Genomic DNA, 45,599 nt, shown 5'->3' on the forward strand with positions numbered 1-45,599 from the left:
TAGCTTCCATTTCTGGACTACCTGATAATTTTTCTGGTTGGTAGATAGGCAGACCTGCCTCTTTGGCAGCTTGTTTTACTGGGGTTTCCTGGATAACTTTTTTACGACCGACAGCACGATCTGGCTGAGTCACAACCGCTACAATCTCGTAGCGGTCATCTGACAAAAGCCCCTTTAAAACAGTTGCTGAAAAATTGGGAGTTCCCATAAAGATTAGTTTTGTCATCTTTTCTCCTTCTATAAAAATTGTTGCGGTTCGTGGTCAATACTGAGACGAAGTTCGCTATTTTCACGTTCTTGAGTTAGGGCTAAGACCTGATTAAGGGTTGAAGCTAACTCATCTTCTAAACGATATTTGATTAAAATCTGATAATGATAGAGGTTATGAGTACGAGCGATAGGTTTTGGCGTCGGACCTAGAATTACACTAGCATCTGATAAACCTGACCGCAAAATCTCCATAACTTGATAAGCACGTCTAAGAACCTCTTCTTCTTTTTTATGAGATAAGGTGATTCCAATAGTAAAATAATAAGGTGGATAACCCAACTGACGTCTGGTACCCATTTCATAGGCATAAAAACCTTCGTAGTCCTGATCCTTGGCAAAACGAATGGCATAATGCTGAGGATTATAGGACTGAATCAAGACCTGACCTGCCTTTTCAGCACGACCAGCGCGACCTGCCACCTGGGTCAATAGTTGGAAGGTTCTCTCAGAAGAACGAAAATCAGGAAGGTTTAAAGCCGTATCTGCATTGAGGACACCAACCAAGGTCACATTTGGAAAATCCAAGCCCTTGGCAATCATCTGTGTCCCCAGTAAAATATCTGCCTCCCCTTTTCCAAACTGATCTAGTAGAGCTTGATGACTACCCTTCTTACGAGTTGTATCCACATCCATGCGCAGAATACGTGCCTCTGGAAAGAGTTCTGTTAGCTCATCATAGGCCTTTTGAGTCCCTGTTCCATAATAACGAATGCTACGACTCTGACAGTTTGAACAGACATGTGGAATTTCCTTCGAAAAGCCACAATAATGGCAGTTCATGGTTTTGGTATCCATATGTAGCGTCAAGGAAATATCACAGTTAGGACATTTATCAACAGTTCCACATTCCCGACACATGACAAAACTAGAATAACCACGACGATTGAGCATGAGAACAACCTGCTCTTTTTTATCCAGTCGATCTTGAATTGCCTTAATCAGTGGTGGTGTATAGTTTGATGTTTCATTCTGCCCGATGTAATCACGGAAATCAATGAGTTGAACCTCAGGAATACTTGCTAAAGGATTGGCCCGTTGAGTCAGACGTAGATGTTGATAAACACCCTTACCAGCACGCGCACGACTTTCTAGACTCGGTGTTGCAGAACCAAGAACTAGGGCAGCTTGATTGTACTTGGCACGTAAAAGAGCCACATCTCTAGCATGGTAACGAGGATTGCTGTCTTGCTTATAGCTAGCCTCGTGCTCTTCATCGATAATGATAACCCCTAGATTTTTCAAAGGTGCAAAAACGGCAGATCTTGCACCAACAACTACCTGAGCATCTCCACGCTCAACCTTGCGCCACTCATCATACTTTTCACCATTGGACAAGCCTGAGTGGAGGATAGCGACTTTATCGCCAAAACGAGCAATAAAGCGCTCGGTCATTTGAGGTGTCAGAGAGATCTCTGGAACTAGAACAATCGCTGTTTTTCCCATATCCAAGGCACCTTTGATAATCTGCAAGTAAACCTCGGTTTTCCCACTTCCAGTGATTCCTTGTAGAAGAAAGGGAGGGTGTTGCTTACCAATCGCGTCAACAACTGCCTCATAGGCTTGTTTTTGCTCTGGGTTTAATTCTAGGGCTCGATTTGACTCGATTCCTTCAAAGTAGGTAGCTGAACGTTGAACTTCCTTTTGAAGAATCGTCAAAGCTCCCTGTTCCACAAAGAAGTTAACTTGTTCCCGTGAGTAATGTTCTAACAAAGCAGCCAAAGGAGTACTTTCAGGATGAGCTAATAAATAATCTCGCAGTTCCAATTTCTTCTTGGCACGGTTGGAGATTTCTAGCTGTTCTAATTTGTCAAGATTCACTTGAATCCAAGACTGTGTTTTAACCTTCTTCTGGTCTATAGCCTGATACTCTAACTTCAAAAGTCCTTTGCGAGTCAATCGCATCATCTCGGCCTGCTTTTTCAAATCAAGCGATGAAAAGGCTAGAGATTCTTGCGAACCGAATAAGCGCTCCTTGTCCTCCTGACTCAAGCCTTCCAGAGGATAGAGGATTTTATCATAGCTAGAATTCAAAAATCCTGGAAGCATAGCTTTTAGAATAGAAATCTTGTATGAAAAAACTGACTTACGTAGTTCTTCAGCCAACCAGAGTTGTTCCTCCGTTAAGACAGGAGAAAAGTCCAGCACCTCAGCAATTTCTTTCAAGTCCTCATCTGCCATTTCGGATTCTTGTTCCATTCCAAGAACAATCCCTTGAATCAAGCGATTAGCCTTCCCGAAGGGTACATGAACCCGCATACCAACTTCCAGCATGTCTACAAATTCCTCAGGGACCTTATAACTGTATGGTTGGTCTGTCTGCATCAAGGGAACATCTACAATGATCTTTGCAATAGCCATATCCTCACCTCCTTCTCTTCTTAAATCGTTTTAATTGATTGAGTATTCTTGCAATAGAAAAAATAAGATTGAGTCCCCCCAACCTTAAATTTTTTCACCTTCTTCTTTTTCTTTAGCGATTTGCTCTTTGATTTTCTTTTCTTCTTCTTCTCTCAAGCGTCTTTCTTCTTCGATACGACGTTGAACAGCTTCACGTTTTCCTTCTGGATCTGGGTGGATGGTTACGTTCCCTGATTCAATTTCTTCCAAGGCACGAAGAGTCGATTTTTCAGACTTAAAATCTTGAGTTGGGGGTGCTCCAGCTTCTAATTCGTGGGCACGTTTTGCTTCCAAAATTACGAGTGAATATTTTGATGGTACCTTGTCAAGCAAGGTATCAATAGAGGGTTTTAACATCATTTACTTGTACCTATTTTCTATAGTTTAGCGAATATTTGGAGACTTGGGTAACATATCCTGGTAGTGACCGATAACCCGATCAACACGGAAATGTTCTGCTTCAATGACACGTTTCACACGCTCGGCAGCAAGAGGAACTTGGTCGTTGACAATAGCATAGTCATACTCACGCATTAAAGCAATTTCTTCCTTAGCTTTTTCAATACGCTGAACAATCACTTCTGCACTATCTGTACCACGGCCTACGAGACGGTCTTGTAATTCTTCCAAATCTGGTGGAGTCAAAAAGATAAAGACAGCATCTGGAACTTTTTTCTTGACCTGAAGAGCTCCTTGGACTTCAATCTCAAGGAAAACATCAATTCCTTTATCAAGCGTTTCGTTGACATAAGTTAGGGGAGTTCCATAGTAGTTACCAACATACTCAGCATACTCTAACATCTGTCCTTGACGAATCAACTCTTCAAATTCTTCACGCGTACGGAAGAAATAGTCAACTCCGTCTACTTCACCTGGACGTTGCGCCCGTGTCGTCATCGATACTGAATATTGAAATTGATTTTCAGAACTCTCAAAAATTTCTCTTCTAATTGTTCCTTTCCCAACTCCAGAAGGGCCTGAAAAAACGATTAGTAAGCCTCGGTCTGCCATGATGTCTCCTTTGGATAGTTTGTGAAATGACCTAAAAACATGAGCAAGATTATCTGTATAAAGGCATTTCTAGTAACTACAATCTTTCTATCTAGTGTAACAAAAAAGCAGTAATTTTTCAACTGCTCTTTCTTATTTATTTTGCATAATCAACTGCACGAAGTTCACGAATTACGGTTACCTTGATATTTCCTGGGTAATCGAGATTGTTTTCAATTTTCTCACGAACTTTGTGAGCCAAGATTGTGACTTTATCGTCCTTGATTTGACCTGGGTTTACCATGATACGGATTTCACGTCCCGCTTGAAGGGCAAAGCTATTTTGAACTCCTTCAAAGCTATTAGCGATTTCCTCTAAATCATGGAGACGTTTGATGTAGCTTTCAAGTGATTCGCTACGAGCTCCTGGACGGGCAGCACTCAAGGCATCCGCCGCAGCAACAAGAACTGCAATAACACTTTCAGGTTCTACATCTCCGTGGTGGCTAGCAATAGTATTGATCACAACTGGGTGTTCCTTATACTTGCGAGCCAATTCTGTACCGATCTCAACGTGGCTGCCTTCTACCTCACGGTCAATGGCTTTACCGATATCGTGAAGGAATCCTGCACGACGAGCGAGAGCCGCATTTTCACCAAGTTCACTAGCCATGATACCAGCTAACTTAGCAACTTCAATCGAGTGACGCAAGACATTTTGACCGTATGAAGTACGGAACTGCAAACGACCCATGATTTTCATCAAGTCTGGGTGAAGGTTCGGTGCCCCAATTTCGTAGGCTGCAGCTTCACCATATTCACGAATCTTATTGTCAATCTCTAGACGATTTTTCTCAACCAACTCTTCGATACGAGCTGGATGGATACGTCCATCCTTAAGTAAGGTTTCCATCGTCATACGGGCAATCTCACGGCGGATAGGATCGAAACCTGACAAGGTTACCACTTCTGGCGTATCATCAATGATGACATCAACCCCTGTCAAACTTTCAAAAGTACGGATGTTACGACCTTCACGACCAATGATACGACCTTTCATAGTATCATCAGGCAGATGAACTGTCGAGTTGGTAGACTCAGCTACATACTCACCAGCAATTCTCTGCATCGCTTGGGACAAGATGTCCTTAGCAAGCTTATCTGAACGTTCCTTAACTTCTTGCTCAGCCTCACGAATGCGACTAGCAATTTCTTTAGTTAAGTTTTCCTCTGTCTGAGCTAAGATAATATCTTTTGCTTCTGTCTGTGTCAGAGAACCGATACGTTCCAATTCAGCTTCTTTTTGTCTTTCGACTTCCTCTAATTGCTCTTCCCGTGCATCAAGGTTTTTTGCTCTATCAGAAATACTTTGTTCTTTTTGTTCAAGAGTTTGTTCTTTGTTCGTTAAATTGTCATCTTTACGGTCAAGACTCGCTGCTCGTTCGGTTAAACGAGTTTCAATTTGTTTGAGTTCTTGACGTTCTGATTTAAATTCAGCGTCCACTTCTTCACGGTATTTTCTGGCTTCCTCTTTGGCCTCCAATAGTGCTTCTTTTTTAAGAGACTTACTTTCACGTTTAGCTTCATTCAATAATAAATCAGCTTCACGCTCAGCCTGTCCACGTAAATTAGTTGCTTCTTGTTCAGCATTTAAAAGCATCAACTCTGCAGCCTCTTGTGATGATTTCATCTTGACTGAGATGCTGATATATCCAATGACTAAACCAATGATGACGGCAAAAACAAGAATCGCAATTGTCATGATTTCCATGTTTTTACCTCAATTTATTTGTTTATCTGAATGACATACATTCTTATACATTTTACCACAAAAAAACATTTTTAACAAACCTTAAATAGAAGATGTTTTGGATATTTTTTTATGGAAAATCTTTTACTTCCTTATTAGAATAGGTCTATTTGAATAGAAATATTTTTACTTATTTTTTACAAAATAAAAAAAGCCTACCTTTCAGTAGACTTCGTTTGATTCGATTCTGATTGGCACTCGACCAAAATTTTGTTCTGAGATACTTGAATGTCCTAATTGGTAAATCTGGTCTGCCTTTTGGGTTATGGCATCCCAGGGTTCTTTACCGATTCGGCTAACTAGATTAACCTGCTCCTTGAGAGCTTTAAGGTGTTGTCTGCCTTTTTCGGTAAAACCAAGGACGTGAATACCTTCTGGCAAGTCACTTTCTCTGGCCTGGACCAAGATATAGGTCAAGAGGCGTCGCACACGCGCCTTGGTGTAGCGTTTGGTAGCCACTAACTCGACTAATTCTTCTACAGACTGAGCTGTCTTTATAGCATTCTTGATCCGCACCGCCATTTCTTGATTGACCTGATAAATAGTACTTAGATCTGAATTTGACAAGATTTGATAACGTAAAAATGGAAAATAATCTTCCCAGCTCACCTTACAAGCATTTTCAAACAGGTCTACAGAAGGCATAAAGTGTTCTAAGAAATCTTGATCTGATTGATGCTGTCGGATGGCTGTCGCCGAGGCAAAGTTCACATCCTTGTCCACAGAGTGATAGCCTGCACCCTGACGTTTAATTGGATGAAGTTTGATGTTTCGTCCAGCAACTGCCTTGGTATAGGCCAGAGCAAGAACATGATTGGGCGTATCACCCGAAAAATCAAGAGCTGCAAATTCCTTCCACATGGCTTGGGTTTTCTGAGGATAAGAGAGTGAATCAGGCAGATTATCTACAAAATTCTCCATCTCTTGACCACGCTCTGCATATAAGTCAGCAATTTTCTGGTAATCCAGAACTTCTTCTGTCCCAAAGGCTAGGCTATCAATCCCCAACCTTGCCAAGATATCTACTGCTCCTTGTCCAAAGAAATCCGCTGCCTGAACACTGACTAAAAAGGGCAATTCTACTACCAAGTCTGCTCCATTCTCCAGTGCCATTTGAACCCGTGTCCACTTGTCCACGATAGCAGGCTCGCCTCGTTGCATGAAATTCCCAGATATGGCCACAATTTTCAACCCATCTGCCTGTTCTAGCAGGTATTTGTGGCCATTATGAAAAGGATTGAACTCCGCTATAATACCTATAATGGTCATGGTAATCTCCTACTTCTGCGCCACAAAAAACCAACGGGTGCTAGTTTCTGTAGGCTCCTTATCCTCAAAGTCTGCGTAGAGTTTGAAGGATTTGAAACCAGCCTGCTCCAGTAAAATATCATAGGTCAAAACTTCGTATGTACGCTCCTCATGCACTTCATCGTGGCGACTAAAGGAACCATCCACTTCCTTGACAAAAAAGGTCAACTCATGCACGATAGAATGTGGTGCTGCATCCTCGTAGGTATCCCAGAGCATGGCAAAGTCTTCTGCATTTTCATGATAAGAATAGCCTGGAAAAACCTCATCTGTCTGGTAGGTCGAATGCACATCAAAGATGAAGACTCCATCTTCATTAAGGGCATTATAGACTTCTTTAAAGACATCCCCGACTTCAACCTCATCCTGCATGTAGCAGATAGAGTCCGAATAACACGTGACAAAATCATATTTACCTGCCTTGGACAAGTCCAACATATTGCCCTCCATAAAATCAATCTTTTGCTTGGCTGAAGTCGCTCTCTTATCAGCAATCTTCAGCATATCGGCGCTCAAGTCCAGTCCAGTTACATCAAAACCAGCCTGAGAAAAGCGGACAGACTGAATCCCTGTCCCACAAGCCAGCTCCAAGAGTTTCTTTCTCTCCTTAGTCTTGGGCAAATGACGCAGCGAAAAATCCGTCCATTTATCGTATAAACTATCATCCATCACAGCATCGTAAACAGCCGCAAAGGTTTCGTATGTTGCCATAATCATGATACCAAGAGCATCTCTGGAAATACCACTCGCTCTCACCTTTCTAACGATTTTCTTCTAAATTAAGCAAATAAACCCAGTTGACTGCAACTGAGTTCAATTGAAGACAAAGTCTTTTTAAGACTTTCCTTGGGTGATTTCGGACGTCTGCGACCTTCTTCGAAGTTCCAAGATTTAGTTTTGAGCCTAAAGTTTCAAAACTCCCGACTTCTTGAAACATTATCGTTTCAAAAACTTTTATCACAACGGAAAGTCTCGGTAATTTCTCACTTCGTTCTCAACAAACTAGAACGATTTCAATACATTGTAGAATTTCAAAGCTGTTACCAATCAAAAAGACCAATCATCTTCTACGCCAAAGCTTCAGATAAATCTACTGAATCCGCCTCATGCCATAGTTTTTCTAGGTTATAGTGGGCACGCATTTCTTCTGAGAAGATATGCACTACGACACTACCAAGATCTAGCAAGACCCAGCCTCCAGCTGCATCGCCTTCGACATGTCTGCCTTTAAAGCCCGCGTGGGCTACTTTTTCACGGATATTTTCAGCGATAGCGTCTAATTGACGGCTATTCATTGAGCTAGTGATAACAAAGTAATCTGTTACACTGGTCAATTCTTGTACGTCAAGTGCGAGGATATCCTCCGCACGTTTCTCATCAGCCGCTTTCACGACTAGTTCTAATAATTCTTTTTCGTTCATTTAGTCCTCTTTCAAATAGTGCACAAAGGCGTTATAGGTTTCAAGGGTTTGGGGATAGATAGGAAATCCCTGGTGAGCTAAATGCTCCACAGTACGAGCTGTTTCGTAGGCCACAGCCTTATTGAGCGATTGCTCAGCAATCTCACGCGCCTGGTCCACTCCCGGAAAAGCACGATTGTGCTCGATGTAGTCTGCGACGTAGATAACCTTATCAAGGTCCGTCATCTGACCAGCTCCAACTGTATGAATTTCAATAGCTCGTAGGATTTCAGAATTTTGTAAATCCAAATCTTCCTGAATCTTGTATATACCGACCATGCCATGCCAGACATTATTGCCCCAGTTTTTAAGATCAGAGTCAAGTTGATAACGATCTATCAAGTCTAAAAATTCTTGATCTGATAGCTTTTTAGCATAGTCATGAAGGAGACCTGCCAAACCAGCTTTCTCAACATCCACACCAAATCGCTGAGCCAATTCTATGGCTGCACGCTCTACACCCAAACAATGGGTTAGACGTTTTTCAGGTAGGAGCTCTGCCATTTTTTCCAACAATTCTTCACGCGAACAGTTGATATAGTCTTGGTATGCCATCAGTAAAGCCCTTCTTTCTCAATATAGTCTAGCACTGGTTTTGGCAAGAGAAAGTTAGGTGTGCGACCTTGGGCGATGAAATCACGTACCATACTGGATGAAATATCCATGAGAGGCACATCCACCCAGATGACTGGATAAGAAGTCCCAGCCTTGTATCGTGGTCGCTGAACTCCTACAAACTGAACTAGTTCCACCAACTCATCAATTCTATACCACTTAGGCAGATAATCTACCATATCTGCACCGATAATGAAATAGTAATCTGTATCTGGATTCTTCTCTATCAAAATCTTCATGGTGTCGTAGGTGTAGGAAATCCCCTTACGCTCTAGCTCAATAGTCTCAATAGCTAAACCTTCGATTCCGTCAATTGCCAATTCAAGCATCTTGAGGCGATGATGTTCAGGAATGGTTTCTTTTTTGTCTACGTGAGGTGGTTGGTATTCAGGCATGAGCAGAACTTGATCCAATCCCAACTGCTGGCGCACTTGGTCTGCCACGATAAGATGGGCGTTGTGAACAGGGTTAAAATTTCCCCCTAAGATTCCAACTTGCTTGCGTTTTTTATCCTTGATTTCTGGCTCTAACTCCACTTTTGTAAAGGGAGTTAATAATTCGATTGCCATAGGCTAATCTCCTTTAATCTTCTGTAAAAACAGTTTGGGAGTATTTTTTTAAATTTCTTTAACTTTTTTAGAAATCTTACGATTTTCTTTCTTGCTTGATTGTTTATACAAAATCAAGATACGACCGATTTTTTGGACTGTATCCACACCGATTTCTTCTTCCAAGATTTCAGCTACTTCGTGGATGTTTTCATCTGTGTTTTGCAAGAGAGTAACCTTGATCAATTCGCGGGCGTCAAGTGCTTGTCGAACGCTGGTTTTGATTTGGTCGTTGAGTCCATTTTTCCCAATTTGGATAATGGGTTTGAGGGTGTGTGCCTGGCTGTTGAGGAAGGCACGTTGTTTTGATGTTAATGACATAATTTTCTTCCTTTTTTGATAGTTATTTTAGGTGGTGGGGGACGGTCGGAACTAATTTCCCAAAGATTTCATCTTTGAAAAATGGATTTCCTGACCTCACAATTGAGCCTAGGTCTCAATTGCGCCCCTTGCCAATCTATAGATTGGCAATCACACCACGGCAATAACTATCTCTATATGAGCTCACTTTGTTCGCTCAGTGATTTTATTTTAAATAATTGCTTTTCGTGCGACGACTGCTACGCCTTCTGGTGCCCAGACTGCTACTTTGGCGGTTCCTGTTACACGAATCCAGCCTAGTCCTGAGATAACGAGGTCTGTCTTATCCTTGATAGTAAAGACATGTTGGACCAGTTTTGGAAAATCTTCTTTTTCCTTGCTATTCGGTGGTGTAAGGAGAGTTCCAAGGTGCTTGTCGTAAAAGTCACTAGCTCCTTCAAGCTTGGTACGATGAAGTTTGAGTTCATTATCAAAGAAAGCTGTGAAACCTTGCTTTTCTCCTGCGATGAAGTCAAAGCGTCCTAAACCTCCTAAAAAGAGAGTTTGCTCAGGATTGAGCTGGTAGGTTTTAGGTTTGATTTCCTTTTTAGGACTGACATACTTGAGATTTTTAGCCGTCAAGTAGTGGGCCATCTGATGACGATGGATAATTCCTGGTGTATCATAGATATAAGAACCATCATCAAGTGGGATCTCAATCTTATCTAAGGTTGTCCCTGGGAAACGTGATGTTGTGATGACGTTCTGGTCACCCGTAATTTCCTGGATAATAGCATTGATAAGAGTTGATTTCCCAACATTGGTAACCCCAACTACATAGACGTCACGACCCTTACGATATTGCTCAATTTTATCAATGACTTCCTTGATAGCATGCTTATTTTGTGCTGAAGTTAGGACGACATCGACTGGACGAAGACCCTCCTCATGGGCACGTTCCATAAGCCATTGACTAATCTTGCCTGGTTTAACTGACTTAGGGAGGATGTCTTTTTTATTTCCAACCAAGAGCACATCATTACCTGATACAAAACGAGGCAAGCCTGGGATAACAGAGCCATTAAAGTCAAAGATATCAATAACATTGACCACCAAGGCATCACTGTCTCCCACCTCGTGCAAGAGTTTTAGGAAATCATCATCCGTCAGTTGCACATCTGTGATTTCATTGTAATGACGAAGACGAAAACAACGTTGGCAATAAACTTCACCAGTCTCCAAACCTTTTTCGAGTGCTGACTGAGGCGTAAACCCTATACCAGTCTTATCTGTCGTCTGAATGGTTGCTCCACAACCAATACAGAGAATTTCTTCCATAGTTAGATTCCTTTTTTATATGTGATAGGCCCGTACTTTTCAGTGATTTGTTTCATGACACGGCGCTCACGAGCGCGGTTAATCTTCGTTTTGATAGAGTCATGCTGAACTAAGGGTTTGACCAAAATCGAACGAATCCCAGCACGGTGAGCCGCTCGAATATCCGTCATGAGCTGATCCCCAACCATGACCACTTCGTTTTTATCATAGTGGAATTCCTTCATGGCGCGGTCAATCCCGAAAGTAAAGGGCTTCAAAGCCCAATAAACATAGTCAATCCCAAATTTTTCAACCGCACGTTGAACTCGTTTTTTAGAGTTGTTAGACACTACGATAATGCGAATACCAGCATCACGAAGGTCATGTAACCATTGCTTCATCTCTGAAGTCCCATCAGGGTTATTCCAAGCAATCAGAGTGTTGTCCAAATCCACCAAAACAGCTTTGATCCCTTGGTTTTTCAGGCTTTGGACTGTCAAATCATAAACTGCTTCTACAGCAAAGTCTGGCATGTAATTTTCAATCGCCATTCTGGCTCCTTCTTTTTTATTTTCTAGTAATTTTCTTCAGCCATTGAGATAAGGCTGCCCATAAAATCAAGCTAGCCATTAAGATATAAATCCAAGCATTTGGCTCTTCTGTAAATGGTAGAGGAACATTCATTCCGAAGAAACCTGTAATAACCGCAAGTACTGCTAGTAAAACGGAGATAATAGTCAAAATTGTCAAACTATCATTCAGGTTATTGTTTAGGATGTTGTTGTAAGAAGAAGAGAGTTGTTGCAAGACTTGAGAAATCAAGTCTGTCATAGACACCAACTGATGGGCTTCAATCATCGCATCATCAAACTGCTCTCGTTCGACATCATTAAATCTCCGATAAAGAGCATGGCTCTGGATATGTTCCAAGAGGAGTCGATTTTGTTTTGCCGCTGCCGTTAAGTAAACCATACCAGTCTCCAAGTCGGAAAGAGCAAAGAGATTTTTCTTGGTTGTTCTCTGACGAAGTAAGCTGTTGACTTCATCTTTACTCTTATCCATCTTTTCAATGATTGGATAATAGGCGTTACTAATGATTTCTAGACTAGCAAAAAGAAATTTGTAAATAGAAAGCGACTCATGGCTATCCAGATAAGCTAACATCTGATCAATGACATAAGCATTCTTATGGTTGCTGATGGTAATCATTCGTTTGTTTTCAACGATAAAGGTCATGGGAATCGCTTCATAGTAATCCTTGTCCTTTTCTAAGTCCAGAACATTGTAGATAAAGGTCACAGTCCCATTCTCACGGTTGTAATCCATATGGGCACGTTCATTTTTATCCAGCGCATATTCGATGGTTTCCTTATCCAATCCGTAGATTTCAGATAAATCTTCAAGATTTTTAATTTTTTCTATATCTAGATTGATCCAAACACAACCATTTCCTAATTGCTCGTCTAAAAACATCGTTTCTCCTTTACCAAACTCTTTCTATTGTACCATAAAAGAGGTAAAATTTCAGTTCTCTTCTTTCCTTGAAAAATTGCTGACAACCGTGATACTTCTATTGGGAACAAAGTGAAGGACTTCATCCTCACTGCGCAGTTGAGTCGTACGAATACCGACACTCACAACCTTACCAGAAATTGTAATCGGACCATTCGTAAACTCAACTTGATCTCCAACATCTAACTGGCGCTCAAAGAGGATGAAAAAGCCATTGACCACGTCTGACAAGAAGCCTTGAGCACCCATCCCGATTGCCACCCCAGCAATCCCAGCACCTGCCAGTAGACTTGATACAGGTAAGCCTAGAGTAGATAAAACAAAGTAAAGTAAAAAGAAATAGAGGGTGTAGTTCAAAATATTTTCAATCAATCTAGAAATTGTCTTTTGGCGCGCCTCATCTTTCTGGGAAAATTTTAAGGATGGTTTAACGACTCTTTTCACAACTTGATGGAGAATTATTTTAACGATATAAAAGACAATAAAAAGAAGGACTAGAGAGACTGATTTTGAAAACAACTCTTCTAGAATACTGCTGATATTTAACTTATCGATATAATTTTGAATAAATGTTGGCATAGTAAGCTCCTTTCCTAACATTATACCATAAAACGATATCCGAACCAGTTTGGTAAATATTCATTCTGCCTATACTATTATTAGATTCACTTGATTTCAAAACATATTTATACTATAATCAAACCACTACATGGAGAACAAATTATTTTCTCAATAACTCTCTTGGAATAGACCTTTCTACCTCACCTACTACTAAAACTTTAAAGCATTTATCTCAAGGAAGTATTCTATGTCTATCACTCAACGTACTTTAAAACTAGTGCTAGCAACTTGTTTTGCTTGTTTACTAGCCTACTTTTTTGATTTGTCATCAGCTGTATCAGCTGGTATCATTGCTATTTTGAGCCTCTCTGATACTCGAAGAAGCACGATCAAGCTAGCCCGCAATCGTCTTTTTTCAACTCTTCTAGCTCTCCTAGTTGGTGTTATTGCCTTTCAACTAACTGGTTATCATATCTGGAGCTTTGGACTCTACTTAGCAGTCTATGTTCCCCTTGCCTATAAACTGGGTTGGGAAATTGGAATTACTCCTAGTAGCGTTCTGGTTAGCCATCTCTTAATCCAACAATCAACAGTACCAGCTCTTTTACTGAATGAGCTCTTACTCTTCCTAATCGGTACAGGCTTTGCACTTCTGGTCAATCTCTATATGCCTTCACGTGAAAAAGTAATTCAACATTATCATACGCTTGTTGAAGAAAAACTCAAAGATGTTCTTCTACGGCTCTCTTACTATCTGAAAAGAGGAGATGGCCGTAATCAAGCTCAACTTGTAAATGAACTTGAACAACTACTTGAGGTTGCTCTTAAATTAGTTTACCTCGATCATTCTGATCATCTCTTTCACCAGACAGATTATCATATCCACTACTTTGAGATGCGACAAAGACAAACCCGTATCTTAAGAAATATGGCTCAACAGATTAACACATGCCAACTAGCCGCTAGTGAGAGTCTAATTGTCGCTCAGCTCTTTTCAAAAACAGCTAGCCAACTGAGTCAATCCAATCCAGCCTATAACTTGTTGGAAGACATCGAGAAATACCTGCAGGTATTTCGCAATCGTTCTCTCCCTAAAACAAGAGAAGAGTTTGAGACACGGGCTACCTTATTACAACTCTTTCGCGAATTAGAACACTTTATTCAAATAAAAGTAGATTTCTACCAACGATACTCTAAAAATGCAACAGAGTGATTTAAGACAAAAAACACCTTTCAGACTGCAGAAAATTGCAATCCGGAAGGTGTTTTTTGTTATGAATACTTTAAGCCTTTATTTCTTTCCTACAGACATGAGATGAATATCTCTCAAGCTAAAGTATGCCAAAGCTATCATTGCTATTGCAACGAAAAATTCTGCTGGTAGCTGGAAGATTTGGAAAGCTGACATCATCACTAAAATTAAGAGAGCAACCAAACCAAAGACTAATATTACAACATTGACTGTTCCCTTGATACTTTTTGGAGTCGCAAAAATATAAAGTAAGAGTAATAAAATCCCTATGATTAAGTAGACCATCTTTATCTCTTTCTAGCCTTTATTCAGCTGATTTTTTCTTTTTATTTGCTTTCTCACGCTCTGCCTTGTTAAGAATTTGCTTACGTAAACGGATTGATTCAGGCGTTACTTCCATGTATTCATCGTCATTCAAGAACTCAAGTGATTCTTCAAGTGTCAAGATACGAGGAGTCTTGATAACCGCTGTTTGGTCTTTAGTAGCTGAACGAACGTTAGTCATTTGTTTTGCTTTCGTGATATTAACAGTCAAGTCATTTTCACGAGAGTTTTCACCGATGATCATTCCTTCGTAAACCTCGGTACCTGGGTTGACAAAGATCGTACCACGTTCTTCGATAGACATGATAGAGTAGGTTGTAGCCTTACCAGCATCGATCGAAACAAGGGCACCACGGTGACGTCCACCAATTTCCCCTGGAATCAATGGCAAGTATTGATCGAAGGTATGGTTCATGATCCCGTAACCACGAGTCATTGACAAGAACTCAGTTGAGTATCCAATCAAACCACGCGCAGGAACTAGGAAGACCAAACGAGTTTGACCATTACCTGTTGCAATCATATCCAACATTTCACCCTTACGCTCAGAAAGGCTTTGGATAACAGATCCTTGGTATTCTTCTGGAGTATCGATTTGCACGCGCTCAAATGGCTCACACTTCACACCATCGATTTCTTTGACGATAACTTCTGGACGAGATACTTGAAGCTCATAACCTTCACGACGCATAGTCTCAATGAGGATTGACAAGTGCAATTCCCCACGTCCTGAAACTGTCCACTTATCTGGTGAGTCTGTTGGATCTACACGAAGAGATACGTCTGTTTGCAACTCAGCTTGAAGACGTTCTTCAACCTTACGAGAAGTAACCCATTTACCTTCGCGACCAGCAAATGGTGAGTTGTTAACCAAGAAGGTCATTTGAAGAGTAGGTTCGTCGATGTGAAGAACTGGAAGAGCCTCAACTGCATCTGTTGGAGTAATAGTTTCACCGACAAAGATATCTTCCATACCTGATACGGCAATCAAGTCACCAGCCTTGGCTTCTTGGATTTCACGACGTTCCAAACCAAAGAAACCAAAGAGTTTCGTCACACGGAAGTTCTTGGTTGTACCATCCAATTTAGAAAGGGTAACTTGGTCTCCAACCTTAACTGTACCACGGAAGACACGTCCGATACCGATACGACCAACGAAGTCATTGTAGTCAAGAAGAGATACTTGGAATTGAAGTGGCTCATCTGAGTTATCGATTGGAGCTGGAATGTGGTCAATAATGGTATCAAAGATTGGCGCCATAGTCTTTTCTTGGTCGGCTGGATCATCAGACAATGAAGATGTTCCGTTAATTGCTGAAGCATAGACTACTGGGAAGTCAAGCTGATCATCATCTGCACCAAGCTCGATGAAGAGTTCCAAAACTTCATCCACTACTTCTGCTGGACGAGCTGATGGTTTGTCGATTTTATTGATAACGACGATTGGGACAAGGTCTTGTTCCAAAGCTTTTTTCAATACGAAACGAGTTTGGGGCATAGTACCTTCATAAGAGTCTACGACCAAGACTACACCGTCAACCATTTTCATGATACGTTCAACTTCTCCACCGAAGTCCGCGTGTCCTGGTGTGTCCATGATATTGATACGAGTTCCGTTATAAGCTACGGCAGTGTTTTTCGCAAGAATCGTAATTCCACGCTCTTTTTCAATATCGTTTGAGTCCATTGCACGTTCAGCTAATTCTGTACGTGCATCAAGTGTTGATGATTGTTTCAACAATTCATCAACGAGGGTTGTTTTTCCGTGGTCAACGTGGGCAATAATGGCTACGTTGCGGATATCTTCTCTTAATTTTGTCATGATTTCCTCTGTTATATTCAAAAAATTATTTTCTAACTGAACGATTATACCACAATTTTAGGAAAATGACTTAACTCAGGTAAGTGTAAATGTTTTCAAAAACTTTTCTTCCCATTCCTTTTCTTTTCAAAAATGGCATCTTGTGATAAGATAGGCTGGTATGCGTTTAGATAAATTATTAGCCCAGGAAAAAATCAGTCGGAAAGCTATGAAACAGGCTCTCCTAAAAAAAGAAATTTTAGTAGATGGACAAGAAGCTTCTTCCCTTGCACAAAATACTGATACAGGACTCCAAGAACTGATTTTCCAAGGCAGAAGAATTCAAGGATATGAACATACCTACCTCATGCTCCATAAGCCAAATGGAGTCGTGACTGCAAGCAAGGACAAGGAACTACCAACGGTCATGGACCTACTGTCTAAGCATCTCCAGTCAGAGCAACTCTATGCAATTGGTCGACTGGATCGAGATACAACAGGACTTCTCCTCTTAACAAACAATGGCCCTCTGGGTTTTCAACTTCTCCACCCTCAATATCATGTCGATAAAACTTATCAAGTTGAGGTGAACGGCTTGCTCACACCAGAACAAATCCAGCAGTTCAAAAACGGGATTGTCTTTCTTGATGGAACTATTTGTAAACCTGCTCAGCTTGAGATTCTATCTTCAAGTTCTAGTCTCAGCCGAGCCACCATCACCATCTCTGAAGGGAAATTTCATCAGGTCAAGAAAATGTTCCTCTCAGTTGGTGTCAAGGTCACTGCCCTCAAACGAGTTCAGTTCGGAGATTTTCTATTAGATCCTGACCTAGCAGAAGGTCAATACCGACCCTTGAATCAAGGGGAATTGAAAATTATTAAAAACTACTTAGAGAAAAGTGAATAAAACAAAAAAAGCTTTATGTTTAAAGCTTTTTAAAATCTTCTTTAGCGTATGAATAGCATGACACCTAAAATAAAGTGAAGAACAGAAATTACAATACCTACGATATTGAGAGTTCGTTCTTTTTTATAGTCTAGTTCAGGTTCTTTTTGAAGTGAGATAGCCAAGACTAGACCAACGATACCCAAAAACAGGCCTACGAATGGATTTAATAATCCGAGGACAATAGATAGGATACCTGAAATGCGTGAGTGTTTTTTCTTTTGCTGCGCATTCATTTTATAAAAACTCCTTAATTTTGATACTCATTAATATTACCATAAAAATTGGATTTATTTATTTGGTAGCATTTTTGTACTATGTTAACCAATTTTTTGAAACAAGAAGAACTAGAAATGATTAAAATCCACTTAACGAAAAGTAGATAAAACAAAAAAGCTTTAAAACTAAAGCCTTTTTTAGATTCTTTAACTCATATTTAAAAAAATTCCAATAATCCAGTTAAGTGCAGAAAGAACAATACCTACAATCGCTAGAATTCTTTCTGTTTTATAGTCAAGTCCAGATTCTTTTTGACGTGTATTAGCTTCTATTATGGCAAGAACTCCTAAAACAATACCTACCACTGGAATCACAAGACTAGCTACGATTGATAGGATACCTATATTACGTGCGGTTTTTTTCTTTTCTTGCATGTTTAAAATCTCCTTAAAATTTAATACAAATTCATTATACCATACAAAGCTATTTTGTCCTTGAATAAAATAAAAAAGCTTTAAAACTAAAGCTTTTTTTGTTTTAATTAATTCTCGAAAGTTGTGAGATAAGTACGATACAGATAAGTGCAGAAATCACAATCCCTAACACAATTCCTAAAATAGAGAGAATTTTTTCTGTCTTATAGTCTAGTCCAGACTCTTTTTGATGTGAATTAGCCAAGGCCAAACCAAAAATACCAAAAATAATACTTAACACTGGAAATCCAAAGGCAACTATGATAGATATGATACTCAAAACAATTGGCGCTTTTTTCTTTTCTTGTGTATTCATATTATAAAAACTCCTTAAATTTATTACAGACTCATTATACCATACAAAGAGATTTTATCTAATGTGCAATAAATAACCTTTCCCTTGAGCCGGGAAATATTAGAAATGATTGATACCTACTTCGAGAAGATTGGATAAAATAAAAAAGCTTTAAATATAAAGCTTTTTTAAATTCTTACTTAGCTATAAAATAAAGCGATACCCGCAATCCAGTTAAGGACAGAAACTACAATCCCGACAATACTTAGGATTCTTTCTCTTTTAAAGTCTAAACCAGATTCTTTTTGACTTGAATTAGCCATTACTAGTCCAATGATACCTAGAATCAGTCCTACTATTGGAGATAGCAAGCCAAGGACGATAGATAGAATACCTAAAATAAGTGGGTGTTTTTTCTTTTCTTGTGTATCCATATTATAAAACTCCTTAAATTTATTACAAATTAATTATACCATAATACGCTAGCTTTATCTATCATTCGACAGATTTTTACATAAGATTAGCTAGTCTTGACCTTTCCTGTCCAAGAATCCAGTCCATAAGAAAGGATATAAATATCTGAAAAGCCTTGTTTTTTCAAGAAAATCGCTGCATTGGTAACACGTTGCGCACGTTGGTTTTCATAAAGAAGAACAGGCTTATCCTTACGAAGAGCCGCAAGGCTTGTCTTCAATTGATTTGAAGGAATGTTACGAGCACCAAGGATATGTTTTCTATGGAAGTCTGCTGGATCACGCAAGTCAATTAACTGACCTGTACGAATTAAAGACTCAAACTCTGCATTGTCAACAATTTTTGCTGCACGACGAATACGAAGATAATTGTATCCCATCCATACTAACATCGCCACTATAAGTCCCCATAATACCCAAGTTATCATAATACCTAATCTCCATTTTTTTCTAAATAGTCTAATTCTATCTTGTGCTCTCTGCGAAGAACAGCCTCTGCTTCTATATAATCCAGCTTATCCATCAAGCCAGCATCATAGATTCGAGATAGTTCAATCTTCATTAATTCAATGTCATAAAGACGTTTGCCCATATAGACAAGAATGCCGAACTGTTTAAGAAATTGCTGCACATCGTAGAGTGTTTTCATAGCTTTCATTTTAGCAAAAAATCAGAGTTTTTTCAATAGTTCCCTTGGAGGATTGCTCTTTTTACTATTATCTAGCTTTCTTCACACTATGACAAAGAAGAAAGCCTACTGTCATTCCAACGATATTTTGCACAAGATTTGGGACGATTTCTGGTATGGCTGCTCCCCAACCATTCATCCAAGCCGATGCAAAAGCGTAACCTGCCACCATGATGATGGTTGCCAAGACTAATCCTAGCCACTGCCATTTCCCTTTAACACCTGCCAAATATCCCTGCGAACCATGGAAAATCAAGCTGAAGAACATCCACTGGGGGTAACCTGAAATCAGGTCAATTAGAAATCCCGCTAATCCTCCGACAACAGCTCCTTCGCGACTCCCAAAGTAAATGGCCGTAAAGAATATTCCCGCATCCAAAAGTGTTAGAAATCCTGTTGGTGTTGGGATTTTTACGAAATAGCCCAAAACTACGGATAGAGCTGCTAGGATGGATACTAGGGCGATTTTACTTGTTTTTGTTTGCTTCATATTGTCTTACTCCATACTGATCTGCTTGTGCAATGGCACGGTAAACAAAGGCTTTGGAACTTTCAATTGCTGGTAAGAGCTCCTCTCCCTTGACTAACTGGCTGGCAATGCTTGATGCAAAGGTACATCCTGCACCAGCATTTTGTCCTTGAATGACTGAATTTTCAAGAATGGTAAAGTTCTTTCCATTATAAAATACATCTAATGCCTTATCTTGACTGAGGCGATTCCCACCTTTAATAATGACTGCTGGTGCACCCAAGTCATATAACTTTTGAGCTGCAGCCTTCATATCATCCAAGGTTTCAATCTTTTGACCTGCTAGCAATTCTGCCTCAGGTAGATTGGGTGTAATTACAGTCACATAAGGGAAAAAGCGAATCAACTCTTGACAGAGCTCGCTGACAGCAACATCATGCGTTTCCTTACAAACGAGAACTGGATCCAATACCACTGGAACTCCTTTACGTTCCTTGATAAAGTTAAGAGCTTTCTCAGCAACACCAACAGTCGGTAAGAGACCAATCTTAATCCCTCCAAAGTCTACGCTCTTCAGACTATCCAACTGTTGTTGGAAAATAGTCTCATCTGTTGGGAAGACCTCAAAACCATTTTCCGTCAAAGCAGTCAAACAAGTCATAGCTACAAAACCATGCAAACCATTTAAAGTATAGGTCGCAAGGTCAGCAGCTAGTCCACCACCACTAAAAATATCATTTCCTGAAAGTGCTAAAATACGATTATTCTTCATAACGAATCTCCTTCAAATACAAACCATTGGGTGCTGCAGTCGGACCTGCCAACTGTCTGTCTTTTTTCTCCAAAATCAGGTCAATCTGCTCAATGGGCATCCGATTGTTGCCAATTTTTAGCAAGGTCCCAACCATATTTCGAATCTGCTTATAGAGGAAGCCGTTGCCAGAGAAAGTAAAGGTCAAAAATTGACCGGTCTCATCAACCCTAAGACTGGCTTCCGTAATCGTTCTCACCTTGTCCTCCACACTTGTTCCGGCAGCAGTAAAACCGGTAAAATCATGGGTTCCTTCTAATTTCTTTACAGCCTTTTGCATGCGTTCCACATCTAGTGGATAGGGATAGTGGGTGGCATAATGACGTCTCATAGGATTTTTAGGACGCCCTCTATCCACGATAAACTCATAGGTCTTGCTATGCTTGGCATAACGGCAATGAAAATCATCAGCCACTATCTCAATCGAAATCACATCGATATCTTCAGGACTTTGAGTATCGAGAGCGAAGCGAAGCTTTTCCTCATTCATCTGATAGGGAAGATCAAAGTGGATAACCTGCCCTAGAGCATGAACACCACTATCCGTTCGCCCTGCACCATGGATGGTAATGGGCTGCCCTTTATTTAATTTGGTTAAAGTTTTTTCAATTTCCTCTTGGACACTACGCGCGTGTGGTTGCCGCTGAAAACCAGCAAAGGCGTAGCCATCATAGGAAATGATTGCTTTATATCTAGTCATGTATCTATTTTATCAAGAAAATTTCTCTGCAACAAGTTTGAAAACCAAAAATTGTACGGGGACAAATATTGATATATTCTAATTCTTATCTAGATTTTATCATCATATATTTTCGTACAGGTACTTCAACCATTTGAACGATTTCAAATCCTTCTTTTTGGTAAAGATTGTAAGCTGTTTGATTTGCCTCGTAGACATTTAGAGAAATAGTATCTATGTCTTCATTTTCAAAGGCCAAACTAACAAATTTCCTTAAAGCCTGGCTACCTAATCCCTGCCCCTGTTTCTGAGGATTGATAAAAAATCTCCCGATATGAAGATTCCTGTCTTCTAGCCTGATTTTCTGGATAAGCCCCACAAACTCTTGTCCATCAAATATTGAAAAAATTCCTTCCAAATCTTGCAAGACTTGAATTGTCAAGGGAAAAGGAATCATTGGTCCCATCCATTGCTTCTGAAAACTTTCTCCCAAAGCATTAGACCAGCGACAAATGAGTTGGGCATTTTCTATCTGAAGTCCTTTTTCAAAGTGAATTTTCATATTTGCTCCTAAAATTTCTCCTTTATCCAACTATTATACTCTTTCTCTTATTTTTTCCGAATAAATAAGTATGATTCATCTTTACTTTTTTCTTGTTGGAGCTATTATTGCTTCCTTTCTAGGTCTTGTCATTGACCGCTTTCCTGAGCAGTCTATTGTCTTTCCTGCTAGTCACTGCGATTCTTGTCAGACTCGTTTGAGACCACTGGATTTGATTCCAATTGTCTCTCAAGTAGTACACCGCTTTCGTTGTCGCTACTGTAACTCAAGCTATCCCTTTTGGTATGCTCTCTTTGAGTTTGGATTGGGGCTTCTCTTTCTAGCTGAGTCTGTGGGATTTCTAACTTTGAGTCAAATCATACTGGTTACTGCCGGATTGACTTTGGGCATCTACGACTTTCGTCATCAGGAATATCCCTTGATCGTCTGGCTAATTTTTCACTTAATCCTCATGGTTTGCTGTGGTTGGAATCTAGTTATGATTTTCTTTCTTATCTTGGGAATTTTGGCTCACTTTATCGATATCCGCATAGGTGCAGGGGATTTTCTCTTTCTGGCTTCCTGTGCTCTTGTTTTTAGCCTAACCGAGATGCTGATTTTAATTCAATTTGCTTCCACAACTGGCATTCTAGCCTTTCTCCTACTAATGAAAAAGGAAAGACTACCTTTTGTGCCTTTCCTCTTGCTGGCTGCTTGTATGATTATTTTTGGTAAGCTTTTGCTTTTAGGATAGTCAGGCCCTCTATGAGGGCTTTTATTTTGTCATCCTATTCCTTAGATAACCTTTTCAATGAAGTTTCGTATGGTTGATAGTCCATCTGGTGTCCCTATACTTTCTGGATGATATTGGAAGCCATAGATAGGGAGCTTCTTGTGTTGAAAACCCATGATAACCTGATCGTCTATCGCACGAGCGGTAACTTCAAAGTCTGCGGGTAATTCCTCCACCATAAGACTATGGTAACGCATGACTGAACAGTTATTTTCTATACCCTGATAAAGAATGGATGGAGCTTCAAATTGGAGCTGACTTTGTTTACCATGCATAACCTTTGGAGCCAAACTTAGTTTTCCACCAAAAGCCTCTGCAATAGCCTGATGTCCCAAGCAAATCCCCAAAATTGGCTTTCCCCCAGCAAAATCTCGAATCATATCCTCCATTTTTCCAGCATCAGCTGGCCAACCAGGTCCAGGAGAAAAGACAAGAGCTCTTGCCTTTTCTGCTACTTGATAGAGACGAGGATCGTCGTTTCGCAAGACCTCAACAGGAGAAAAGGTTCCGATATATTGAGCTAGATTGTAGGTAAAAGAATCATAATTATCAATCAATAAAATCACAATTTTCTCCCTTTAATCTTGGAATGATTAGTTATTCTTAGCTTCAAGGTAGTCTGCAATGGCAGCTACGTCCTTGTCTCCACGACCAGAGACATTGATGATGATAATCTCATCTTTACTTAGTTTTGGTGCGCGTTTGACTGCTTCAGCGATAGCATGTGAGCTTTCAATTGCAGGGATGATTCCTTCTGTTTTGCTTAATAAAAGCAAGGCTTGGACAGCTTCTTCGTCTGTCGCTGCTACATATTCTACTCGACCAGAGTCTTTAAAGAAGGCATGTTCTGGACCAACCCCTGGATAGTCCAAACCTGCTGAGATAGAGTAAACTGGCGCGAGCTCTCCATCTTCCTTAAAGACTGCATAGGTCTTCATTCCATCGACAATTCCGACACTACCCTTGGTCATAGTTGCTGCGTGTTTGTCGGTATCTAAACCATGACCAGCAGCTTCTACCCCAACCAATTTGACTTCTTCATCAGCTACATACTGTGAAAAAGCACCGATGGCATTAGAACCACCGCCCACACAGGCAATAACGTAGTCTGGCAGACATCCTTCTTTTTCCAAGATTTGACGACGAGATTCTTCACTAATCACTTTTTGGAATTCATGAACAATAGTTGGATAAGGGTGTGGTCCAACAGCAGAACCTAAAACGTAGAAGGCTTCAAGGTCATTCATCCATGCTCCAAAGGCTGCATCAACCGCATCTTTGAGGGTACGAGTACCAGTTTCAACTGCGTGAACAGTTGCTCCCATCATCTCCATGCGGAAGACATTGAGACGTTGACGCTCCACATCTTCTGCCCCCATGTAGACATCACATGCCATACCAAATTTGGCTGCCGCTGCAGCTGTCGCAACACCGTGCTGACCAGCTCCTGTTTCAGCAATCACACGTTTTTTACCCATGCGTTTAGCAAGAAGAATTTGTCCCAAAACATTGTTAAGTTTGTGAGAACCCAAGTGGTTAAGGTCTTCACGCTTGAGATAAATCTTAGCTCCGCCTAGGTGTTCTGTCAAGCTCTCTGCATAATATAACGGTGTCTCACGACCTGAATAATCCTTCAAGTAATGACGAAACTCAGCTAAAAACTCTGGATCATCCTTGTACTTATCAAAAGTCACTTCCAACTCATCCAACAAAGCCTGAATCGGCTCAGGTACAAAACTACCACCAAATTGTCCAAAATATCCTTTAGTTGTCATAAAATTTTCCTCTTTTCTATTATTCCAAAATATGAAAAAGCCCACACACGGAATCCACTTCCATGTGAGGGCGTTAGTAACGCGGTACCACCTCAATTGTAAAGAGACTATCCCCTTTACATCTCTGCCTTGTCTATCAACAAGTTGCACTGTAAGGTGTGCGCACCGAATTTTCATTGTTTCAAATTCATTTTTTCAAATCAGCCCAATTTCACTATTTTCAACCACCTGTTCGCAGCAACCACAGGCTCCCTGAAGATCTAAAATAATTACTTTTCTGATTTGTTGAAATTATTATATGTCATTATCTATTCTTTGTCAATGATTTTTAAACGATTATTTTGAAGAAGCAAGAATTTCTTCAGAAACTTTAACAAAAGTCTCAATGATATAGTCTACTTCTTCATCCGTTAATTTCGTGTGAAGCGGTAATGTAATTTCATTTTCAAAGAAGGCATAAGCTCGCGGATAATCTGCCATGTCAAAGCCAAGATTCTTATAGGCTGTCAAAAGCGGAAGCGGTTTGTAGTGAACGTTACTTGCGATTCCAGCTTTGGCCAATTCTTGGATAATTTGATTGCGCTCTTCGAGGCTCGCACCTTCTAAATGGGTAATGTAAAGGTGACGACAAGATTCAACAGTATCTGTCTCATGAGCCAATGGGTGAATACGAGTTCCTGCAAATCCACGGTCATATCGATCCACGATGTCCTTACGACGTTGTAATAAAGCAGGATAACGGTCCAACTGAGCCAGACCAAGCGAAGCCATGATATCCGTCATATTGCACTTGTAGGCTGGTGTTACGATATCGTATTCCCATGAACCTAGTTGCATCTTGGCAAGGGCATCCTTAGTTTGACCATGAAGAGAAAGAATCTGGAATTCCTTATACATTTCTTCATCGTCAATAGCTGGATTTGCTTTCCAGGTCGCACTTCCTCCCTCAGCAGTTGTAAAGTTCTTGACTGCATGGAAAGAGAATGATGTGAAGTCAGCGATTGAACCGGCTGGTTGTCCCTTGTAGGTTGAACCTAAAGCATGAGCACTATCAGAGACAATCACAATACGGTTAAAGGCCTTTTGCCACTTGCTAGCAGCTGTAAATAGGTCACGTTTCTTTTCTACAACTTGGAACAAACGGTCGTAGTCACAGATAATACCTGCTAGCTCTACCGGTATGATGACTTTAGTCTTCTCAGTAATAGCTTGTTCCAGTTGATCATAATCCATCTCAAAGGTATCAGCTTGGATATCAACCATAACTGGTGTCGCACCGACGTGAGTAATAACACTGCATGATGCTGTATAAGTCATAGCTGGAACGATGACTTCGTCACCAGGCCCTACTTCAAGCACGCGCAAAATCAATTCAAGAGCTGCTGTTGCAGAGTTAAGGCAGACTGTTTTAGGTGTCTGAGTATAGAGAGATAAACGACGTTCTAACTCTTTTGTCTTAGGACCTGTTGTAATCCATCCTGAACGGAGGGTATCGGCTACTTCAGCAATTTCAGCTTCGGTAATATCGGGTGGTGAAAATGGAATATTATACTTTGTCATTGATTTACTCCTTTTACAGTATTCACTTTTGTGACTACTTTATTTTAAAACTTCAACTACAGTCTGAAACATGATTTTGATATCTCCGAAGAAATTAAAATCACGTAGGTAGGCTAGGTTAAAGTGCATTTTCTCTGGAAGGACTCTTTCCACATAAGCCTGGTCAACCGTCATACCTTTTGCAGTCATTTGACTGATGATGGCATCCTCATCCTTATAGTTAATGCTGGCAAGCGATGTAATCCCTGCAGGTAAGAGCAAGGTAGCCATCATTTCAGGGCTATACTGCTCTGTGTAGCGTGGTACTTCTGGGCGTGTTCCTACAAAGGACATCTCTCCTTTGAGGACATTGACCAATTGCGGCAATTCATCCAAACGAACACGGCGGATGAAATTTCCAACTTTTGTGATACGACTGTCATTTGCAGAAGTTACTAGACTTCCTTTTTTATCAGCATCCGTCACCATGGTCCGGAACTTCCAAATCTTGAAATGTCTGTTGTACTGGGTTACCCGTTTTTGCTTGTAAATAACAGGCCCCTTACTATCGAGTTTGATCCAGATACTTAGAACAATAAATAAGGGTGAGGTCAAGAACAATAGGACCAAGGCTAGTAAGAAATCCAAACAACGCTTGAGGATCAGACTTCCTTTTCTTTGAGAGACTAGCTGGTAGTAGGGTTCAACCTCGCTTAATTGCATCTCGAAGGGTAGTTCATCCCATTTCAGCATGCATATTCTCCTCTGTTTTTAGTATAGTAAAATTTATCAATATCCTTCATTATACCACAAATTAGATAGCTAGGTGAAAGAAATCTAGCATTTTAAATCTTCCTTTTAAGATAAGGCTCCTGCTTGTAAGCTATACATCTTGTGATAAGTTCCACCTAAAGTCAAGAGCTCCTCGTGTGTTCCACTCTCGATAATCCGGCCCTTATCTAAGACATAGATACAATTAGCATCTTGGATGGTAGAAAGACGATGGGCGATGGCAATCGTTGTCCGCCCTTTTCGCATCTTTTCCAGGGAATTCTGAACCAGAGTTTCTGTTTCCGAATCAATATTGGCTGTCGCTTCATCTAAAATCAAGATTTTAGGCTGACTGGCGACTGTTCTGGCAAAGGCAAGAAGTTGACGTTGACCAGTTGAAAAGCTAGAACCTCTCTCTGAAACAGGAGAGTTATAGCCTTGAGGCAATTCTTGAATAAAAGCATCTGCATCCACAAACTCTGCTGCCGCCTTAACTTCCTCATCGCTAATTTCTTGGTACATGGCGATATTAGACTTGATAGTTCCATGATAGAGGAAGGGTTCCTGCAAGACAAGACCCATATTTTTTCTTAGTTCTTGATGGCTATAGTTACGAATGTCTACATTATCAATCAAAACCCGTCCTGACTGAAATTCGTAAAAACGCATCAGGACATTGATAATAGAGGACTTCCCTGAACCTGTATGTCCCACAAAGGCAATGGTTTCCCCCTTCTTGACTGAAAAGGAAATATCGTCCAAAATTTGATTTACTCCATCATAGGAAAAACACACGTGCTCAAAACGAATATTTCCTTCTCTGATTGCTAGCTCACTGTCAGCCTGAACAGGTTCATAATTGCTTTGATCAATCAGTGCAAAGACTCGCCCTGCTGATACCATCGAAGTCTGAAGAATTGAAAAGTTTTGCGTGACCTCTATCAAAGGATCAAAGAGACGATTGATATACTGGATAAAGGCATACATGGTACCTGCTGTCATCCCGATATAGAGGCCTCTATAGCCGAAATAGGCCATGAGAACTGCATAACCTAAGAGCTTCAACAAACTCATGGCAGGACGTAAAAAGAGGGCGTCCAAGGCTACTGAACGGTTGGCATAAACGTAGTGTTCTTCATTAATCTCATCAAATTCTTCCTGCAGGCGTTTTTCTTGATTAAAGGCTTGAATAATTCGAATACCTTCAATACTTTCTGCCAACTTGCTATTTATATCTGACAAAAAGCTTCTCGTTTTTTCGATGATTTTAACTGATTTTTTTCGATAGAGATTAACCAAGATAAAAATCAAAGGTAGAAATAGAAGAACCAAACCTGTCAAACGAAAATCCAGGACCATCATTGTATAAAGAGTTGTCACAAAAATAAAAATAGCTGAAATAAAGCTAGATAACAGCCCTGAAAACATATCACTGATGGTCTCTGTATCATTGGTCAATCGTGAAACGATAGAACCTGAAGGTGTCTTGTCAAAATAAGACATACCTAGTTTTTCCATATTGGCAAAGGCATCTTTGCGAATATCTCTAACTATACTATAAGATACACGTGCAAACAGTAGATTACCGATATATTGAATCAGGGTCTGTAGGATATAAAGACCATAGTAGGCTATCAAAACAGTAACAGCAAACTGACTCAGATTCCCCAGATACTGGTCGATAAAGTGTGAAGCAACCAGAGGAATGATACTCTTGATAACCGTTGTTGCTAGGAGAAATGATAGGGCTAGCAGGGTTAAGAGGCTATAGGGCTTGAGATAACCAAGCAATCGTTTCAATACTGTCCATTGTTCTTGCTTATTCTGCATCTTCTTCTCCTTTCATTTCCAATTGTTGGGACTGATAGGTCTGGGCATACCAACCATCCAAGCCTAGTAAGTCCTCATGAGTCCCACGTTCAATAATCTGTCCATTTTGCATAACCAAGATCAAATCAGCGTGGACAACTGCACTGAGGCGATGGGCTGAGATGATCGTTGTTTTGTTTTCTCGAGTGGCTTTAAGATTATCAACAATAGCATACTCGGTCTTGGCATCTACAGCCGATAAGGAGTCATCTAAAATCAAGATATCAGGATTTAAAATCATAGCACGGGCCATGGCAAGACGTTGCTTTTGACCACCAGACAGACTAACTCCCTTTTCACCGATAATCGTGTCAAATCCCTGAGGCATATCCACAATATCATGATAAACTTGGACTAATTTGGTCGCATATTCAACGTCAGATAGAGACAAGTCAGGATTACCAAAAATAACATTTTCTATAATAGAACTAGCAAAAAGAAACTGGTCTTGAGGAACATAGCCCATGAGACCTCTAAGGTCGCTCAGACGATAGTCTCGTATATCATGCCCATTGAGGTAGATGGCTCCTTGATTGACATCGTACTCTCGTAAGAGTAGCTTCATCAGCGATGTCTTACCTGAACCAGTCTGTCCTACCAAGCCCAGTGTTTGTCCCTTTTCTAGACTAAAGTGAATCCCATGAAGAGTTTCTTCATTTTCATATGAAAAACTATCAATTGCATATTCCAAACGTCCATTTTCAATCTTGGAAATGGGAGCTCCTGGATCTTTAACGAGCGACTCTTGAGACAAGAGATTTTCAATGCGCTGGTAAGAAACCTTCCCTCTTTGAGTGATATTAAAGAGAAATCCAATCGCCATCAAGGGCCAGACCAGCATATCCAAGTAAGAGATAAAAGTGACTAGATTACCAACAGTGACATTTCCTTCTTGGACCATGAAAGAACCAACCAAAAGTGTTAGAACATAAGATAAGCCAACAAATAAGAGAACCATTGGATCAAACAAGCTGTCATATTTCATGGTTTGCAAGTTCTTTTGGAAGGTTAGTTGATTGACTTCTTGAAAAGCATTCAATTCATGGGCTTGATAGCCGAAAGACTTGGTCACCTTAATACCTGATACAGATTCCTGAACCTTGTTGTTAAGTTCAGAAAAAGCTTCCTGAGATTCGTTAAATGCTTTATGGGTCTTTCTTCCCAGACGACTGGTCGCCATAGCCATAAAGGGCAGGGGTAAAATAGCCACCAAGGTCATTTGCCAAGAAATACTAAAAAGCATGGTCAACAAGGTAACAAGTGCAGTGATAGAAGCATCGACAGCTGACATGACTCCTCCACCTGCAAGACGGGTTAGAGCATTGATATCATTAGTCGCATGCGCCATTAAATCTCCAGTTCTATAGGTCTGGTAAAAAGCCGGAGACATCTTTGAAAAATGTTCAAAGAGACGTGAACGCATGATTTGTCCTAAACGATAGGAAGTCCCTAAGATATACATGCGCCAAACATAGCGCAGGTAGTACATCCCAAAAGCTGCTAGGAGTAGATAGATGAGATTCAGTAACAGATCCGACTGAGTCAAATTTCCCAAAGTGATGGCATCAATGACATACCCCATCACCATGGGAGGAATGAGGTTGAGAACAGCTACCAAACTAAGAGCAACTATACCAACTAGATACCGGCGTTTTTCTAATTTGAAAAACCACCAGAGTTTTTGAATGATGAACATAAGTTTCCTTTCTAATTGAAAAGGGAAACCTGAGGCATGAACCCCAGGTTTTCTTTATTCATAACTTACAACAAATACTTTTCCTTTATCGTACGCTCCGATAAAGATATGCATTGGAGTAAAATCCTCTTCCTTTTACTCGCCTTCCATAAATTACTCCTTATTATAAACGAAAGAGGGTGTTTTTTCAAACCATACGTTGGGGAAATAGGCCTTTTTTTGGTATAATATAGTCAATAATCTGAATGAAAAAGGAAGTAATATGAAACTTATCTCATGGAATATTGATTCCCTAAATGCTGCACTCACGAGTGACTCTGCGCGTGCGAAATTGTCACAAGACGTCCTCCAAACCTTGGTTGTTGAAAATGCTGATATCATTGCTATCCAAGAAACCAAGCTTTCAGCTACAGGGCCTACTAAAAAACATCTCGACGTGTTAGAAGAACTCTTCCCTGGATATGAAAATACTTGGCGTTCCTCTCAAGAGCCTGCTCGTAAAGGCTATGCTGGAACCATGTTCCTCTATAAGAAAGAACTGACTCCAACTATCAGCTTCCCAGAAATCGGTGCTCCTTCTACCATGGACTCTGAAGGTCGCATCATCACTTTAGAATTTGATACATTTTTCGTGACCCAAGTTTACACACCAAACGCTGGTGATGGACTCAAACGCTTGGAAGATCGTCAAGTCTGGGATGTCAAATATGCGGAGTACTTGGCTCAACTAGACAAGAAAAAACCTGTCCTAGCAACCGGAGACTACAATGTTGCCCACAAGGAAATTGACCTTGCCAACCCAGCTAGCAACCGCCGTTCACCAGGATTTACAGACGAAGAGCGTGAAGGATTTACAAACCTTTTAGCCAAAGGATTTACAGATACCTTCCGCCATATCCATGGCGATGTGCCAGAACGCTATACTTGGTGGGCACAACGCAGCAAGACTTCAAAAATCAACAACACAGGGTGGAGAATTGACTACTGGCTCACAAGTAACCGTGTAGCAGACAAGGTTAGCAAGTCAGACATGATTGACTCAGGCGCACGCCAAGACCACACACCAATTGTCTTGGAGATTGATTTCTAAGGAGAAAACGAATGGACTATCAAGCAGTCATCCCTGAATTTGTCGTATCGGATATCGAGGAATCGCGTCACTTCTACTGCGACTTATTGGGATTCTCTGTCGAATACGAGCGTCCAGAGGAAAAATTTCTCTTCCTTTCGCTTGAAGACTGTCAACTAATGTTAGAGGAGGGAACAAAGGATGAATTAGTTGAACTGACCTACCCATTTGGTCGTGGAGTCAATATCTCCTTTGGCATAAAGGATGTTCCTCGACTCTATCAGAAAGTAATCGAGTCTAACTATCCTATTCATCGTCCTTTGACTAAAAGAGAATTTCGTGTTGGTGAACAATATATCTACCCTCATGAATTTGCAGTTCTAGACCCAGATGGCTATTTTTTAAGATTTAGTGAATAAGATAATAGAGCACTAAACGGAAAAAGTAATTAGAAAAAGAGGCCTGCGCCTCTTTTTTCTCTTCTAAATTCTAATTCTTTTTTCTTCTGAGCGCTCACCTGTTATAAACATGGTAAAGGTTGCTTTGCAGACATTTTTTCCATCTTGGTTGATGAGGTCTACATCGACGACACAGGTGGTGCGTCCTTTATGGACACATTCTCCCTTGATGGTCAATTCATCTCCGAGATATCCTGCTTTTAAGTAATTGATGGAAGACTGTAAGGTTACAACATCCAAATCAAGAGAAATAACGACTAAGCCACTGATTTGGTCACACAGAGTATAAAGATAACCTCCGTGGGCATTGCCATAATAGTTAAGAGAAGAGTCCACGACCTTGGTAGTTACGGTGACACGCCCATCTCTCATCTCCTTGATTTCATAATTTTCAAATGCTGATATGGCATCAAAGTGAAAATCCTTCATACATTCCTCCTAGTCTTTCAAACGCTATCATACTACTTTTTATACTAGTATGCAAGAGGAAGGTCCTGACACTATGGCATAAGTCCAACATGATTTACAAAACGCATAAAGGCAGCTTGTCCTTCTTCTGTTTGCTTGTAAACTCCTGCATCTTCCAAAACTCGAGCAAAGATTTTTCCAACAGATTCTTGGACGATATTAAGAGCTTGGTCTTTGTCAGTCAATCCAGGATGGGATTCTTTCAACTCATCTGCCCATTCTTGGTGATAATCCGCAATAGAAACATCCTCTCCGACTAGGTAAGCTGCTACTTGCTCCACTTCTTCCTTCAAGCGTGGTGGCAAGATAGCCAATCCCATAACCTCTATCAAGCCGATATTTTCCTTCTTGATATGTTGGACATCCTTGTGGGGATGATAGATACCATCTGGATGCTCTGGGGATGTTTGATTATCCCTCAAGACCAAATCCAACTCAAACTGTCCATCTCGTTTACGGGCTATTGGAGTAATGGTATGGTGCGGTGTTCCATCACTTTCTGCCAAGACCTGTACACTTGGATCTGAGTATTGACGCCAAGCCAGTAAGATTTTATCCGCTAGTTCTGTCAAATCCTCTTTAGAATCTGAAGTTAGTCGAATGACGGACATAGGCCACTGGACAATTCCTGCCCTGACAGATTCAAAACCTTTAAAGGTAAAACTCTTTTGTAATGGCGCTACTTCCATTGGAAAGACATGCCGGCCACCTTGATAGTGATCATGGGTTAGAATGGAGCCACCCACGATTGGCAAATCAGCATTTGAACCAGCAAAGTAGCCTGGAAACTGCTCCACAATTGCTAACAAACGTTCAAAACTTTGGCGACTAATGGCCATAGGACGATGCTTGCTATCTAGGAAAATACAGTGCTCATTAAAGTAAGCGTAAGGCGAATATTGTAAGCCCCACTCCTGCCCAGAAATATCAAAACGAATAATTCGGTGATTGCTTCTAGCTGGATGATTGACACGACCATGGTATCCTTCATTTTCCATACAGAGCTGACATTGAGGATAGTTACTCGACTTAACCAACTTAGCTGCCGCAATCTCCTTTGGATCCTTTTCAGGCTTAGAGAGATTGATGGTAATCTCTAGTTCACCGTAGTCAGATGGTACACGATAAGCAATATTCTTTGCGATAGCCTTCAGTTTGATGTAGTCATTCTTCTGACTGAGTTGGTAGAAATCTGCAATTGCCTGCTCTGGTGACTTGGCATAGGTATTCCAAAAGTCACGATTAACCTGACTTGGACAAGGGGTTACCAAATCCATGAGAACAGAACCGAGAATCTCACGCGCAGCATGACTATCTTCAATCGTTCCCAATCGAACGGCTTCCTCGACAAGCTGATCTTTTAGTTCAATCAAATCATCTTGGTCAGTCTCAACTTCAAGAACTCCATCTCCCACCAGTGCTAAAACACGATTGGTCAGATAGATCCGATCCAACTCTTCAAAGCTACTTTCTGCAATGACTTTGGTCACAAAATTTTCTACTAAGGTCACTAAATAACCTCCTTCTGACTATTCTAGGATGCGAGTTCCACCTGCCACTTCAGCGATATAGAAGCTTGGAGCGTAGCCAACGATTTCTTCATAGTGCTTGCCTACAGCTTCTTTAAAGGAATCAACAGCATCTTTTTGAACCAAGGCGATCGCACAACCACCAAAGCCAGCTCCTGTCATACGAGCACCAAGAACACCTTCTTGAGCCCAAGCTGTATGAACAAGGGTATCTAATTCCAAGCCAGTTACTTCGTAATCATGCTCAAGTGAAACATGAGAAGCATTCATCAAACGACCAAATTTGTCTAAATCTCCTGCTTGAAGAGCCGCTTGCGCTTTAAGGGTACGTTGGTTTTCAAGAACTGCATGACGCGCACGTTTCAAGCGATTTTCGTCTTTAATCAGATAGCTGTATTCATCAAAAGCCCATTCATCCAATTCACCCAAGGTTTGAATATTTAAGGCCACTTGGAGTTCTTCTACTGCTTTTTCACATTCAGCACGACGTTCATTGTACTTAGAATCCGCAAGTTCACGGCGTTTGTTAGTATTCATGATAACAACAACATTGTCCTTCAAATCAAGGGGAACCAAGTCATATTCTAAACTATTTGTATCCAGATAAATGGCACGTTGGTCTGCCCCCATACCGATAGCAAATTGGTCCATGATACCAGAGTTAACACCAATAAAGTTATTCTCTGTCAATTTCCCGATTTTTACTAAATCTAGACGATCCAATTTTAGGTCAAAGAGATATTCTGCCACGACACCAGTCAATAGCTCCAAGGATGCGGAAGATGATAAGCCAGCACCATTTGGAATATTCCCATAGACATAGAAATCAAACCCTTTATCAATCACATGACCAGCTTCTTGCAAGAAATGTAGGACACCTTTTGAATAGTTAGTCCAGTTGTGCTCTTTCTCAAACTTAAGGTCAGCCAGAGGAACTTCGACAATGCCTTTGTCCTCAAAGTTTGCGGAGTAGAAACGAAAAACTTGGTCATCACGCTTGCGTGCTGCTCCATAAGTTCCTAGTGAAATAGCAGCTGGGAAAACATGGCCACCATTATAGTCAGTATGTTCCCCAATCAAGTTGATACGCCCTGGCGAGAAGAAGGTTTGATCTGCTTCTTGACCAAAAATAGCTAAAAAATCTTTGCGAAGTTCTTCTGCAGTTAAATGTTGTGTCATATGAATTCTCCTTTGACTTTTGGTTAATGTAAGCTTAACTTGTAATCGTTTTCTTCTATTGTACCCAAGGGTTTTGCTTAGGTCAATATTTTTTACCTATATTTTACTAAACAATAGGTAAAAAGAAAGAAAATATGATATAATAACCTAAAAAGGGGGTTACTATGGCTACATTAAAAGATATTGCTCAATTAGCATCTGTTTCAATCGCAACTGTATCCCGTGTCCTTAATCGCGATCAGAGTCTATCTGTCACAGAAGAAACCCGACATCGTATCTTGACAGTTGCTGAAGAGTTAGGGTATACCAAGCATCTCAAAACTGGCCAATCCCATAAACTAAAGCAAAAAATTGCCATCATCCAATGGGTAAGTGAGCAAGGCGAGCTTGAAGATCTCTACTATTATCAAATTCGATTAGGGATTGAAAAAAGAGCCCAGGAATTGGACTATGAAATCTTGCGCTATTTCAATGACCAACCCTTCACGCTTAGTGAGGAAGTCATAGGTATTCTCTGTATTGGAAAATTTAGCCAAGATCAAATCTCTTCTTTTGAAGAATATCAAAAGCCTCTCGTTTTTATAGATAGTGATACACTCTCTCTTGGTCACACCTGTGTTATTACAGATTTTGAAAATGCTATTAAGCAAGTCATTGATTTTTACACCCAACATGGCATTAAGAAAATCGGCATCCTCACTGGACTTGAAGTTACAACCGACCAAGAAGAACTCATCCAAGATAAACGTTTAAAATACTATAAATCTTATACACAAGAAAAAGGGATCTATCACGAAGAATTTGTTTTCCAAGGGCAGTTTAGTGCCCAATCTGGTTATGATTTAATGAAGGAGGCCATAGATTCCTTAGGAGATAAACTACCACCAGCATTTTTTGCAGCTAGTGATAGTCTCGCAATCGGCGCTTTAAGAGCTCTCCAAGAAGATGGAATCGGACTCCCTGAACGCGTTAGTATGATTTCCTTTAATGACACTATTCTCACCAAACAGGTCTTCCCACCTCTTTCCAGTATAACCGTTTATACTGAAGAGATGGGGCGTACAGGCATGGATATTCTCAACAAAGAAGTGCTCCATGGTCGCAAAGTTCCTAGTTTGACCATGTTAGGGACTAGATTGACATTAAGAGAAAGTACACTAAATTATAAATAAGAAAAACTTACAAAAAAATGGGTGCTAGCACCCATTTTTTTATTCAATCACAATTATAGACTTAATAGCCTTACGCTCATCCATATCTTTATATGCTTGATCAATATCTTCTAAACTATAGCTATCTGTAAAGACACGCCCTGGATTAATATCTCCATCAAGGACAGCTTTTAACAAGATTTGTTTATCGTAAGTTGTTACCGAAGCCGCTCCACCTGCAACTGTGATGTTTTGAGCAAAGGTAGAACCAATTGTACGATTATTGTAGTGTGGTACTCCAACAAAGCCCATTCGTCCTCCATTATGAAGCACTCCTAAAGCTTGGTCAATGGACGCTTCAGTTCCAACACACTCTAGAGCCGCGTCTGCTCCACCACCAAGAATCTCACGGACTTTGGCGATTCCTTCTTCACCACGCTCTTCAACTACCGCTGTAGCACCTGACGCCAAGGCCATTTCCTGACGGTCCTTGTAACGGCTCATGAGGACTATTTGCGAAGCGCCTCTCATCTTAGCAGCAATCACTGCACATTGACCAACTGCGCCGTCTCCAATTACGACAACCTTGTCTCCTGGTTTAACATCTGCCACACGCGCTGCATGGTAACCAGTTGGCATAACATCTGCTAGACTTAAGAAAGATTTGAGCATAGCCTCAGTATAATCCGAAGGTTTCCCAGGAATTTTGACTAGGGACCAATTGGCATAATGGAAACGAATGTATTCTGCTTGAACACCAGTAGACCAGTTGCTATTACCCAAATGACGATCACAAGTTCCATCAAAGCCATCATGACAGGCATCACATTCCCCACAACCATGAGTAAATGGTGCAATGACAAAATCCCCTGGTTTCACTGTTGTGATGGCCTCTCCAATTTCTTCGACAATTCCGATAGCTTCGTGACCACTGTTCAAACGGCCTTCTTTTATTTTAGGATTACGATAAGTCCACAAATCCGAACCGCAGACACAAGTTCTAACGATACGGATAATAACATCATCTGCTTCCTTAATCTGTGGACGCTCCACTTCAACAAGACCAATCTGTCCTGCCTTACTATAAACTGCTGATTTCATAAAAACAATCCTCTCTGTTTCTTACTAATTCTAGTATACACTTTTATATCCCATATTGTAAGAGGAAAATCTTCCTAAGGAAGTTTTTAATCGATTATCCCCCTATTTGATGATGATAAAATTAGACTAGCTTAAAAAAGATAAAAATCTTTCTGCTGTTTCTGGTTCTTGATGATTATGAAAGAGGGTACTTCCTTGGTCCAATCCTTCTATGCTCTTCATTTCATCTTCTGTTAACTCAAAGTCAAAAATATCAAAATTCTCTTGCATCCGTTCTTTACGAACAGACTTAGGAATGACAACCACGTTACTTTGGAGTAAGAAACGTAGGGCTACTTGGGCTACGGATTTGCCATATTTTTCTCCAATCTCTTTCAAGAGCGGGGTATTGAAGAAATCATTTTTCCCTTCAGCAAAGGGCCCCCAAGATTCAATTTGACAATCATACTTCTCCAAATACTTTTTGGCTTCTTTTTGTTGATAGAATACATGGGTTTCTATCTGATTGATAGCTGGCTTGATCTCCACAAAATACTGAAGATCAATAAAGCGATTTGGTGAAAAGTTAGATACACCGATGGCACGAACCTTTCCAGCTCTATAGGCTTCTTCCATAGCTCTGTATGTGCCATAGTAATCACCGAAAGGTTGGTGAACCAACAAAAGATCAATATAATCTGTTTGAAGTTTTTTCAAGGATTCTTCAATCGAAACCTTGGCCTTTTCATAGCCTGCATTCGAAATCCAAATCTTTGTCGTAATGAAGAATTCTTCACGTGGAAAACCCGATTCCAAGATAGCTTCCCCCACACCTGCTTCATTGCCATAGATTTGAGCGGTATCAAAAGAACGATATCCAACCTCGATAGCATCAAGAACTGCTCGCTTTGTTTCATCTACTGGAGTCTGAAAGACTCCAAATCCTAGTTGAGGCATTTTGACATTGTTGTTTAAGGTCTTGTAATACATATTTTTTCCTTACTACTTTTGATACTTTTAGTTTACACTCAATTTGAAGATTTGTATACTAGCAAATGAAAAATTTCTTTTACAGAAGGAAAAACGACAACATTTCTTCATACTTCATGCAGAAAAAACAGCATCAAATTTTTCCCCACTTCCCTCTAATGCTCATGCCCATCTAAAGATTTCAACTCATCAACACACCGTTTATGGTGAGCATGATTCATCAGACTGCTATCCACCTCAATGGTGACATTTTGAAAGCCCCTCTCTTTGAGCAAGTCTCGGATAGATTCTTTACAGACATCCATATGCTTGACATGCTCCAGACAAACATGGACAATGGCATTTTTTTCCAAACCATCCATAGTCCAAAGATTAAGCTGATTCACACTGGCTACATGGTCCAATTGCTCCAAATCACTCTTGACTTGCTCGATATCTACTCCTTCTGGTACAGCATCTAAGAAAATTTTCAGCGTAGACCAAAAACGTGGAATGGCTTTTGACAAGATAAAGAAGGAAATGACAAGCGACAAGAGAGGATCTAGGATATACCAATCCGTAAATCGTAGAATAATGGCCATCAGGATGACTGCTAACCAACCAAGAGTGTCTTCCAGAAAATGCAGGCTAAGAATAGACTCGTTCTTTGTTTTTCCTTTACGAACCACTAAGCTCGCTAGCACATTTATAGTAACTGCAATGATTCCTAGCCAGAGGATACCCTCATCATTGACAGGTTGGGGATTAAATAGTTTTGTTATATTTTCCAAAATGACGAAAACTGATCCTGTCATCAAAATCACAGCTGTTATCAAGGCTCCTAAGAGACTAAAACGTTTGTACCCCAAGGTGTAGTGGCTATCTTCTTCACGATTGGAGATTGTTTCTAGATAGGCTGATAGCCCAATTGCGATTGCATCTCCCAAGTCATGGACAGAGTCAGCAAGAACAGTACTAGAGCCAAATACTCCACCTGCGATAAATTCAACAATGGTAAAGCTTAGATTCAAGAAAAAAGCCAACCAAACAGCACGATTTGTTGTCATTTTTTTATTCTCCTTTGGTATAATAGTAGTATAATTATTATCTTTACTAGTATTATCTCTCACTCCAAAAAGAAAGGATAGGGGCAAACTGTTTACTCTGTACGTTAGTGAACAGTTTGTTCAAATTGTTCATATGAGTACTCAAGATCGTCGCATTACCAAGACTCGAAAATCCATCTATGCTGCTTTTTTGCAATTACTAAATCAAAAAAACTTTGAAACAATCACCGTTCAGGAGATAATAGATCTTGCAGATGTTGGTCGTTCCACCTTTTATAGCCATTATGAAAGTAAAGAATTACTCCTAGATGAGCTTTGCCGCTATCTCTTTCACCATCTTTTTGAACGCGAGGAAAATATTAGCATCGAAGCATATTTGACACATATTTTTTTGCATTTTAAGAAAAATCAAGACCATGTCACTAGCCTTCTTTTCTCTAAAAATGATTACTTCCTCCGTCAATTACAGAAAGAACTGGAACACCATGTTTATCCCATGGTTGCGGAGGACTTGCGGGTTTCTTATCCTAATATTCCATCCTCCTTTCTCAAGCACTTTGTTGTAACTAACTTTATCGAAACATTGACTTGGTGGTTAAAAAAAGGAAAATCTTATAAGGAAGACCAAGTAGTGAGATTTTACCTAGGTGTTATCGAAATGAAGTCTGAAAAAAGACTATAAACTTTTTAGACAAATGAATCCCTAATCTCACTATTTTATTCGAAATAGCTTGTCTATCTTGATAATTCTTCAACCAATCTCTATCAAATACTAAACCCCATCTTTCATTTACAAGATGGGGTTTTCACATCGATTTTTAATAAGGCTTTAAACATCTAACCATAGTTTACTCCTTAAGAAAACCTTCCTGAATCAAAAACTCACGCGCCACTTCTTCAGCTGTTTGGCCTTCCACACCAACCTGATAATTCATCTGACTCATCTGACTCTCAGTGATTTTTCCAGCCAGTTTATTAAGAACCGCTTCCAACTCTGGATGTTTTTTCAGTAATTCAGCTTTCATGAGTGGGGCCCCTTGATAGGGAGGGAAGAGATGTTGATCATCCTCCAAAACCACTAAATCATAGCGAGCAATTTCAGCATCTGTTGAGTAAGCATCTGTAATTTGAATGTCCCCTGACTGGATGGCTTGGTAGCGAAGAGCTGGCTCCATGGTTGCCACATTGAGATTCAATCCATAAACAGACTGCAAGCCCTTGTTTCCATCCTCACGGTCATTAAACTCCAGAGTGAATCCCGCCTTGAGCTGTCCTTCTACTTTTTTCAAGTCTGAAATCGTCTTAAGCCCATATTCTTGCGCAATTTTTTTAGGAACTGCTATAGCATAAGTATTTTGATAAGCCATGGGTTTAAGAAAGGCTAGTTGATCCTGTTTGGCAATACCATCACGAGCTACCTCGTAAACCTTTTCTGGGTCATGCTCAATTTGTGGAGATGATTGGAGGAGACTCTCTGTCACTGTTCCAGAAAATTCTGGATAGATATCAATGTCCCCTTTTTTCAGCGCTTGGTAAAGAAAGTCTGTCTTCCCAAAATTGGGTTTAACCGTCACCGTCATATCCGTATTTTCCTCGATGAGAAGTTTATACATATTCATGAGAATCTCAGGTTCAGGTCCTAACTTCCCAGCAATGACGAGATTGTCTTTCTCATTATGTGGAATGATGCTTGGAACATAACTAACTCCCAAACCAAGGACCATGACAGCAAAGGTCGAAACAATCGTACGCAATTTTGCCTTTTCCAAGTATTTGAGAATGACATTAAAAAGAATGGCCAAGATGGCTGATGAGATTGCTCCGATTAAAATGAGACTAGCATTCCGACGATCAATTCCCAAAAGGATAAAGGAGCCCAATCCACCAGCTCCCACAAGAGCTGCTAGAGTCGCTGTCCCAATAATCATAACGGTCGCTGTTCGAACCCCCGATACAATGACTGGCATGGCAAGTGGAATTTCAAACTTCTTGAGTCGCTCCAACTTGGTCATCCCAAAAGCAATCCCTGCCTCCTCAAGACTAGGATCAATGCCGTTCAGGGCTGTGATTGTATTTTCTAAAATCGGGAAAATAGCGTAAATGACAAGGGCTGTGAGAGCTGGTAAGGTTCCAATCCCCATGAAAGGAATAAAGAGCCCCAACAAGGCCATTGAAGGAATGGTCTGGAAGATACCTGCAACTTGTAGAACCCAGGTCGCTGCTTTTTTATGAGCATTTAGATAAACCGCAAGTGGGATGGTCAGAAAAATAGCGACCAATAAGGTCAAAAGAGATAATTGCAAGTGTTGTCCCAAAGCTGTTACCCATTCACTAAATCGCTCCTGAAAGGTTGAAATGAAATTAGACATGAAGGCCACCTCCAAACAAGTTTGCTACAAAGTCTGTCGCAGGTGCTTGTAAAATTGTTTCAGGGTCAGCGACCTGGCAAATCTCCCCATCCTTCAATACTGCAATTCTATCTGCTAATTTCACTGCCTCGTCCGTATCATGAGTAACAAAAATAATTGTTATCCCAAATTCCTGATGCAAGGCCTTTGTCAGATCTTGGAGATGTTTTCTTGAGATGGCATCTAGAGCAGAGAAAGGCTCATCCATAAGGAGAATCTTGGGTTGTCCAATTAAAGCACGAACAATCCCTACCCTTTGTTGCTCTCCTCCCGATAACTCACTAGGCATGCGCTTTGCATACTCTACAGCAGGCAGACCCACCTTGTCCAATAGTTCTTCTGTTTTAGAGGCGATTTGTTCCTTACTCCAGCCCTTCATCTCAGGAATAAGGGCAATATTTTCAGCAACTGTTAGATTTGGAAAAAGAGCAATAGCCTGTAAGACGTAACCTATTGATAGACGGAGTTCCCGTTCATCATAGTCCTTGATCCGTTTTCCATCCATATAGATATTGCCATCAGTCGGTTCCAAGAGACGGTTAATCATCTTGATCATGGTGGTCTTTCCAGATCCTGAAGGACCCACTAGCACCATGAATTCTCCATTTTCAATGCGGAGATTGACATCTTTTAAAATGTCCTTATCCGTGTAGCGCAGGACTACATTTTTATATTCAATCATATTCTTCCTCACCATCTCCTTAAAAGCTAAGATCCTTATCTCACTTTTAATAAGAGTGTAATCATTATTATAATATTGTAATACTAGATATTACATCTGTCAACGATTTTGATTTGAAATCATATATAAGAAAAAGAGCTTGGCTAAGGCCAAACTCTCCATTATGATTGATTATTCTTCTTCCACCAAACGTTTAAACTCCGCTTGGATTTCTGTATTTTCTGTTGGTTTTAAGTACATGACTCCGCCATTAGTTGTTGGTGAATGAAAGACGATAGCTTCTCCTGTGTTGGTTATAGCAAAGTAATAGCTATGAACATCTGGAAATTTATCCCAATTACTGTAGCGTTCTACAATTCGGTACTGAGCAGTTCCTAAGCCAGTATCTGAATACTCTGCATTCATTTTTTCACTCGGACCATCCCCAAATGTATATAGATTATCTGGACCAACATCTCCACCTGTAATTCCTTTTTTGTAATTAGGTTGACCAAGTCTTTCTCCCCATCCTTTTATAAAAGCTTCTAATTTTGCAGATTTACTAGGATTCCACGGAGCTTTTTGTTCAGTTTGAGAACTATTTATACTACCAGAAAAATCAAATTGTTGCCAATCAAAATCACGTATATTAATTATTTCAGATTCTGATTTACCAAAAATATCATGCAAGGAAGTATTTCCTGGCACTTTAATATCTTGTTCTTTTACTATAGAAGCGGCTTTCTGGTTTGGATTGAGTTGATAGAGAACTCCCCTACCTTCTCCGGTTCCAGAAGACCAACTCAATTCAAGAATCTCTCCACCTTTATAGATAGTCGTAGTATTCCTAGCTCCACCATGTCCAGCTACATATCCCTCAGATAAAAGTATTGGTTTATCATTCTCTAAGTAATAAAAGCCTGATATAGAGTAGCTCCCATCTGATTGCTGGACTCCAATAATTAGCTCCTCAACGCTATCTTCATTCAAATCAACATAGGCATAACGAAGTTTATCAGAGTTAAAAACAGAATTTTCAACAACCCAGCTGCCAATTGGTCGTTTAGTAGCACTTAAACTATTATAAAGCGAAGGAATTAAAGAGAGGTCTTTGGGCGAAGAAAATATCTTTCTATAGCTATCGAAAACAGGTTGATAAAGATAACGAAAGAGTTGTTTTTGATCCTCAGTCGAGTTAACACTATTTAAAGTAGATTGACTTGTTGACGTTACGAAACTAGAATTCTGACTAAAATCATCTGACTTAGTAAAACTACACCCAGATAAAAATAAACTTAGCGTAATAACAAAAAAGAAAACTACTAGATATTTAAATTTCATAAACACTCCTTAAACATAAAATAGAACTAAAACTAGTAATAGTATAACAAAAATTAAATAAAGTAAGAAGCAATAAGAAAATAAAAAAAAGAGCTAAAAGCTCTTTAATGACGGAGAATAAGGGATTCGAACCCTTGCGCCAGTTACCCGACCTAACGATTTAGCAAACCGTCCTCTTCAGCCTCTTGAGTAATTCTCCTATTAATGGGCACGAGTGGACTCGAACCACCGACCTCACGCTTATCAGGCGTGCGCTCTAACCACCTGAGCTACGCGCCCAAGTAAAAACTTGGTAATGAACAAAGTTCAAAGCGGGTGACGAGAATCGAACTCGCGACAACAGCTTGGAAGGCTGTAGTTTTACCACTAAACTACACCCGCATAAAACTATATAAAAATATGGCGCGAGACGGAATCGAACCGCCGACACATGGAGCTTCAATCCATTGCTCTACCAACTGAGCTACCGAGCCAATATTGCGGGAGCAGGATTTGAACCTACGACCTTCGGGTTATGAGCCCGACGAGCTACCGAGCTGCTCCATCCCGCGTTAATTTTAAATAAAGGAGGATGTGGGATTCGAACCCACGCACGCTTTTACACGCCTGACGGTTTTCAAGACCGTTCCCTTCAGCCGGACTTGGGTAATCCTCCATCATTTCAATGGACCTTGTAGGACTTGAACCTACGACCACTCGGTTATGAGCCGAGAGCTCTAACCAGCTGAGCTAAAGGTCCAACAAGATCATTATAGCGGCGAAGGGGATCGAACCCCCGACCTCCCGGGTATGAACCGGACGCTCTAGCCAGCTGAGCTACACCGCCATCAATCGGGAAGACAGGATTCGAACCTGCGACACCTTGGTCCCAAACCAAGTACTCTACCAAGCTGAGCTACTTCCCGAAGTAAATAAAAAAATGCACCCTAGAGGAGTCGAACCTCTAACCGCCTGATTCGTAGTCAGGTACTCTATCCAGTTGAGCTAAGGGTGCTCATTTATGCCGAGGACCGGAATCGAACCGGTACGATCGTTACCAATCGCAGGATTTTAAGTCCTGTGCGTCTGCCAGTTCCGCCACCCCGGCCTCTCTAAGCGAACGACGGGATTCGAACCCGCGACCCCCACCTTGGCAAGGTGGTGTTCTACCACTGAACTACGTTCGCATTCATGAGTCTGAATATTAAAAAAAATGCCGGCTACATGACTTGAACACGCGACCCTCTGATTACAAATCAGATGCTCTACCAACTGAGCTAAGCCGGCCTATTTCTATTATGCGGGTTAAGGGACTTGAACCCCCACGCCGTTAAGCGCCAGATCCTAAATCTGGTGCGTCTGCCAATTCCGCCAAACCCGCAATGATGACCCGTACTGGGCTCGAACCAGTGACCCATTGATTAAAAGTCAATTGCTCTACCAACTGAGCTAACGAGTCAAATAACTTTCGTTATTACGGTCCCGACGGGAATCGAACCCGCGATCTTCGCCGTGACAGGGCGACGTGATAACCGCTACACTACGGGACCTATGGGAGTTAACGGGATCGAACCGCTGACCCTCTGCTTGTAAGGCAGATGCTCTCCCAGCTGAGCTAAACTCCCTCTAGCTAAGCGACTTCCATATCTCACAGGGGGCAACCCCCAACTACTTCCGG

At 40.6% G+C, this 45,599-nt stretch carries 49 protein-coding genes, 17 tRNA genes and 1 other annotated feature (1 of these 67 only partly in view); of the genes, 7 read left to right on the forward strand and 59 right to left on the reverse strand.

Annotated features, from left to right (window positions below; all coding sequences use genetic code 11):
- The 15 genes from fmt to BQ2679_RS10190 form a co-directional block, all read right to left on the reverse strand.
- On the reverse strand, positions 1 to 226 hold the 5' portion of the coding sequence (gene fmt, locus BQ2679_RS10120) for a methionyl-tRNA formyltransferase (protein ID WP_075568001.1). The gene continues 710 nt to the left of window position 1, outside the view; 226 of the gene's 936 nt are visible here — the first part of the coding sequence; the start codon lies at positions 224 to 226; the stop codon falls past the left edge of the window.
- Positions 227 to 237: 11 nt separating this feature from the next.
- Positions 238 to 2,628, reverse strand: coding sequence for a primosomal protein N' (locus BQ2679_RS10125; RefSeq protein ID WP_075568002.1), 2,391 nt, complete (start codon positions 2,626 to 2,628; stop codon positions 238 to 240).
- An 84-nt stretch (positions 2,629 to 2,712) separates the two neighbouring features.
- The gene (gene rpoZ, locus BQ2679_RS10130) at positions 2,713 to 3,027 is read right to left on the reverse strand and encodes a DNA-directed RNA polymerase subunit omega (protein WP_075568003.1); all 315 of its coding nucleotides are present in this window, start codon (positions 3,025 to 3,027) and stop codon (positions 2,713 to 2,715) included.
- A 24-nt stretch (positions 3,028 to 3,051) separates the two neighbouring features.
- Entirely contained in the window at positions 3,052 to 3,678 is a 627-nt protein-coding gene (gmk, locus tag BQ2679_RS10135; RefSeq protein WP_075568004.1) for a guanylate kinase, read from the reverse strand.
- 136 nt (positions 3,679 to 3,814) lie between these two features.
- Positions 3,815 to 5,428, reverse strand: a complete 1,614-nt coding sequence (locus tag BQ2679_RS10140) for a ribonuclease Y (protein WP_075568005.1) — start codon at positions 5,426 to 5,428, stop codon at positions 3,815 to 3,817.
- A gap of 201 nt (positions 5,429 to 5,629) precedes the next feature.
- Positions 5,630 to 6,736, reverse strand: a complete 1,107-nt coding sequence (locus BQ2679_RS10145; RefSeq protein WP_075568006.1) for a nucleotidyltransferase — start codon at positions 6,734 to 6,736, stop codon at positions 5,630 to 5,632.
- A 9-nt stretch (positions 6,737 to 6,745) separates the two neighbouring features.
- Entirely contained in the window at positions 6,746 to 7,486 is a 741-nt protein-coding gene (locus tag BQ2679_RS10150; RefSeq protein ID WP_280136853.1) for a class I SAM-dependent DNA methyltransferase, read from the reverse strand.
- 356 nt (positions 7,487 to 7,842) lie between these two features.
- On the reverse strand, positions 7,843 to 8,196 hold the full coding sequence (gene rsfS, locus BQ2679_RS10155; protein ID WP_075568007.1) for a ribosome silencing factor: 354 nt from the start codon (positions 8,194 to 8,196) through the stop codon (positions 7,843 to 7,845).
- A complete protein-coding gene (yqeK, locus tag BQ2679_RS10160) occupies positions 8,197 to 8,790 on the reverse strand; it encodes a bis(5'-nucleosyl)-tetraphosphatase (symmetrical) YqeK (RefSeq protein ID WP_075568008.1) in 594 nt (197 codons plus the stop codon).
- Positions 8,790 to 9,419, reverse strand: coding sequence for a nicotinate-nucleotide adenylyltransferase (locus BQ2679_RS10165; RefSeq protein WP_075568009.1), 630 nt, complete (start codon positions 9,417 to 9,419; stop codon positions 8,790 to 8,792). Before BQ2679_RS10165 ends, yqeK begins: the two co-directional genes overlap by 1 nt.
- 48 nt (positions 9,420 to 9,467) lie before the next feature.
- Positions 9,468 to 9,779 (reverse strand): ribosome assembly RNA-binding protein YhbY, encoded by a 312-nt coding sequence (yhbY, locus tag BQ2679_RS10170; RefSeq protein WP_000060171.1) that lies wholly within the window; start codon positions 9,777 to 9,779, stop codon positions 9,468 to 9,470.
- A gap of 210 nt (positions 9,780 to 9,989) precedes the next feature.
- Positions 9,990 to 11,096 (reverse strand): ribosome biogenesis GTPase YqeH, encoded by a 1,107-nt coding sequence (yqeH, locus tag BQ2679_RS10175; protein WP_075568010.1) that lies wholly within the window; start codon positions 11,094 to 11,096, stop codon positions 9,990 to 9,992.
- A 2-nt stretch (positions 11,097 to 11,098) separates the two neighbouring features.
- On the reverse strand, positions 11,099 to 11,626 hold the full coding sequence (locus BQ2679_RS10180) for a YqeG family HAD IIIA-type phosphatase (protein WP_075568011.1): 528 nt from the start codon (positions 11,624 to 11,626) through the stop codon (positions 11,099 to 11,101).
- Between the two features lie 16 nt (positions 11,627 to 11,642).
- A complete protein-coding gene (locus BQ2679_RS10185; RefSeq protein WP_075568012.1) occupies positions 11,643 to 12,548 on the reverse strand; it encodes a magnesium transporter CorA family protein in 906 nt (301 codons plus the stop codon).
- Between the two features lie 51 nt (positions 12,549 to 12,599).
- Positions 12,600 to 13,166 carry a mechanosensitive ion channel family protein gene (locus BQ2679_RS10190; RefSeq protein WP_006155512.1) on the reverse strand — a complete coding sequence of 189 codons (567 nt, stop codon included), beginning with the start codon at positions 13,164 to 13,166 and terminating at the stop codon, positions 12,600 to 12,602.
- A gap of 229 nt (positions 13,167 to 13,395) precedes the next feature.
- Between BQ2679_RS10190 and BQ2679_RS10195 the strand changes: the two genes are divergently transcribed.
- Positions 13,396 to 14,361 carry an aromatic acid exporter family protein gene (locus BQ2679_RS10195; RefSeq protein WP_075568013.1) on the forward strand — a complete coding sequence of 322 codons (966 nt, stop codon included), beginning with the start codon at positions 13,396 to 13,398 and terminating at the stop codon, positions 14,359 to 14,361.
- Positions 14,362 to 14,439: 78 nt separating this feature from the next.
- Here the strand turns inward: BQ2679_RS10195 and BQ2679_RS10200 are convergent, their stop codons facing one another.
- Both BQ2679_RS10200 and typA read right to left on the reverse strand, forming a co-directional pair.
- Positions 14,440 to 14,685: a DUF3165 family protein gene (locus tag BQ2679_RS10200; protein WP_075568014.1), complete on the reverse strand. Its 246-nt coding sequence runs from the start codon at positions 14,683 to 14,685 to the stop codon at positions 14,440 to 14,442.
- Positions 14,686 to 14,704: 19 nt separating this feature from the next.
- A complete protein-coding gene (gene typA, locus BQ2679_RS10205; RefSeq protein WP_075568015.1) occupies positions 14,705 to 16,546 on the reverse strand; it encodes a translational GTPase TypA in 1,842 nt (613 codons plus the stop codon).
- A gap of 160 nt (positions 16,547 to 16,706) precedes the next feature.
- Between typA and BQ2679_RS10210 the strand changes: the two genes are divergently transcribed.
- Positions 16,707 to 17,432, forward strand: a complete 726-nt coding sequence (locus BQ2679_RS10210) for a pseudouridine synthase (protein ID WP_075568016.1) — start codon at positions 16,707 to 16,709, stop codon at positions 17,430 to 17,432.
- Between the two features lie 41 nt (positions 17,433 to 17,473).
- Here the strand turns inward: BQ2679_RS10210 and BQ2679_RS10215 are convergent, their stop codons facing one another.
- The 10 genes from BQ2679_RS10215 to BQ2679_RS10260 form a co-directional block, all read right to left on the reverse strand.
- On the reverse strand, positions 17,474 to 17,707 hold the full coding sequence (locus BQ2679_RS10215; RefSeq protein ID WP_075568017.1) for a DUF4190 domain-containing protein: 234 nt from the start codon (positions 17,705 to 17,707) through the stop codon (positions 17,474 to 17,476).
- A 189-nt stretch (positions 17,708 to 17,896) separates the two neighbouring features.
- A complete protein-coding gene (locus BQ2679_RS10220) occupies positions 17,897 to 18,124 on the reverse strand; it encodes a hypothetical protein (RefSeq protein ID WP_075568018.1) in 228 nt (75 codons plus the stop codon).
- A gap of 103 nt (positions 18,125 to 18,227) precedes the next feature.
- A complete protein-coding gene (locus tag BQ2679_RS10225) occupies positions 18,228 to 18,479 on the reverse strand; it encodes a hypothetical protein (protein ID WP_075568019.1) in 252 nt (83 codons plus the stop codon).
- 179 nt (positions 18,480 to 18,658) lie between these two features.
- Positions 18,659 to 18,892 carry a hypothetical protein gene (locus BQ2679_RS10230; protein WP_075568020.1) on the reverse strand — a complete coding sequence of 78 codons (234 nt, stop codon included), beginning with the start codon at positions 18,890 to 18,892 and terminating at the stop codon, positions 18,659 to 18,661.
- Between the two features lie 86 nt (positions 18,893 to 18,978).
- On the reverse strand, positions 18,979 to 19,359 hold the full coding sequence (locus tag BQ2679_RS10235; protein ID WP_075568021.1) for a rhodanese-like domain-containing protein: 381 nt from the start codon (positions 19,357 to 19,359) through the stop codon (positions 18,979 to 18,981).
- A gap of 5 nt (positions 19,360 to 19,364) precedes the next feature.
- A complete protein-coding gene (locus BQ2679_RS10240; protein WP_075568022.1) occupies positions 19,365 to 19,589 on the reverse strand; it encodes a YqgQ family protein in 225 nt (74 codons plus the stop codon).
- A gap of 58 nt (positions 19,590 to 19,647) precedes the next feature.
- On the reverse strand, positions 19,648 to 20,109 hold the full coding sequence (locus BQ2679_RS10245) for an ECF transporter S component (protein ID WP_075568023.1): 462 nt from the start codon (positions 20,107 to 20,109) through the stop codon (positions 19,648 to 19,650).
- Positions 20,087 to 20,860, reverse strand: coding sequence for a bifunctional hydroxymethylpyrimidine kinase/phosphomethylpyrimidine kinase (locus tag BQ2679_RS10250; protein ID WP_075568024.1), 774 nt, complete (start codon positions 20,858 to 20,860; stop codon positions 20,087 to 20,089). The genes BQ2679_RS10245 and BQ2679_RS10250 overlap by 23 nt, the downstream gene beginning before the upstream one ends.
- Positions 20,850 to 21,599 carry a tRNA pseudouridine(38-40) synthase TruA gene (gene truA, locus BQ2679_RS10255; RefSeq protein WP_075568025.1) on the reverse strand — a complete coding sequence of 250 codons (750 nt, stop codon included), beginning with the start codon at positions 21,597 to 21,599 and terminating at the stop codon, positions 20,850 to 20,852. The genes BQ2679_RS10250 and truA overlap by 11 nt, the downstream gene beginning before the upstream one ends.
- An 85-nt stretch (positions 21,600 to 21,684) precedes the next feature.
- Positions 21,685 to 22,140, reverse strand: coding sequence for a GNAT family N-acetyltransferase (locus tag BQ2679_RS10260; RefSeq protein ID WP_075568094.1), 456 nt, complete (start codon positions 22,138 to 22,140; stop codon positions 21,685 to 21,687).
- A 70-nt stretch (positions 22,141 to 22,210) separates the two neighbouring features.
- On the opposite strand from BQ2679_RS10260, the gene BQ2679_RS10265 reads away from it, so the two are divergent.
- Entirely contained in the window at positions 22,211 to 22,873 is a 663-nt protein-coding gene (locus BQ2679_RS10265) for a prepilin peptidase (protein WP_075568026.1), read from the forward strand.
- A 41-nt stretch (positions 22,874 to 22,914) separates the two neighbouring features.
- Here the strand turns inward: BQ2679_RS10265 and BQ2679_RS10270 are convergent, their stop codons facing one another.
- The 6 genes from BQ2679_RS10270 to BQ2679_RS10295 form a co-directional block, all read right to left on the reverse strand.
- Positions 22,915 to 23,478 (reverse strand): aminodeoxychorismate/anthranilate synthase component II, encoded by a 564-nt coding sequence (locus tag BQ2679_RS10270; RefSeq protein WP_075568027.1) that lies wholly within the window; start codon positions 23,476 to 23,478, stop codon positions 22,915 to 22,917.
- Between the two features lie 27 nt (positions 23,479 to 23,505).
- Positions 23,506 to 24,687: a tryptophan synthase subunit beta gene (gene trpB, locus BQ2679_RS10275; RefSeq protein WP_075568028.1), complete on the reverse strand. Its 1,182-nt coding sequence runs from the start codon at positions 24,685 to 24,687 to the stop codon at positions 23,506 to 23,508.
- Positions 24,688 to 24,750: 63 nt separating this feature from the next.
- Positions 24,751 to 24,982 (reverse strand) — a binding site (T-box leader).
- A 41-nt stretch (positions 24,983 to 25,023) separates the two neighbouring features.
- Positions 25,024 to 26,247, reverse strand: coding sequence for a DegT/DnrJ/EryC1/StrS family aminotransferase (locus BQ2679_RS10280; protein WP_075568029.1), 1,224 nt, complete (start codon positions 26,245 to 26,247; stop codon positions 25,024 to 25,026).
- A 39-nt stretch (positions 26,248 to 26,286) separates the two neighbouring features.
- A complete protein-coding gene (locus BQ2679_RS10285) occupies positions 26,287 to 26,979 on the reverse strand; it encodes a sugar transferase (RefSeq protein ID WP_075568030.1) in 693 nt (230 codons plus the stop codon).
- 105 nt (positions 26,980 to 27,084) lie between these two features.
- Positions 27,085 to 28,827 carry an ABC transporter ATP-binding protein gene (locus tag BQ2679_RS10290; RefSeq protein WP_075568031.1) on the reverse strand — a complete coding sequence of 581 codons (1,743 nt, stop codon included), beginning with the start codon at positions 28,825 to 28,827 and terminating at the stop codon, positions 27,085 to 27,087.
- Positions 28,817 to 30,562, reverse strand: a complete 1,746-nt coding sequence (locus tag BQ2679_RS10295; RefSeq protein ID WP_075568032.1) for an ABC transporter ATP-binding protein — start codon at positions 30,560 to 30,562, stop codon at positions 28,817 to 28,819. Before BQ2679_RS10295 ends, BQ2679_RS10290 begins: the two co-directional genes overlap by 11 nt.
- A gap of 262 nt (positions 30,563 to 30,824) precedes the next feature.
- On the opposite strand from BQ2679_RS10295, the gene BQ2679_RS10300 reads away from it, so the two are divergent.
- Together BQ2679_RS10300 and BQ2679_RS10305 are read left to right on the forward strand one after the other, a co-directional pair.
- Positions 30,825 to 31,652, forward strand: coding sequence for an exodeoxyribonuclease III (locus BQ2679_RS10300; protein ID WP_075568033.1), 828 nt, complete (start codon positions 30,825 to 30,827; stop codon positions 31,650 to 31,652).
- A gap of 11 nt (positions 31,653 to 31,663) precedes the next feature.
- The gene (locus tag BQ2679_RS10305; protein WP_075568034.1) at positions 31,664 to 32,050 is read left to right on the forward strand and encodes a bleomycin resistance protein; all 387 of its coding nucleotides are present in this window, start codon (positions 31,664 to 31,666) and stop codon (positions 32,048 to 32,050) included.
- Between the two features lie 63 nt (positions 32,051 to 32,113).
- On the opposite strand, the gene BQ2679_RS10310 is transcribed toward BQ2679_RS10305, so the two are convergent.
- The 3 genes from BQ2679_RS10310 to BQ2679_RS10320 form a co-directional block, all read right to left on the reverse strand.
- On the reverse strand, positions 32,114 to 32,518 hold the full coding sequence (locus tag BQ2679_RS10310) for a PaaI family thioesterase (protein WP_075568035.1): 405 nt from the start codon (positions 32,516 to 32,518) through the stop codon (positions 32,114 to 32,116).
- A 71-nt stretch (positions 32,519 to 32,589) separates the two neighbouring features.
- Complete coding sequence (locus BQ2679_RS10315) at positions 32,590 to 34,068, reverse strand: UDP-glucose--hexose-1-phosphate uridylyltransferase (RefSeq protein ID WP_075568036.1); 1,479 nt, start codon at positions 34,066 to 34,068, stop codon at positions 32,590 to 32,592.
- Positions 34,069 to 34,086: 18 nt separating this feature from the next.
- A complete protein-coding gene (locus tag BQ2679_RS10320; protein WP_075568037.1) occupies positions 34,087 to 35,265 on the reverse strand; it encodes a galactokinase in 1,179 nt (392 codons plus the stop codon).
- A gap of 164 nt (positions 35,266 to 35,429) precedes the next feature.
- Here BQ2679_RS10320 and BQ2679_RS10325 point away from each other — a divergent pair, with 164 nt between their 5' ends.
- Positions 35,430 to 36,437: a LacI family DNA-binding transcriptional regulator gene (locus BQ2679_RS10325; protein WP_075568038.1), complete on the forward strand. Its 1,008-nt coding sequence runs from the start codon at positions 35,430 to 35,432 to the stop codon at positions 36,435 to 36,437.
- Between the two features lie 39 nt (positions 36,438 to 36,476).
- Here the strand turns inward: BQ2679_RS10325 and BQ2679_RS10330 are convergent, their stop codons facing one another.
- The 3 genes from BQ2679_RS10330 to BQ2679_RS10340 all read right to left on the reverse strand — a co-directional run bounded on the left by BQ2679_RS10330 (position 36,477) and on the right by BQ2679_RS10340 (position 39,532).
- Positions 36,477 to 37,517 carry an alcohol dehydrogenase catalytic domain-containing protein gene (locus tag BQ2679_RS10330; protein WP_075568039.1) on the reverse strand — a complete coding sequence of 347 codons (1,041 nt, stop codon included), beginning with the start codon at positions 37,515 to 37,517 and terminating at the stop codon, positions 36,477 to 36,479.
- 126 nt (positions 37,518 to 37,643) lie between these two features.
- Positions 37,644 to 38,486, reverse strand: coding sequence for an aldo/keto reductase (locus tag BQ2679_RS10335; RefSeq protein ID WP_075568040.1), 843 nt, complete (start codon positions 38,484 to 38,486; stop codon positions 37,644 to 37,646).
- Between the two features lie 155 nt (positions 38,487 to 38,641).
- Positions 38,642 to 39,532, reverse strand: a complete 891-nt coding sequence (locus tag BQ2679_RS10340) for a cation diffusion facilitator family transporter (RefSeq protein ID WP_075568041.1) — start codon at positions 39,530 to 39,532, stop codon at positions 38,642 to 38,644.
- Positions 39,533 to 39,665: 133 nt separating this feature from the next.
- Here BQ2679_RS10340 and BQ2679_RS10345 point away from each other — a divergent pair, with 133 nt between their 5' ends.
- Entirely contained in the window at positions 39,666 to 40,214 is a 549-nt protein-coding gene (locus BQ2679_RS10345) for a TetR/AcrR family transcriptional regulator (RefSeq protein WP_075568042.1), read from the forward strand.
- A gap of 166 nt (positions 40,215 to 40,380) precedes the next feature.
- On the opposite strand, the gene BQ2679_RS10350 is transcribed toward BQ2679_RS10345, so the two are convergent.
- The 20 genes from BQ2679_RS10350 to BQ2679_RS10445 form a co-directional block, all read right to left on the reverse strand.
- Entirely contained in the window at positions 40,381 to 41,901 is a 1,521-nt protein-coding gene (locus BQ2679_RS10350) for an ABC transporter permease/substrate-binding protein (RefSeq protein ID WP_075568043.1), read from the reverse strand.
- Entirely contained in the window at positions 41,894 to 42,622 is a 729-nt protein-coding gene (locus BQ2679_RS10355) for an ABC transporter ATP-binding protein (RefSeq protein ID WP_075568044.1), read from the reverse strand. Before BQ2679_RS10355 ends, BQ2679_RS10350 begins: the two co-directional genes overlap by 8 nt.
- A 171-nt stretch (positions 42,623 to 42,793) precedes the next feature.
- Entirely contained in the window at positions 42,794 to 43,942 is a 1,149-nt protein-coding gene (locus BQ2679_RS10360) for a DUF4767 domain-containing protein (protein ID WP_075568045.1), read from the reverse strand.
- Positions 43,943 to 44,053: 111 nt separating this feature from the next.
- A tRNA-Ser gene (locus BQ2679_RS10365) sits at positions 44,054 to 44,141 on the reverse strand.
- A gap of 6 nt (positions 44,142 to 44,147) precedes the next feature.
- Positions 44,148 to 44,221: transfer RNA gene (locus tag BQ2679_RS10370), tRNA-Ile, on the reverse strand.
- Between the two features lie 31 nt (positions 44,222 to 44,252).
- Positions 44,253 to 44,323: transfer RNA gene (locus BQ2679_RS10375), tRNA-Gly, on the reverse strand.
- Positions 44,324 to 44,342: 19 nt separating this feature from the next.
- Positions 44,343 to 44,415: transfer RNA gene (locus BQ2679_RS10380), tRNA-Phe, on the reverse strand.
- Between the two features lie 4 nt (positions 44,416 to 44,419).
- Positions 44,420 to 44,493, reverse strand: a tRNA-Met gene (locus BQ2679_RS10385).
- A 14-nt stretch (positions 44,494 to 44,507) separates the two neighbouring features.
- Positions 44,508 to 44,597, reverse strand: a tRNA-Ser gene (locus tag BQ2679_RS10390).
- A 10-nt stretch (positions 44,598 to 44,607) separates the two neighbouring features.
- Positions 44,608 to 44,681: transfer RNA gene (locus BQ2679_RS10395), tRNA-Ile, on the reverse strand.
- 13 nt (positions 44,682 to 44,694) lie between these two features.
- Positions 44,695 to 44,768: transfer RNA gene (locus BQ2679_RS10400), tRNA-Met, on the reverse strand.
- A 5-nt stretch (positions 44,769 to 44,773) separates the two neighbouring features.
- Positions 44,774 to 44,847 (reverse strand) — tRNA-Pro (locus BQ2679_RS10405).
- 15 nt (positions 44,848 to 44,862) lie between these two features.
- Positions 44,863 to 44,936, reverse strand: a tRNA-Arg gene (locus BQ2679_RS10410).
- A 7-nt stretch (positions 44,937 to 44,943) separates the two neighbouring features.
- A tRNA-Leu gene (locus BQ2679_RS10415) sits at positions 44,944 to 45,029 on the reverse strand.
- Between the two features lie 7 nt (positions 45,030 to 45,036).
- Positions 45,037 to 45,108, reverse strand: a tRNA-Gly gene (locus BQ2679_RS10420).
- A 27-nt stretch (positions 45,109 to 45,135) separates the two neighbouring features.
- Positions 45,136 to 45,208, reverse strand: a tRNA-Thr gene (locus tag BQ2679_RS10425).
- Between the two features lie 12 nt (positions 45,209 to 45,220).
- Positions 45,221 to 45,302, reverse strand: a tRNA-Leu gene (locus BQ2679_RS10430).
- A gap of 5 nt (positions 45,303 to 45,307) precedes the next feature.
- Positions 45,308 to 45,380, reverse strand: a tRNA-Lys gene (locus tag BQ2679_RS10435).
- A gap of 18 nt (positions 45,381 to 45,398) precedes the next feature.
- Positions 45,399 to 45,471: transfer RNA gene (locus BQ2679_RS10440), tRNA-Asp, on the reverse strand.
- A 2-nt stretch (positions 45,472 to 45,473) separates the two neighbouring features.
- Positions 45,474 to 45,546, reverse strand: a tRNA-Val gene (locus tag BQ2679_RS10445).
- Between the last annotated feature and the right edge of the window lie 53 nt (positions 45,547 to 45,599).

The organism is Streptococcus timonensis, assembly GCF_900095845.1.
Taxonomy (GTDB): Bacteria; Bacillota; Bacilli; order Lactobacillales; family Streptococcaceae; genus Streptococcus; species Streptococcus timonensis.

Coding starts and splice junctions, on each gene's coding strand:
- BQ2679_RS10125 (WP_075568002.1), bottom strand. CDS start 2,628: ATGGCTATTGCAAAGATCATTGTAGATGTTCCCTTGATGCAGACAGAC.
- rpoZ (WP_075568003.1), bottom strand. CDS start 3,027: ATGATGTTAAAACCCTCTATTGATACCTTGCTTGACAAGGTACCATCA.
- gmk (WP_075568004.1), bottom strand. CDS start 3,678: ATGGCAGACCGAGGCTTACTAATCGTTTTTTCAGGCCCTTCTGGAGTT.
- BQ2679_RS10140 (WP_075568005.1), bottom strand. CDS start 5,428: ATGGAAATCATGACAATTGCGATTCTTGTTTTTGCCGTCATCATTGGT.
- BQ2679_RS10145 (WP_075568006.1), bottom strand. CDS start 6,736: ATGACCATTATAGGTATTATAGCGGAGTTCAATCCTTTTCATAATGGC.
- BQ2679_RS10150 (WP_280136853.1), bottom strand. CDS start 7,486: ATGGCAACATACGAAACCTTTGCGGCTGTTTACGATGCTGTGATGGAT.
- rsfS (WP_075568007.1), bottom strand. CDS start 8,196: ATGAACGAAAAAGAATTATTAGAACTAGTCGTGAAAGCGGCTGATGAG.
- yqeK (WP_075568008.1), bottom strand. CDS start 8,790: ATGGCATACCAAGACTATATCAACTGTTCGCGTGAAGAATTGTTGGAA.
- BQ2679_RS10165 (WP_075568009.1), bottom strand. CDS start 9,419: ATGGCAATCGAATTATTAACTCCCTTTACAAAAGTGGAGTTAGAGCCA.
- yhbY (WP_000060171.1), bottom strand. CDS start 9,779: ATGTCATTAACATCAAAACAACGTGCCTTCCTCAACAGCCAGGCACAC.
- yqeH (WP_075568010.1), bottom strand. CDS start 11,096: ATGGAAGAAATTCTCTGTATTGGTTGTGGAGCAACCATTCAGACGACA.
- BQ2679_RS10180 (WP_075568011.1), bottom strand. CDS start 11,626: ATGGCGATTGAAAATTACATGCCAGACTTTGCTGTAGAAGCAGTTTAT.
- BQ2679_RS10185 (WP_075568012.1), bottom strand. CDS start 12,548: ATGTTTTTAGACGAGCAATTAGGAAATGGTTGTGTTTGGATCAATCTA.
- BQ2679_RS10190 (WP_006155512.1), bottom strand. CDS start 13,166: ATGCCAACATTTATTCAAAATTATATCGATAAGTTAAATATCAGCAGT.
- BQ2679_RS10195 (WP_075568013.1), top strand. CDS start 13,396: ATGTCTATCACTCAACGTACTTTAAAACTAGTGCTAGCAACTTGTTTT.
- BQ2679_RS10200 (WP_075568014.1), bottom strand. CDS start 14,685: ATGGTCTACTTAATCATAGGGATTTTATTACTCTTACTTTATATTTTT.
- typA (WP_075568015.1), bottom strand. CDS start 16,546: ATGACAAAATTAAGAGAAGATATCCGCAACGTAGCCATTATTGCCCAC.
- BQ2679_RS10210 (WP_075568016.1), top strand. CDS start 16,707: ATGCGTTTAGATAAATTATTAGCCCAGGAAAAAATCAGTCGGAAAGCT.
- BQ2679_RS10215 (WP_075568017.1), bottom strand. CDS start 17,707: ATGAATGCGCAGCAAAAGAAAAAACACTCACGCATTTCAGGTATCCTA.
- BQ2679_RS10220 (WP_075568018.1), bottom strand. CDS start 18,124: ATGCAAGAAAAGAAAAAAACCGCACGTAATATAGGTATCCTATCAATC.
- BQ2679_RS10225 (WP_075568019.1), bottom strand. CDS start 18,479: ATGAATACACAAGAAAAGAAAAAAGCGCCAATTGTTTTGAGTATCATA.
- BQ2679_RS10230 (WP_075568020.1), bottom strand. CDS start 18,892: ATGGATACACAAGAAAAGAAAAAACACCCACTTATTTTAGGTATTCTA.
- BQ2679_RS10235 (WP_075568021.1), bottom strand. CDS start 19,359: ATGATAACTTGGGTATTATGGGGACTTATAGTGGCGATGTTAGTATGG.
- BQ2679_RS10240 (WP_075568022.1), bottom strand. CDS start 19,589: ATGAAAGCTATGAAAACACTCTACGATGTGCAGCAATTTCTTAAACAG.
- BQ2679_RS10245 (WP_075568023.1), bottom strand. CDS start 20,109: ATGAAGCAAACAAAAACAAGTAAAATCGCCCTAGTATCCATCCTAGCA.
- BQ2679_RS10250 (WP_075568024.1), bottom strand. CDS start 20,860: ATGAAGAATAATCGTATTTTAGCACTTTCAGGAAATGATATTTTTAGT.
- truA (WP_075568025.1), bottom strand. CDS start 21,599: ATGACTAGATATAAAGCAATCATTTCCTATGATGGCTACGCCTTTGCT.
- BQ2679_RS10260 (WP_075568094.1), bottom strand. CDS start 22,140: ATGAAAATTCACTTTGAAAAAGGACTTCAGATAGAAAATGCCCAACTC.
- BQ2679_RS10265 (WP_075568026.1), top strand. CDS start 22,211: ATGATTCATCTTTACTTTTTTCTTGTTGGAGCTATTATTGCTTCCTTT.
- trpB (WP_075568028.1), bottom strand. CDS start 24,687: ATGACAACTAAAGGATATTTTGGACAATTTGGTGGTAGTTTTGTACCT.
- BQ2679_RS10280 (WP_075568029.1), bottom strand. CDS start 26,247: ATGACAAAGTATAATATTCCATTTTCACCACCCGATATTACCGAAGCT.
- BQ2679_RS10285 (WP_075568030.1), bottom strand. CDS start 26,979: ATGCTGAAATGGGATGAACTACCCTTCGAGATGCAATTAAGCGAGGTT.
- BQ2679_RS10290 (WP_075568031.1), bottom strand. CDS start 28,827: ATGCAGAATAAGCAAGAACAATGGACAGTATTGAAACGATTGCTTGGT.
- BQ2679_RS10295 (WP_075568032.1), bottom strand. CDS start 30,562: ATGTTCATCATTCAAAAACTCTGGTGGTTTTTCAAATTAGAAAAACGC.
- BQ2679_RS10300 (WP_075568033.1), top strand. CDS start 30,825: ATGAAACTTATCTCATGGAATATTGATTCCCTAAATGCTGCACTCACG.
- BQ2679_RS10305 (WP_075568034.1), top strand. CDS start 31,664: ATGGACTATCAAGCAGTCATCCCTGAATTTGTCGTATCGGATATCGAG.
- BQ2679_RS10310 (WP_075568035.1), bottom strand. CDS start 32,518: ATGAAGGATTTTCACTTTGATGCCATATCAGCATTTGAAAATTATGAA.
- BQ2679_RS10320 (WP_075568037.1), bottom strand. CDS start 35,265: ATGACACAACATTTAACTGCAGAAGAACTTCGCAAAGATTTTTTAGCT.
- BQ2679_RS10325 (WP_075568038.1), top strand. CDS start 35,430: ATGGCTACATTAAAAGATATTGCTCAATTAGCATCTGTTTCAATCGCA.
- BQ2679_RS10330 (WP_075568039.1), bottom strand. CDS start 37,517: ATGAAATCAGCAGTTTATAGTAAGGCAGGACAGATTGGTCTTGTTGAA.
- BQ2679_RS10335 (WP_075568040.1), bottom strand. CDS start 38,486: ATGTATTACAAGACCTTAAACAACAATGTCAAAATGCCTCAACTAGGA.
- BQ2679_RS10340 (WP_075568041.1), bottom strand. CDS start 39,532: ATGACAACAAATCGTGCTGTTTGGTTGGCTTTTTTCTTGAATCTAAGC.
- BQ2679_RS10345 (WP_075568042.1), top strand. CDS start 39,666: ATGAGTACTCAAGATCGTCGCATTACCAAGACTCGAAAATCCATCTAT.
- BQ2679_RS10350 (WP_075568043.1), bottom strand. CDS start 41,901: ATGTCTAATTTCATTTCAACCTTTCAGGAGCGATTTAGTGAATGGGTA.
- BQ2679_RS10355 (WP_075568044.1), bottom strand. CDS start 42,622: ATGATTGAATATAAAAATGTAGTCCTGCGCTACACGGATAAGGACATT.
- BQ2679_RS10360 (WP_075568045.1), bottom strand. CDS start 43,942: ATGAAATTTAAATATCTAGTAGTTTTCTTTTTTGTTATTACGCTAAGT.